Below are 57,671 nucleotides of genomic sequence, written 5' to 3'. Positions count from 1 at the left end.
CTGTAATTAATCAACCTTTGGCGTAAAAGCAAAGAGGAGAAATGGCTATACTTTACAATATTCTTTAAAAAGAAAAACAAAGTAGAAAGAATAGATCCGGCAGCTATGGCATCGGTCACTAATATTGTTTCAGTGATACTGAGCAAAGGCTTGGTGCTTATGTATAGGACCAAAGCAACTATCAGGGCAATGAGTATATGGATAAATAGTATATGCCGGTTTTCCATTATTGTCTATCAGTTTCTTATTTCGCCGCTACCGAACATAGCGCTTCCTTTGATGATCAATTTAGATGTACTATCTATTATTTCCATATTCTGACGCCGTTGATCGTCGAAAGAACCTAGAAAAGTGCTGCTTCGTGTTTCTACATGCCATTCTGACGGTACATACAGGACTACACTGCCAAATACGGCATTCAGCTGTAGCACATATTCTCCTTCGGCGAGCTTTGCTTTTCGCAAATCTACTATCAGTTCGCCAAACATAACATTGGCTTCACCTCCCTGAAAGTTGGCGGATAAAATGATTTGTTCCGAACTGCCGAACATCACGTTTTTGTCAATATAATCGGTGAACTGTTCATAACCACCTCTTGTGTCTGTTTCCCATTTTTGTTTTTTGCGGTGAGCTTTCTTCTGAGGAAATAACCAGCCGATAACCAGCATAATACCAATAAATATTAAAATAACGGGCCAATATGTTCGCATATCTATATCGAAACGTACGAAATATTCGGGAAATACCGAACATAGGGTGGGGTAGAGAAAAAATGTACCGATGGCTATTAAGATTACTCCGCCTATATATTCTCTTTTAATAATTAATGTCCACAAGCCAATTACAATAAGGAGCGTTTTCCACGAGATGAGCAATGGCCTGTACATTTCGGGTATTATCCCCAGGTTGAGGAATAAAAATATGCCGCCCAGAAGGATAAGGAATAATGCGAATCCGACACCTTTACCTCCTCTGTTTCTTCCTCTTTTGAATAAATAATTTTTTTCGGTTTCCATAATGTCCGTCTTTATAATTTCTATTGCAAAGTTATACAGCTAGTAATAATAGGCAAGAACAAATCGGTGAATGCTTACTTTTTCCCGATGAATTAGTTATAATGGGTTTTAAAGTTCGTTAAAAAAACAATATAAAACTCTTTCATGTGTGGATTTGTTAATCTAATATGCATCTAGATGAAAAAGACTAATCAAGTAAATTATATAAGAATGAAAAAACGAATGAAATTAACAACAGTATTATTTCTATTGAGCATGTTATTTGCTCCTTTAGTGAATGCACAGGTGAAACAAAACTTAGAACCATTTCCTCCTGCATCAAATGGTATGGTAAGGTATGTGATAGAATTGCCTAAGAAATCCGATGAATCGAAATTTAAGGTGGAAATTATCCCCGGTAAAATGATGATGGTAGACTGTAACCGTCATACCTTGATCGGTAAACTTGAAGAGAAAGATCTACAAGGATGGGGATATACCTATTATGAATTTACATCGGAAGGTAAAACAGCATCGACAATGAAGGCTTGCAATAAACCCGAAGAGAACAAATTTGTTTCGTCAGAAACATTGATCGTAAGGTATAACAGCAAATTACCCATTGTAATATATGCCCCGATAGGTTACGACATAAAATACAGGATATGGAAAGCCGATAAAGAAAAAGTGTCGGTAGTGAAATAAAGGAATAATAAGCAAAGAGATGTCCGGTATATGTTGCATATATCGGACATTTTTTCAGAGTTGTTCTTAAAATATTTATAACTTTGCAGCTTAAATAATAAAAACCGATTATGTTGACGCTGAAAACCATTAGTGAAAATCCGGAGCTGGTGATAAAGAAACTGGCTAAGAAGCATTTCGACGGAAAAGAGATAATAGAGAAAGTTTTGGAGATAGACCGGACTAGAAAAAAAGCACAAACAGTTCTTGATGCTGCTCTCTCCGAATCGAATACTTTGTCAAAACATATCGGTCAGCTAATGAAAGAAGGCAAGAAAGCCGAAGCGGAAACCTCGAAAAATCGTGTGGCGGAAATTAAGAGCGAAAATAAAGCCCTTGAAGATACGTTGCGTCAGGCTGAACAAGATTTGCAGGATTTGCTCGTGCTTATTCCTAACTTACCTTCTGACGAAGTGCCTGAGGGACGTGTGGCTGAAGACAATGTAGTGGAGAGATCCGGCGGCGTGATTCCCGATTTAGGCGAAAATGCTCTTCCTCATTGGGAGTTAGCAAAAAAATATGATCTGATAGATTTTGAACTCGGTGTGAAAATAACCGGTGCGGGATTTCCCGTTTACAAAGGAAAAGGCGCCCGATTGCAGCGATCTTTGATTAACTTCTTCCTGGACAAAGCCCGCGATGCCGGATATTTGGAAATACAACCGCCTTATGTCGTCAATGCGGCTTCCGGCTACGGAACAGGCCAGTTGCCAGATAAGGAAGGCCAGATGTATCATGCGTCAGTAGATGATTTGTACCTGATACCCACGGCAGAAGTTCCGGTAACGAATATATACAGGGATGCGATTCTTGAAGAAAAAGATTTGCCAATAAAAAATACGGCTTATTCGGCTTGTTTCCGTCGCGAGGCAGGCTCATACGGTAAGGATGTCCGTGGATTGAACCGTTTGCATCAGTTCGACAAAGTAGAGATTGTACGCATCGATAAGCCGGAACATTCTTACGAGTCGTTGAAAGAGATGGTAGCTTATGTGCAAACGCTGGTTGAAGAACTTGAATTGCCTTGGCGTATACTCCGTTTGTGTGGTGGTGATATGAGCTTTACATCGGCTCTTACTTTCGATTTCGAAGTGTTTTCCACAGCCCAGCAACGTTGGCTGGAGGTAAGTTCTGTTTCAAATTTTGAAAGTTATCAGGCTAATCGGCTGAAATGTCGTTATCGTGATACCGACAAGAAGATACAACTGGCACACACCCTGAATGGAAGCGCCCTCGCCCTGCCTCGTATTGTAGCTGCATTGCTGGAAAACAACCAGACCGGGAACGGTATCCGCATACCGGAAGCATTAGTGCCATACACAGGTTTCGAATTTATTAATTAAAGTGAAAAACAAACTATTTGGTTAAAAAAAACGTTAGAGTAAATAGTTTATCATTATTTTTGTGTTAACGTTAAAATGGAAAACTATATAATATAAAAGAATATGAACAAAAAATTAGTTGGAATCGGATTAGCTTTAGCCTGTGTTATAGCATTCGGTTCATGTAAACCAAAACAAAGTGCATATAAGTCAGTATATGAGTCTGCGAAGGAAAGAGAACTAGAAGAAAATGCTACAACGTCAACTTCTGTATCTAAGCCGGCTACTACAACTCCATCTTATAGCACAGAGTCTGTACGAAAAGAAAAGGTCACACCTGTATATGAAAGCGATGCTTCCGGCCTGAAAGCTTATAGTGTGGTTATTGCCGCTATGGCAATGAAACCGGGCGCTGAATCGTTGAAACAAAGAATGGAGAACGAAGGATACAACATTATTCTTGCTCGTAACGATCAAGGCATGTACCGTGTGATTATTGCCAGCTACGATTCGAAAGAACAAGCCGTTGCAAAGAAAAACGAAATCTTGGCCAAATTCCATGGATTAGGCGATGCAACTACATTGAAGAATAAATATGGTATTCCGTTCAATGACTGGTGGATCTTGCAAAGAGAATATTAATTCTTGATAAAATATTAGAAAGAGGCTGTCCCAAAAGGGTTCAGCCTCTAATTTTTTTATATTATTTTCATAGTACATGACAAAAAATATTACAAAATCTTATATTGCCCTTACAGGGCGTGGTTTCAGGGGATTTCGTTTTCCCACCCAAGGCGTTGCCATTGGGCTATATTATGTAGCCCCTTCAGGGCATCGTGGAAAGAAACAGGCTGAAAGCCTGATATATTCCAGCCCGGGGTAACACCCCGGTGAGATGACAACCGAAGGAACTGCGCCCTGTAAGGGCAACATAATAAGCCTTTTAAATATATATAAAATATTTTTTGTCATGTACTATGGTTATTTCGCAGATGCAAGTATTACGTATTGCCTGTACTTTATATCTTTCAGGCGATTGAATAGTAATCGATTTATGAACGATGTCAGGCAATAAGGGCCTACACCGTTTATACCTTCCATGCGTTCTATCTTGTACCCGCAGCTTTCTATCATACGCTTCATGCTTTTCTCTGTATAAAAACGTAAATGAGTTTTGTCCTGAATCCCGGAGTCTTTGTACACCCAATCTTTCTTAAAAATCAGTTCACGCAGCACTTCAATGTATCTCATGTTGGGTATCGATGCCAGAATATGTCCTCCGCCGGCCAGATTTTCTTTTGCCCTGACAAGACATTCTTCGGGATATATCATATGCTCCAGTACATCATTGAAAAAGATACAATCGAAATAATTCTTCGGTAAAGAATTGTAGACTTCATCGAATGTGCCGAAAAGAACATTGTCTAATTTCGATTTTGCTTCATTTGCAGCATCTTCAACCATTTCTATGCCCCATGCCTCTACGTTTTTTTCAGCTTTCAATTGCTCTGAAAAATTACCGGAAGCACATCCTACATCTAATGTGCGCCTGATATTAGTGGGTATAAAAGGATGAATTTCTTTGCGTTTCAAGGTATAATAGTCATTTTGCATAGGAAATATATTAGATAATTGAAGTTCTTTTTATTAATAACGAGGCTAAGCTTGCAGAATATATTTTACTTCTTTGAATGCAAACCGCCTTTCTATCCCTTCTTTTGTTTCGAGAAGCAATAATCCTGAAGGTTCTATATCCTTTATTTTAGCTACGAAACCGGTTGTTCCGTCGTTATACGGATGATAACCTTCGCGGCGAAATAAAAGTTCTTTATAGCGTTTCCGGATAGAATTTATATTTCCGGATTGTAATTGCAGATTGTAGTTGAGGATATTAACTCTGACGTTGTCCAGTATTTCGAAAAGATTGTGCCGCTCTCCTGTTATCTGCTTTAAGGATATAGGGTTAGGTGCATCGCCGATGAATTTATTCTGGTTAATATTGATGCCTATACCTGCTATGGATTGTTCAATATTGTCTCCATTCAATCTGTTTTCGACCAGTATACCACAGATTTTTTTCTCTTTCCAATATATGTCATTCGGCCATTTAATGGTAATATCTTCTGTATAGCTTAAGAGACATTCGGCTACGGCCAATGAAACAATCTGTGAAATAATGAATTGCTTGTTTGCTTTTACTTCCGGGTAAAGAAGCATGCTAAACAGCAGATTCTTTCCCCTCTCCGATTCCCACTTGTTTCCACGCTGGCCTTTTCCTGCTGACTGGGAGTCGGACCAGAAGATTGTTCCTTCTTCGTGCCTGTTTATTTTATTTATTTCGGACAAAGCATTGTTTGTCGAATCACAGTCTTTGACATGGATTATGTTGTAGTATTTTTCTCTTTTTTTTTGTGGTAATTTTTTTATCACCTCATCTGCCGAATGTTGGACAAGCTCTTTTATCAGGTCGTCGGGAACATCACTATCCAGAGATACCAGACTCCATAGCACTGTTTTAAAGTCGGTTTCCGTTATTCCGGTATACTTTTCCCGTAGTTCGACAGATTTAAGGGGATCGCATTTCAAATCTACCTTAAATGCTCCGTCCTTAGGTTCCAGGGGAATGTAAGCAAACATCTTGTCCATTACTTTAAATACCAAAACATTATGCCTCAGAAAAGGCAGCGATTCGGTACTCCCTTTTATCGACAAGCAATATTCTCTTAGTTCCTCTATATTCATGGCTCGTCTTTCAGGGCGTTATATCCGGCTTGTTTTACCTTAGGTAATTTCTTTATCACTTCGTCTACCGAGTGTTGTATCAGCTTTTTGATCAGGTCGTCCTTTACTTCTCCTATCACAATTGTGTTCCAATATTTTTTGTTGGAATGATACCCCGGACGTATTCCTGAATGATGCTCCCTTAGTTCGATGGCATATTCGGGATCGCATTTCAGGTTTAGCCAATGTTCGCCATCCCGGCTTTCCAGCCCCATATAAGCGAACATTTTATCCATTACCTTAAATACTAACGTGTCTTCATCAAAAGGGAAAGATTCGGTCGCTCCCTTTATGGAGACGCAGGCTTCTCTTGCTTCTTCTATATTCATAATATTCTAATTCACCGGTGCCAGGAATGCATCGTCAATATGCTCGATTTCAAATTTTTGTCCATCCCATATAACGGCTACAATATCGAACCGGGCGGGATGATCAATATCATTTACATTCAGATAAAAATCCGCCGCTTCCACAATCCGCTTTATCTTTCCTTTCGAGACGGCCTCTTCGGGATTTCCCCACTGGTCTGAACTTCGGGTTTTTACTTCTGCAAAGACAATGAACTCTTCATGTCGGGCGATGATGTCTATTTCATACCTTTCATAAACCCAGTTTCGCTCCAATATCTCATAACCCTTTTGCCGGAGATAACGTACTGCGGCATCTTCACCCTTTTTCCCAAGTTCGTTGTGTCCGGCCATATTTCTTTAATGTGCTAATTTGAAAATATGAAAATTTGCCAATCGCCCAAGTACCTAAGATATATTTTTTATATTCTTATTATATACCGGTACGAGGCTCACCGTATCCTCCGTCAGACAGTATTCGACCGAGTCTTGCAGGTTGTTGGCCTCTAATCGTTTAATATGCTCCGTATGGTTTATATAGTTTCGCAAGCCAGGAGTTGCGTCTCTCCACATCGCAAGAGCTACTTCCACTGCATCCGACTCATAAGTGTAACCTTTATCCAATAATCTTTTGGCAACGGCTCCTGCATACAATGTATCTTCTATGTTGAAACGATTGTTCCAGCCCGCACACAGAACAAGGATGTCCTTTTGTGCGGCAATGCAAAAATCTGTAACAGCACTGATATTTGAAAACGCCCCTATGATAAGAGCGTGCGAATCGCTGGCCGCTTCGATGGCTTGAGTACCGTTCGTTGTAGTAAAGACAATATCTTTTCCTGTTACTTTTTCGGGCGTATAGTCGAACGGGGAGTTCCCAAAATCGGCAAAGTCGCAACGCCTGACATTTCGCTCTGCTCCTACCTGAAAGCCTTTTTCTTTGTAAGCTTGGGCTTCCTCGATGGAAGCTACAGGTATGATGCTCCTTGCTCCGTTCTTCAAGGCTGCGCACATAGTTGTTGTAGCCCTGAATATATCCACGACAATAACGATGCGTTCGGCATTGTTACCGGCATAATAGGGATACAAAGCCGGAGAAAAGCAAATATCTACTTTCATTCTTTTAATGCGGCTTTTATACGGGTTAGTTTCACCATCAGTCCTTCCAGCTGATCGAGAGGGAGCATGTTTGCCCCGTCCGATTTTGCATTGGCCGGATCGAAATGGGTTTCTATAAACAGCCCGTCTACACCTGTTGCAATACCGGCTTTACACATGGTCTCTATAAGTTGAGGCTGTCCGCCTGTCACACCTGATGCCTGATTTGGTTTTTGCAGGCAATGGGTGGCATCGAGTACCACAGGAAAGCCAAATTCTTTCATTTCGGGTATTCCGCGAAAATCGACTACAAGGTCCGAATAGCCAAAAGTTGTTCCCCTATCTGTAATTATTACATTATTATTACCCGAGTCTACTACTTTTTGTACAGCAAATTGCATTCCGCTTGGCGCCAGGAACTGTCCTTTTTTTATATTCACAACTTTCCCTGTTTGGGCTGCGGCTATCAACAAATCTGTTTGGCGGCAAAGAAATGCCGGAATCTGCAAAACGTCTACATATTCGGCTGCCATAGCTGCTTCGTGTGTTTCGTGGATGTCGGTAACTGTGGGAATGCCAAATGTTTCACCTACTTTGCGGAGTATCTTCAGGGCTTTTTCGTCGCCTATTCCTGTGAAGGAATCGACCCGCGACCGGTTCGCCTTTTTATATGAACCCTTAAATACGTAAGGAATATTTAGTTTGTCGGTGATTGTTTTTGCTTTTTCGGCTATGCGCAGAGCCATTTCCTCCCCTTCTATAACACATGGACCGGCTAATAGAAAAAAATTATCGTTTATTAAATTAGAGATGTTCATTTTTATTTGTTTGATTATTAGTTCTAAATCTTTTTCAAAGTTACAAATATTATAACTATTTTCCGGAATACAGAACTGCTTTTACTTCATAATTGTTCATAAAATATCTTAGATATTAGATGAATTTCGCTATATTTATTGTTTACGATAAAACTCAAATATTATGGCTAGAGGTAAGAAAAAGAACTTTGTATTAGATACGAATGTAATATTACACGATTTCAGATGTTTAGATAATTTCGAGGAAAATGACGTATATATTCCCATTGTGGTGCTCGAGGAACTGGACAAGTTTAAAAAAGGGAACGATCAGATAAATTACAATGCACGGGAATTTTTACGTCAGCTGGATGCAATAACCGATGACAACCTTTTTACGAAGGGAATAGCTCTCGGTAGTGGTATGGGTAATCTTTTTATAGAAGCCAATACTAAATTGCAGAATAAGATTATCGATACATTTCCGGAGAGAACTCCCGATCATCGCATTTTGTCGGCTGTGCTGGATATTTCGGAACGGAATCCGAGAGAGAAAACCATTCTGGTGACAAAAGATATAAACCTGAGAATGAAAGCCCGCGCCATCGGACTAGTGGCTGAGGATTATATAAATGATAAAGTTCCGGATATTTTCTTATTTGAAAAACAACATAAAACATTTTCTGATATAAGTTCAACACTAATAGATGATCTATATGCCAATCCGGTAGGTGTCGATATAGATGCTTTCGATCTTGAGACATCTGTCAACCCGAACGAATGTTTCGTGATGAAGAATGGGAAAAAAAGTGTATTGGCGAGGTATAATCCGTTCACAAAGAAAATAAAGAAAATAGATAAGCAAATATGTTATGGTATACAGCCCCGGAATGCCGAACAGACTTTTGCCCTTGAGGTGCTGATAGATCCTGAAATAAAGCTTGTAGCATTGACGGGTAAGGCCGGGACAGGTAAAACTTTATTGGCATTGGCCTCGGCTTTGAAACAAAGCGAAAGTTTCGACCAGATATTACTTGCCCGCCCGATTGTGGCTCTCAGCAATAAGGAACTGGGATTCCTTCCCGGAGACGAGAAGCAGAAAATAGCACCTTATATGCAGCCATTGTTCGATAACTTGCTCGTCATAAAAAATCATATTCCATTCGGAGGGCCTGAATCGCGGAATATAGAAGAAATGAAAGCCAGCAAAAAGCTGGAAATAGAAGCGCTGGCGTATATACGGGGACGAAGCCTGTCGGAAATGATTTGTATCATCGATGAAGCGCAAAATTTGACTCCACACGAAATAAAAACAATTATTACCCGGGCAGGGGAGGGGACTAAAATGATATTTGCAGGGGATTTGCAGCAAATAGATTCTCCTTACTTAGATGCACAATCTAATGGGTTGGCTTATATGATTGATAAAATGACAGGGCAAGATTTATTTGCACACGTAAATTTGGTAAAAGGAGAGCGGAGCAAATTGTCGGAGATAGCCAGTACGCTATTGTAGAATCAGCCCCTCCTGGCCTCCGCATAGGGGCATTGTCCGGCGTTCGTTTTATCTATAGATATAGTGATAATTTGATAATTAGCAAATTTGTAAATTAGCAAATGGCGCGAAGCGACAGTTACAGTCAACAGTCATCAGCCAACAGTCAACAGTCAACAATGGCGCGAAGCGGCAAAGGCTATAAGCTAACAGCTAATGGCTAATTGAGTGTGGAGTTTGTTACTTTTTAGTTAAAAAGTTATGAGTTTTAAGTTCTAAGTTCTGAGCGCTCACTACTAACTACTAACTACTTACTACTGACTACTGCTAACTGTAGAAGTTTGTTACTTTTTAGTTAAAAAGTTACGAGTAGACGAGATACGAGGTACGAGTTGTTGACTGCTGACTGTCGCACGTCATTGCGAGGGTTTACCCGAAGCAATCCATTAATAATCAATACTCTGGATTGCTTCACTCCGTTCGCAATGACGAAAAGGTCGACTGTTTACTGACTACTGACTACTAACTACTGCTAACTGTAGAAGTTTGTTACTTTTTAGTTAAATTCCGGTTTGTCATGCTGACGACAGGAAGCATCTCCTATCTCTCGGGGATCGGGATCCTTCCCTGCAGTCAGGATGACAAAGAGGGTAGCCGCGCGAGCAAGGGGCTAACGGCTAACAGCTAATGGCTAATTGAGTGTGGAGTTTGTTACTTTTTAGTTAAAAAGTTACGAGTTTTAAGTTCTAAGTTCTAAGTTCTAAGTTTTAAGTTCTGAGCGCTGACTACTGACTACTGTAGAAGTTTGTTACTTTTTAGTTAAAAAAAGTAGTAGTTTGTTGACTGATTACTGATTACTGCTAACTGTAGAGGGGGAGGTTGCTTCTTTTCCAAAAACTTACCCAATTAGCTACTACCGATAATGCAATCAACAATTCGAAAGGAAAACTAAACCGGGAATTTGTTCCGTAAGTTATCAAGGCTTGCAGGATAGATGCTGTGAGGACAATTCCCGATATAATAAGAGAAGGGGATAGCTTCTTTTCTTTGACAGTTCTTATTATTATATTGCAGGGAATCAGCAACACAAACAGGATTTTTATCAATTGCAGAATGATCCGCTCTGCATAACACACATACAATATCATGTCATTAGCATGCGGGACGGCTACACTATCATATTCCCAATAGAGAGATGTTTTCCAGAACTCGCACCATGATATAAATACTTGCTTCAGGTAATCTCCCGGGTTTTCCTTTATGGTAGCTATGCTGTAATCGTATAATTTCGCTGACAAATCGGGAAAGGATAATCCTGTCTTTTCTCTTAGTTCCGGTTCGGCTTCCCAAATAGTCATGGCTATTTCTTTGTCCGGGCTTATCTCGTCTCTGTACTTGGCATAGATATACCCTATTTCAGCATATTCGGGTGTTGTTTTTTCTGCAAAGCTGACGCAATTTTGGGCGAGGTTGAATCCATAGAAAGTAGTAGATGTAAAATAACCTGTATTTACCCTGTTTACATACGACCAGCCCAGGAATAATGTAATCGGGATAATAGCAACGCATATATGCTTAAAAAGAATTTCTCTCTTTGTAGTGCGATTGAAGAAAAGGAATACAAACAGCAAAACAGGCAGGAAAATGTAAAATGGTTTTATCAACACCAGAAAACTGCAAGCTATAATGAGTAGCCAATTGTAGAAAATTTCACTTTTACATGAGCAGATGGAAAAATACAGATAAAAGATAACTGTAATGGTAAATAGAGTCAGTGTTTCCGACAGGATAGCAAACTCGAAAAACACCATTGGTATATAGCACGATAATCCCAGAGAGGCGAAGAATGTAACCTTTTTATTTATGCCTATAATCAATGCCGTTTTGTAGACAAGAACCAGACTGGCAATACCTAATGCTGATTGTAAAACAACTGTAAATAAATAGGATATGTTGGTAACTGCAAGCAGCAAGGGATAACCCGGAGAACGTTCCCCTTGGTATCCGGCAAAATCGAAACTAAGGATACGCCCGGCAAGGTCAACATAGCCTGTGCTATCGGGGTACATGGTTATATGCTGATAAAGTATCGCTATCAGCACACGGATAAAAATGCCTGTCAGAATAATTATTTTCACAGGATTATCCTCTATCCACAATTGTATATTCCGTTTCGTATCCAATATTTTTTGCTAAAGATAAGCTTTCTTCAAATCATTCTGAAGTTTTTCTATCTTTATCGATAGAAACTATCGTAGATAGTTTCCGCACAAAGCAGGGGTATAAATATTTATACAACAAATAAAATTCTTATATTCACGAACAATTTATTCTTTTTTTCTTTTATTTATAGTAGAATGAAATAACTAAAATACACTAAAATGTTTGATAACGAAAAAAGATCTTTTGTAGCCATATCAGGAGAAACGGAAGTATGTCTGTTTCCTAAAATGGCAAACCGGCACGGGCTGATTACCGGAGCTACGGGTACAGGTAAAACGGTGACATTGCAAACTCTTGCTGAAACGTTCAGCCAAATGGGAGTTCCTGTGTTTGCTGCCGACGTAAAGGGTGATTTATCGGGAGTTGCCGCCACAGGTGGTAATAAGGAGAGTGTGACTCAGCGCGTTGAATCGTATAAGTTGGCCGATAAAGGATTTAAGTTTCAGGCTTTTCCTGTCCAATTTTGGGACGTTTTCGGCGAACAGGGGGCGCCCATCCGAGCTACGGTAGCCGACATGGGGCCGTTGCTTTTGAGCCGTTTATTATCTCTTAACGATACACAATCGGCGGTGCTTACTATTATATTCAAAATAGCGAAGGACGAATCGCTCGAAATTGTCGACCTGAAAGATTTACAAAAGTTATTGGAGTATGCCGGTAACAATGCGAACCGGTTTACTACCAGTTACGGGAATATATCTACTGCCAGTATCGGAGCCATTCAACGGGGTCTGATAGCGCTGGAACAAGAGGGCGGAGACCATTTCTTCGGCGAGCCGAGTCTGAATATCGATGACCTGATACAAACAGTCGGCGAGAAAGGTGTTATCAACATTCTGGCTTCCGACAAGCTTATGAACTCGCCACGGGTTTATACAACATTCTTAATGTGGCTAATGACTAAATTGTTTGAAGTGATGCCGGAAGTGGGAGATCCCGATAAGCCAAAATTGGTATTCTTCTTTGATGAAGCACATTTGCTATTTACAGATGCCCCAAAGGCATTGCTGGAAAAGATAGAGCAAGTGGTTCGTCTGATCCGCTCCAAAGGTATCGGTATCTACTTCATTTCGCAAACTCCTGCTGATATACCCGATTCGGTACTTGGCCAGCTGGGTAATCGCGTACAACACGCGCTTCGTGCCTATACCCCGAAAGACCAGAAGGCTGTGAAAGTTGCTGCACAGACATTCCGTGCTAATCCGGCTTTCGATACAGAACAAGCTATCTCGGAACTGGGCACAGGGGAAGCTCTTGTTTCGTTTCTTGACGAAAAAGGACGCCCCAATCAAGTAGAGCGTGCTTATATACTTCCGCCGGAAGGACAAATAGGGCCGTTGGATGGGCAAGAACGAAAGAAAATGACGGAGACCTCTCTTTTATACAGGCATTACGCAGAGGCTATAGACAGAGAGTCGGCATATGAAATGCTCAACGAACGGTTGAAAGGGACTCTGACTGAAAAGGAACAAGCGGTTCAGGCTAAAGAGGAGGCTAAAGCTCAAAAAGAGCAAGAGCGTGCGCAGCGTGAGCAGGAAAAGCTGGAACAGAAAAAGGCCACTGAAAACAAACGTTTTTGGGGTAAAATGATGACGTCCGTTGTGGTGCCTATCGGCAAGCAATTATTAACTGCTTTTTTTAAGAAAAAATGATATTAAAATGAAAGAGCGGCTTATCAAAACATGCCGCTCTTTTAATTATAGAAGTATCTGATATAGAAAATCTATTTTTACAAATCAGTAATCGGTTTATATTTAGGAACCAATATCTTCATTACAATCCATCCTATCAGATAAGCAACTGCACAAACTGAGAAAATAATCATATATCCCGAATTTATCCCGTTTACTACGGTATCTCCGGTTGTTTCCAGAACTTTAAAAAATTCTCCAATGTTTTTTACACCATGCTCTTTTAATAAAGCATCTGCTGTTTCTTGGTTTTGGAACTGAGGATATTTTTCAAGAAGAACTTGTCCATTTATAGTACTCCAGTTTTTTTGAGTGAAGTCGAACAGCCATCCTGCACCAAATTGAATAATTAAAGAGCCTATACCACCTGCCATACCGCCAATACCTGTGATAGTAGCAATAGCTTTTTTAGGGAACATGTCTCCCACCGTAGAGAAAATATTGGCCGACCACGATTGATGTGCTGCACCTGCAATACCGATCAGTACTACCGGAATCCAATAGGAAATATGTCCGAGCGGTTGTGCAAGAAGTACCAGAAGCGGGAAAAACGCGAAAATCAACATCGCCTGCATGCGTGCTGCATAAGGGTTTTTTCCTGTTTTTCCGATAATTATACCCGGTAACTTACCACCATACAACGACAGCATAACGATTAGATACAGAACCGCAAGTGCTATCATTCCGCGCGAATCGCCGGCATTGTTGAGTTTCAACCCATAAACTTGCGACAAATAGGCCGGTGCCCAAAACAGGTAGAACCACCAAACGCCGTCAGTCATAAATTTTCCGAAGGCAAACGCCCAAGTTTGCCGGTACTTGAAACATTGTAAGAACGAGGTCTTTTCTTTGATAGGAGTTGAAGTTGCTGTTTCTTCTTTGTCGTCCGAAAGAATATATTCCAGTTCTAGCTTATTTACCTTAGGATGTTCTTCCGGTTTTTTGTAGATGAAAATCCAGAAGCCCATCCAAACGAAGCCTAATGCACCGATGATTATAAATGCCATTTCCCAGCCCCAATGCTGTGCTAATAATGGGATACAAAGTGGCGCCAATAATGCGCCGATTGTAGATCCGGCATTGAAGATAGAGGTTGCGTAGGCACGGTCTTTTTTAGGAAAATATTCTGCTGTGGCCTTGATTGCAGCAGGGAAATTACCAGCCTCCCCAATGGCCAGAACCAACCGCGCGAATATAAAGAGGGTGACGCTCACATTGATTATCATACCGACATCGCTAACAGTAGCGATGGCTTCCTTTGCTCCTGCAAATCCAACAAACCATTCTCCCGTCATGATCCCCGATGTTGCAATACCGCAAAATGCATGTAATACAGCACCAACCGACCAAATACCGATCGACCAAAGGAAGCCCTTTTTTGTATCCATCCAATCGACAAAGCGGCCTGCAAAAAGCATGCTGACTGCGTAAAACAGTGAGAATAGTCCTGTTATTAGTCCGTAACTTTTGTTTGTCCAGTGAAATTCGGGGGCAATAAAGCCTTCCCATGTAAGAGACAGCACTTGCCTGTCCATGTAATTAACTAAGGTGGCAAAAAACAACATGCCGCAAATGGCCCACCTGTAATTTGTCATTTTACTTTTTCCGGTATTATTCATAGGTTTTTATTTAAGTTTTAGCTTTTTCTATGATGGCTAGAGCATCTTTGCACATTTGAGTTATCTTACCCCAATCTTTTGCTGCAAGAACATCTTTCGGGAAGAGGTTAGATCCCATGCCGACACAGGTAACTCCTGCATCGAACCATTTTGTGAGATTTTCTTCTGTCGGTTCCACACCACCTGTAACCATAATACTGGTCCAAGGCATCGGAGCCTTTACGTTTTTAACAAAAGAAGGGCCACCCACATTTCCGGCAGGGAATACTTTTACTACTTCTGCGCCCAGTTCCTGAGCATAACCAATTTCGGATACCGAACCACAACCCGGAATATATGCTACCTGACGGCGGTTACATACTTTAAAGATATCGGGGTTAAGCAATGGACCTACTACAAAACTTGCCCCCAATTGCAGGAACAATGATGCTGTACCTGCATCGACAATGGAGCCAATACCCAATATCATTTCCGGGCATTCTTTTGCTGCCCATTTATTTAATTCACCGAAGATTTCGTGAGCGAAATCGCCTCTGTTAGTAAATTCAAAGGCTCTTACTCCTCCAAGATAACAGGCTTTTACAACCTGTTTTGCAACTTCGAGGTCAGCGTGATAGAAAACCGGAACCATTCCGGTCTCTGCCATTACCTGGCAGGCTTTAATTCTTGAAAATCGTGCCATATATTTTTAATTAAGAATTAAGAATGAAAAATTATAAATTATTCTTTAGTGTTTTAATTGATGAAATTAATAATGCTTTCAACTCACTACAATCAGTCAATAAACTCATTGATAATTTATCTTCCAAATATCCTGTATCACGTAGTAAAGCAATCCAATAATCTGTTTCATGGGCTTCTTTAAGAGCAATGCTTAATTTGTTTATAAAATCAGCTTTGTTTTGTCCATATTCCGACTCTCTGATTAACGCACCAACAGAGGTTCCACTACGTAATATTTGCTTTGACAGAACAAACTCTGACTTTTCTTTTTGTAGTAGTTGCGAGAGTTTTACTATGCGAATTGCAAAAGCATAACTTTTCGTATTTAATACAGAGTCAGAAGCCATAATTCTTCATTATTAATTTTTCTTAATTACTAAACAGACAAGTAGATATGTATATTAAAAAAGATCAATAAAAACAATGGTTATGAGCCATACCTACTTGCTGTTCAATAATATTGTTATTTAATTATGGTTGTTTGCCGATATAAGCCAGGATACCTCCGTCCACATAAAGAACGTGTCCATTGACAAAGTCCGATGCATTAGATGCAAGGAACACAGCTGGCCCTGAAAGGTCTTCCGGATTTCCCCAACGTGCAGCAGGAGTCTTAGCTATAATGAATGAGTCGAACGGATGACGGGACCCGTCTGCTTGTGGTTCGCGAAGAGGAGCTGTTTGCGGGGTTGCAATATAGCCTGGTCCGATACCGTTGCATTGAATATTGTATTCTCCATATTCGGAAGCGATATTGCGTGTAAGCATTTTCAGACCGCCTTTAGCAGCTGCATATGCAGAAACTGTTTCGCGACCTAGTTCGCTCATCATCGAACAGATATTAATGATCTTTCCTGCCCTTTTTTTCATCATGCCAGGAAGTACAGCCTTAGACACGATGAAAGGTGCATTCAGGTCGACATCTATTACTTGGCGAAATTCAGAAGCTGGCATTTCGTGCATAGGAACACGCTTGATAATACCGGCATTGTTTACCAGAATATCAATAACACCTACCTCTTTTTCTATCTGCGCTACCATGGCATTTACCTGATCTTCGTTTGTTACATCGCATACATAACCATTGGCTTTTATACCTGCTTCTTTATATGCAGCCAAGCCTTTATCTACAAATTCCTGTTTCAGATCGTTAAAAACAATTGTAGCGCCTGCGTCTGCCAATGCCGAAGCAATGGCAAAACCTATACCGTAAGAAGCTCCTGTAACCAGAGCGACTTTACCGTTTAATGAAAATTGATTTTGCATAATATTTTAATTTGTTAATTTGAAAATTCGAAGATTTGAAAATGATCGCTTTGCGCTAATTGGCACATTGGCATATTTCCAAATTTGCTAATTAATTTATCTCGATACACGACCCGAACCGTCGCCTTTCATAAGGTTTTCTACTTCGGCTGCTGTAACCAGATTATAGTCCCCGTAAACAGTATGTTTAAGGCAGGATGCAGCTACTGCAAATTCCAAAGCCTTTTGGTCGTCAGACGGATAAGAAATCAGACCATAAATGAGACCGCCCATAAATGAATCGCCACCACCTACACGGTCTACAATGTGTGTAATGTCGTATCTCTTAGATTGATATAGTTTATCGGAATACAAGCATCCGCCCCATGTGTTGTGGTTAGCATTGATAGATCCGCGAAGTGTAACTATCACCTTTTTTGCACGGGGAAAACGTTTCATCATCTGTGTACAAACAGATTCGAATTCAGCTGCATCCACTTCTCCTCCTGTGTGGGCTACGTCGAAGCCCTCAGGTTTGATTCCAAATACTTTTTCAGCATCTTCCTCATTTCCTAATATAATATCGCAGCCTTCTACCAAAGCAGGCATAATTTCAGAAGCTGTTTTGCCATATTTCCAAAGATTCTTACGATAGTTAAGGTCTGTAGATACGGTTACGCCCATTTCATTAGCTACCTTAATCGCTTCCAAACATGCATCTGCCGCACCCTGAGAAAGAGCCGGAGTAATACCTGTCCAATGGAACCATTGAGCATCTTTGAAGATTTCTTTCCAATCGACCATGCCCGGTTTGATCTGAGCAATAGCCGATTCGGCTCTGTCATAAACTACTTTAGAAGCACGGGCTACAGCTCCTGTTTCCAAGAAATAGATTCCTACACGGTCGCCACCTCTTAGTATATTATTTACCCCTACATTGTATTTACGCAGATCAGAAATGCACCATTCAGCTATATCGTTTTTAGGCAAACGGGTAACAAATTCGGTAGGAATACCATAATTTGAAAGGGATACGGCTACGTTGGCTTCACCTCCACCAAATGTAGCGTTAAGGTTTGTCGATTGAATAAATCTTTGATATCCGGGAGTTGCTAAACGCAACATTATCTCGCCGAATGTTACAACTTTTTTCATTATTCTTTTATTAATTACAAGTTAAAGCCCCTCCTAACCTCCATTGGGGAGGAAATGGCCCCTCCCTCGGAGGGGTTGGGGTGGCCGGTTTATTATTTTATTTGTATTTTATAACTAGTGGCTGTTTCAAACTTTCAGAGAAATTTTGAATATACTTCTCAAAATCGCCGACTGTAGGAAAACCAAATTTAGCCCAACCGTATCCGGTGTAATAAGTTACAGGCTTTTTAGGTTGCTGGGTAGTTACTGCCAGCACATGAGAATATTTATCGGTTTTCTTAGTCTTATCGTTTTGTATTTCATACGTATTAGCAACGCTTTCGCTTATACCTTCGGGAAAAACCACAGCAACATAAATACCTTCGGCCTTATTCGTTTTTGGTTCGGCAGATATAATATATCCTTTATTATCTGCAATGGTAGCTGTAGAATCGGCATTCGGGCGTTGTACTATGCCGGCAGCTACCTGCATAGGCTCGTTGATACCGTAAGCCTGTACAACTTTTGTCAGTTGCGAGCCTGCGTCGATAGAGAAAGTACGGCTTTCGCTGTATTTCTTGCCGTCTACATCTATATCGTTGTATGTAAGCTTGAATGTTGTACGTAGAGGGCCGTTATCCAAAACTTCATCCGAAACGAAGTTATCGTTTAGCCACAATTTACCGTTTACATACGGCGCCATAGCACCTGCGCCAAGACTTCTCTTAACATCGTAGTTGTCGAGCCCTTCGCCATTATCATTATGATAAGACGCTTTTCCTGCCAGATCGGCTTCGTACCATTTGTCGATAATCAGATCATTCGTCCGTTTGTACCAAATATCCAAGCCATTGCTGGGACCGTCTGTTGGTATCAAAGTCTGCGCGTAGACACGGAAAGCCACACGGTCGTTTTCCCACGCAAAGTCGTCCTTACGTTCGGTAACTAAACGGCCGAATGTTTTAGCCGGATATGTACGGGCTGTATCAGTCGATATAGTGAATGTTTTTGATTCATTCGCTTTCACTTCCGGTTGGAAGATAAGTTTTCTGTCATATGTTACCTGAGAAGGGATCACTTCACCAATACTGTTTTTAACAACATAAACAGCGCTGTCTTTTAATGCGACTTTATTTTTGATGCTATCGATCGGAATTTCGATTACTTCTGTCAAACGGTCAAAGTTGCTTGGGTTCTCTATGGTTATTTGCATTTCCTTGTTTGACGAGCATGAAGCCAGAAAAACAACAGAGAAAAGTACTAATATAATATTCTTCATTTTTCGATTTAATTTTATAGTTTCTTTTAATGCTTAACGCAGTTTATCAGCAGTGAAAGTGTCCATATCATCATAATCAAGGTTTTCGCCACACATTGCCCAAATGAATGTATAGTTACTTGTTCCGGCAGCCGAGTGTATAGACCATGAAGGAGAGATGACAGCCTGCTCGTTGCCCATAAAGATGTGACGGGTCTCTTGCGGTTGTCCCATAAAATGACATACAGCCTGGTTTTGCGGAACTTTGAAATAGAAGTAGGCTTCCATACGGCGCGAATGCGTGTGAGGAGGCATTGTATTCCAAACACTTCCTTCTTTCAGTTCTGTCATACCCATTTGCAACTGGCAGCAAGGAACTATTTCGCTTAGAATGAGTTGGTTCAACAAACGCTCGTTTGATGTAGCCGGAGCTCCTAAATCTCTTGTGCGACGCATTTCAGATGTTATTTGCGCTGTCGGATATTCTTTATGAGCAGGAGAAGAAGCAAAATAATATTTAGCAGGTTTAGAAGCATCTTTACTTTTGAAGATAATTTCTTTCGATCCGCGACCTACATATACGGCATCTTTAAATCCCATATTGTAGTCTTTGCCATCTACCGAAAGAACACCTTCGCCTTCGATACAAATGACTCCAAGTTCGCGTCTTTCGCAGAAATATTCCGAGCGAACCAGGTCTACTGTTTCCAGCTTAAGATTTTCTTTTACCGGTAGTGCGCCACCAATTATCAGACGGTCGTTATGAGTGTAAGTCATCAGAACACTATCCGCCTCGAAAAGTTTTTCCACCAGAAATTCTTTTCTCAATTGAGTGGTGTCGTACTTCTTTACATCATCGGGGTGCGTACCCCAACGTTCTTCAATAACAGTTTTCATTGTTTTTTATCGTTTAAAAATTGATCTTTAAAATTTAAAAAAGTTTTTCGCATTGTAATACGATACATTTTCAACCAGTTTGCCCAGGAACGGTAACTCGGAATATGGCAATAAGCCTTGTTCTATGTCTGTGCCGATCAGGTTACATAATATCCGGCGGAAATATTCGTGACGAGGGTATGACAAGAAACTGCGCGAGTCTGTCAGCATACCTACAAAGCGACTTAATAATCCCAGATTAGACAACGAGTTCATTTGCGCTTCCATTCCTGTTTTCTGGTCGAGGAACCACCAGCCCGAACCGAACTGTATCTTTCCTGCGACAGAACCATCCTGGAAGTTTCCGATCATGGTCGCAATCATATCGTTATCACGAGGATTGAGGTTGTAAATGATTGTCTTCGCCAGTTTGTTGTCAGTGTCCAGTCTGTCGAAGAATTTGGACATAGCCTTGGCTACGGTGAAATCTCCGATGGAATCGAATCCTGTATCGGGGCCTAGCTGCCTGAACAGGCGGGTATTATTATTCCGGATTGCTCCGTAGTGGAACTGTTGTGTCCAGCCTTTTTCCCAGTCCATGATAGCGCCTTCGACCAGCATTGCCGATTTGAACTTGATTATCTCTGCATGAGATAATTCTTGTCCGCCGTAAACTTTATTGAATATAGCGTCAATCTCGGCCTGCGTATAATCTTCTGCGTAAAATTCTTCGATACCATGATCCGACAACTTACAACCTACGCTGGCAAAAAAGTCGTGACGGTTGCGAAGAGCTGTAATCAGATCGGCGAATTTGCTGATAGCTATGCCCGATACTTCCGATAGCTTTTCTACATAGGCACGGAAAGCAGCAGGTACTTCCACAGCCATCGCTTTATCGGGACGCCATGTTGGTAATACTTTCACAGAAAAACCTTCTTTCTTGAGAGCTAAATGATATTCCAAAGAATCTACCGGATCGTCTGTTGTACAGACAACCTCAACATTATAATGCTTCATCAGGCCACGAGCAGAAAATTCGGGAGTACGCAACTTGGCTGTACATTCGTCGAATATCTCTCTTGCGGTTTCCGGTTTTAATAATTTTGTTACACCAAAAGCTGTTTTTAGCTCAAGATGCGTCCAGTGATACAATGGATTGCGCATGGTGTACGGTACAGTCTCAGCCCATTTTTCAAACTTTTCCCAATCGCCGGTATCTTTACCTGTACAAAAACGCTCATCCACGCCATTGGTACGCATAGCACGCCACTTATAATGATCGCCCCCGAGCCATATTTCACCCAGATTATCAAATTTATAATCCTCAGCAATCAGTTTCGGATCAAGATGACAGTGATAGTCTATGATAGGCAGGCTCTTGGCATGTTCGTGATACAGTTCTTGTGCTGTTTCGTTCTGTAATACGAAGTTATCGTCTAAAAAATGTTTCATCGTTTTAAGCTTTTAGCCTTTAGCTTCCAGCTTTTAGCCTTAACATTGACATTGTTTGGTCTGCTAATGGCTAACAGCTAATAGCTAACAGCTCGTTATTATTTATATAATGTTTTTGCTATTCCAAGTTCGAGTCCTCTTAATTCAGCTAAACCTCTCAACCGTCCGATACAAGAGTATCCGGGGTTTGTTTTCTTATGCAAATCGTCTATCATCTGATGTCCGTGATCGGGACGGAAAGGAATAGAAATATTACGTTTCTGCTGTACTTCGAGGAAGCCTTTCATTACACCGTACATATCCACATCGCCTTCCAAGTGATTTGCTTCGTAGAAGTTACCTTCTGCATCGCGTTGAGTAGAACGTAAGTGAACAAAATTCACCCTGTCGCCCAAACGCTTGATCATATCAGGAAGATCGTTATCTGCCCTTACTCCAAATGATCCTGTACAGAAACAAAGACCGTTGGATTTATTCGGCACGGCTTCTACCAATTTATTGAAATCAGCTTCTGTGCTTAAAATACGTGGCAATCCAAGAATCGGATATGGAGGATCGTCCGGATGTATGGCAAGTACCACTCCTACCTCGTCGGCAACAGGTGCTATTTCGCTGACAAACCCGATCAGATTCTTTCTCAATCTCTCTGCGTCGATACCGTTGTATCTGTCAAGTTGAGCCTGAAATTCTTCGAGGGTGAAGCTTTCCTCTGCTCCCGGAAGTCCGGCGATCATATTGCGTATAAGCAGGTCTTTATCAGCCTGCGTCATTTCTTCGTAACGGGCTTTGGCTTTGGCTATATCTTCGGCAGAATATTCTTTTTCTGCTCCCGGACGTTTCAGGATAAACAGTTCGAAAGCCATGAAAGCAGCACGTTCGAAACGTAAAGCTTTAGAGCCGTCGGGCATTGTATAAGCCAAGTCGGTGCGTGTCCAGTCCAATACCGGCATGAAGTTGTAAGTAACGATCATTACCCCGCATTTAGCCAGATTGCGGATACTCTCTTTATAGTTTTCAATATATTGTTTGTAGTTACCTTCTTGTGTCTTAATATGTTCATGTACAGGGATACTTTCCACTACCGACCATGTAAGACCGGCTTCTTCGATCATATCCACTCGTTTCTGTATTTCCTCCACAGTCCATACTTCACCGTTTTTGATGTGATGAAGAGCTGTAACGATACCTGTTGCTCCTGCCTGAGCTATATCTGAAAGCGCCACGGGATCATTCGGTCCGTACCAGCGCCATGTTTGTTCACTTAATATCATAAAAACCAATTTGAAAATTTGAAAATGTACTAATTTGAAAATTAATATGCTAATTTCCGAATTTGCTAATTGTTATATAGAGAATGAATCGAACCCGCCATCTATAACGAGTATAGTACCCGATACAAATTTGGACGCATCGCTTATCAAGTAGTGCAGTGATCCTAACAATTCATCCGCTTCGCCGAAACGGCCATAAGGTGTATGCGCCAATATCGTTTTTGAACGGTCGGTATAAGAACCATCCGGGTTAAGCAAAAGAGCCCTATTCTGGTCGGTAATAAAGAATCCCGGAGCCAATGCGTTTACTCTGAAATTTTCTCCGAATTTAAGAGCCAATTCTCCTGCCATATATTTTGTAAAGTTGGCTACTGCTGCTTTTGCAGCTCCGTAACCTGCAACACGGGTTAAGGGACGAAGTGCCGATTCGGACGCGATGTTGATTATATTGCCTGCACCATTGTCGACCATTGCCTTTGCGAATACCATAGTAGGAAGCACTGTCCCGAAAAGATTCAAATCAACTACTTTTTTGAAGGCATCTATTTCCAGGTCAAAAATTGTTTTGTCGGGAGCAATCGTTGCACCCGGCATATTACCTCCGGCGGCATTTACAAGTACATCTATCTTCCCGTATGCTTTAATAATTTCATTTCTGTTATCTTCCAATGTTTCTTTATTCAGTACATCTGTTACCAGAAACAAAGCATCGCCGCCTTCCGATTTGATTTTAGCCGCCAGTTCTTCTCCTTTGTCTTTCGCTCTGTCCAGAATAACTACTTTAGCTCCCTGCTTTGCCAGATATTGCGACATGTCGGAACCCAAGATTCCACAGCCGCCTGTCAATACAACGACTTTTCCTTCAATGCAAAATAGATTAGTTTTCATTTAATAAATATGTTTTGGTTAGATTTTCTCACAATTTGTAATTGTTGTAATAGTCGATATTTTCTTTTATCAGAATATCGATAGGCATATGGTTTGTTTTTTCAGGCTTCTGCTTAAATAGCAGGTAGTTCCCCAATGCCTTGATAGCATCATAACCCTGTAATTCGGGTCGCTGCGATAATATATAAGATATCTGTTCGTTTTTTAACGCTCTCACATTACGTTCTATGGCATCGTGACCTATCAGCCTGACTTTCTTCCTTAAGGATTCGTCCAGTTTTTCCATTAAGGATATTAGTTCATAGATACGTGAGTTCAATACGATTCCCCCCACTAAGCCCGGACTTTTACTGATAATATACTTAAGCTGATTCAGGCTCGCGGCATAATCATCAGGGTCAACCTCTATATGATGGATATTTCCCGAATAACCAACTCTGCTTAAACAATCCATAAAACCCTGCTCACGTGTTTTCATTTGTACAGATATTTCATGATATTTGAATCGTATGTGAGCGAAAAAAATATCTGCTTCGAATCCTACTTCTTTCAACAAGAGTTTAGCGGCAATATTTCCGCTGCCAAAAGAGTCTCCTCCAAAGTAAGCAAGATCATTTTCTCCTGATATACCGGAATCTATGTAGATATACGGTATTTCCTTTTCATCCAGTTCCCGGGACAGGCTTACAATATGTTCCCCGAAAAGAGTCGCTATCAATACACCGTCAAATTCTTTTTGCCTGAATTCATCGACAGCTTTGAAAAAAGAATTTCTGTCATATTGGTTGAAACGAAAATATTCTAAGGTTATATTAAATTTTTTCAGTTCGCTGGTAGCTCTGTCTATACCATCGCAAACCAATGCCCAGTAGTCACCGGATGAGAAGGTTGGGGTAATAGATGCTAATCTGTAATTTTTTTTCGAAGCAAGGAAACGGGCAACCATATTGGGCTCGTAATTGATCTCCTTCAATATTTTCTCTACTTTCTCTCTCTTTTCCGGAGATACCCGCCCTCTGTTGTGCAATACTCTGTCTACTGTACCCGGGGATACTCCAGCCATTTGCGCAATATCGACAATTCGGATATTAGGATTTTTATTCATACCAGGTTAAGAATTCTTTTATTTCTGTGTGCGAACACATATACAAAAGTAATTCTTTCTTTTGATTTCGCAATGTGTGCGCACACATTTTATAATGAAAACAATTTAATTATTTGATATTTAGTACATTGTATATGTAAAATATTCTTAAATATGCTGTAAAACATATTTAAGCACAAAAAGAGCTTCCTTCGCAAAATATTTCCCCATTTCAGGAAAGAGTAAGAGATAGCTTCATTTTTTGAAGCTGTCTCTTACAATTGATGAAAAAACTAAAAAAACAAATTGAAAAAGCCACTGATGAAATGACTTTCTGCATAAGAAATGCAAATTGTAACTATTTTTTTTCGTCGAATATACTGCCATAGCGGTGATATTCGTTTGCTATACTTTGTTCTTTCAGATAGTGAAGCAATTCTATCCGTCCTTCTACCAATGGTTTATCGGATGCGATATGTTTACCCAGTTTCGCCGCCTTTTTGTAAATAGCATCAGAAAGATCAGTAGAGCAGGCTCTTATGCGTTCATAGCGGCTATCCATATCCTCTATGAATTTATCCTCATCCTGCACACGAATATACTCACCCAATGTGGATATTGCTTTCTCTACAGCTTGCAACTTGCTGTCGGAAGGGGAGATGCTAACTGTTATCGGTGCTTTCGCTGCTTTAGACGCGCTTAAAATCAATAGCACATCATCAAGACTGTCTTGTTCTTGTACACGGAATCCTATGCACGAAAGCGGCAAATAACGGAAATGGTTCGATTCTCCATACAGGTTATTAATATCTTTTTCTTGTGAGAATACCTCGTCCCATGCTTTGGAATAGCTTTCATGTGCGAAGTTCAATCGATTCCTTCCCTTTTCATCAGATAATAAATCACTTAATATAGACTTGGTATTAACCGCAGGAACTTCTTTTTCGGTAAATTCTACAAAACAAGAAACATAATTGGGTCCTCCGGCTTTGATGCCTCCACCGAAAGCAGACCGTTTCATTCCACCGAATGGCTGACGACTTACAATAGCTCCGGTTATTCCCCTGTTGATATATAAGTTGCCTGCTTCGATGCGGTTTTTCCATATTTCTTGTTCTTCTTCATCCAGACTTTGCAATCCGGCTGTAAGTCCGTATTCGGAAGAGTTAGCATATTTGATGCCTTGCTCCAAGTCCTCGATGCATACAACTGACAATAGCGGAGCAAACAACTCATTGGTAAATGTAAAGCTACCCGGTTTAACTCCCCATTTTACTGTTGGCCTCAGAATATATTTCTTCTCGTCTGTAAATTCAGGAGCGACAAGCCACGATTCGCCCGGTTCCAAATTTTCGATAGCATGCTTCAGTTTGTCGTTGTCGTTGGTTATCATCGGGCCAACCATGTTCATGGTATCCCATACACTGCCTGTGCGCATGCTGATTACAGCGTCTTTCAGTTTTGTTTTAAAAGCCTCGTCATTATAGGTTTTCTTGTCAAGTAGCAAAAGTGAACATGCAGAGCATTTTTGTCCGGCGTTACCAAATGCAGACGCTACAACATTCAGAATCGCATGATCCTGATCTCCGTTCGCAGTAAGGATAATCGCATTCTTTCCACCGGTCTCGGCTGATAAAGGAGTGCGAGGGCTATTTTCCAACAAACGGAACGCTGTATCGGTACCGCCTGTCAGTATCACGTGCTTGATAGATGGATGAGACGTCAGATAGTTAAGCGACGAGCGGTCTGCACTGCATACCACCTGCAAGGTATCTTTTGGTACACCCGCGTCCCAGAAACATTTCGCAAATTCCCATGCAATCGGTAAAGCGACTGTCGCAGGTTTAAGTATTACCGTATTTCCTCCTGCTAATGCCGAAGCAACGCCGCCAACAGGTATTGCCAGAGGGAAATTCCAAGGCGGAATAACTAAAATAATTCCTTTAGGCGCATACGAAACAGTATCCAGTTGGGCAAAATGTTTCATCGCGATAGGGTAGAAGCGGCAGAAGTCGATAGCCTCAGACACTTCCACATCGCCCTCCGTAAAGGTTTTGCCCGTAATGGCAGCCATGCACCCGATCAGGTCGCCACGCTTGGCGCTCAGGTTGTCAGCTACCTGATGAAGTATCTCATTGCGCTTGTTTACATCGGTTTTTCTCCATTCCGGTTTATCTTCTCCGGCGATGGAAATAATCTCTTTTATTTGGTCGAATGTCGATAAATTCGCTTCGCAGAAGCATACTTCATCGTTACGGCTGCGATCGTAATATTTTTTCTTATGATCGGTGGTAACTTCTTTATCTCCGATTTGTACAGGAATTACAAAGTTTTTATCATTTACCATAGTTCCCCACTTGCGTAATGATTCCAGCGCCCATTGACGGTTTTGGTCGAGGTCGAGATCTGTATCCGGTTCGTTCCGGAATACATTAATATCTTTAACCGGAACAGGTGGTTTTGTCCTGTCTTGTGTCCTCTTCGGAGCCCGGTTCATATTGTCTTTCAATTTGTATGCTTCCTCAAACTGATTAGCCAGGAAGTTCCATTGAGGGCTATCCAGTTTTAAGTTGAACGAATAGCTAAGGAAGTTTTCTTTCCCTGTATTTTCATCCAAACGGCGAACCAGATAGGAGACAGCATTCAGGAAGTGTTCTTTCCGTACTACCGGAGTGTATAGTATAATTTGTTTATTAAGTTTCCTTATTACGCGAGGAAGGTTATTGGCCATACCTTCGAGCATTTCGAATGTCACATAATCCGACACGCCATTTCTTTCGCACAACAAGTAAGCATAACCGATACTAAAGAAGTTATGCGACGCCACTCCCACGTGCAGGGCTTTGGCATTTTCAGGTTGCAAGGCTATATCGAGGATGTGCATATAATTGGCATCTACTTCTATTTTGGTAGACAAAACCGGATTAGCCCATCCTTTCAGAGAAGATATAATGCTTTCCATTTGCAAATTGGCTCCTTTCACCAATCGCATTTTTAATGGAGCTCCGCCATCAGCGTAACGTTCTTTCGCAAACTTGAGTAAATGCTCTTGCAAATATCCTGCATCAGGAAGATAAGCCTGTACCACGATTCCGGCTGTATAGTTTTTAAACTCCGGCATGCTCAGAACAGAAATAAACACATCGAGAGTTAATTCCATGTCCTTGTATTCTTCCATGTCGAGGTTTACAAACTTATGTTTTTCTGTCCCGTCCTGATCGGTATAGGTATATTTCATTGCCTGCCTGTATACGGCGGCTACCAGTTCGCAAAGATCTTTCTTATTTTGTTCGTAGCTTAACGAATGTATTTGTGCATAAATACCCGATAGTTTTATAGATATATAATTAATATCCGGCTCTTTCAATGCTTCCAGATAATGTACGTACCTGTTGTTTGCTTCACTGTCGCCCAGTACTACTTCTCCCAGCAGATTTACATTCTGTCCTATGCGGGAATTCCATCTACCGGATAAATGACCTGTAAGCGCCGGACGTTCTTCCGATATTATTATCTTGTCGGTCTCTTTACGCAGCCTTGCTTTAAACAAGGGGATAGATATTTTGTCGAACATATAACCAAACGAAGTAAATAGCTTCAATTGGAATTGGTCGAACGAGTTGAAAAAATCGGGCACTCCATATTCTTTTATAAGGAGTTTCATCCGTTTTGCCAGTTTTCGGCTGTCTCTTACCTGCGACGATTCGTCGAGCATTTTAGATAATAATATTTTATTTGCCGGTGTTTGAATCAGCGAAGCAAATTTCTTTTGCTCTTTTACTTCTTCGGGAGTCAATTCCTCATCGGCCTTGGCTAAAAATTCTTTAGCCCACTCCAGGACTTCCCAGTTTGTGATCTTCTCCATATGTGGTTATTTAGATAGGTTAATTAAAAAATTGCTCTAAGTTAGATAAAAGTATGATATGGAATTATTTTAGAAATGAAAATATTTATAAAAAGTTTACGTGTCTTATAATTTTCTTGTAGAACTAATCAGAATTTCTTTTTCAATTTCTTTCCTAATAATAAAAACGCGACAATGTTGTTTTTATCTATCAGCCTGATAATATTGTAAATAAATATCATAATAGCTGCAACCCCGGCAAGCAAAAACACAGACTGAGAAGACTCTGAGGTATATTTTAACTAAAATGTAACAAACTTCTACAGTAAACAGTTATCAGTCATCAGCCAACAACTTGTACCTCGTACCTCGTCTACTCGTAACTTTTTAACTAAAAAGTAACAAACTCCACACTTATTTTTTAGCCGATAGCCGTTAGCCCTTGCTCGCGCGGCTACCCTCTTTGTCATCCTGACCGCAGGGAAGGATCCCGATCCCCGAGAGACAAGAGATGCTTCCTATCGTCAGCATGACAAACCGGAATTTAACTAAAAAGTAACAAACCTCTACAGTTAGCAGTAGTTAGTAGTTAGTAGTTAGTAGTTAGTAGTTAGTAGTCAGTAAACAGTCGACCTTTTCGTCATTGCGAACGGAGTGAAGCAATCCAGAGTATTGATTATTAATGGATTGCTTCGGGTAAACCCTCGCAATGACGTGCGACAGTCAACAATCAACAACTTGTACCTCGTACCTCGTCTACTCGTAACTTTTTAACTAAAAAGTAACAAACTCCACACTTATTTTTTAGCCGTTAGTCGATAGCCTTTGCTCGCGCGGCTATCCTCTTTGTCATCCTGACCGCAGGGAAGGATCCCGATCCCCGGGATACAGGAGATGCTTCCTGTCGTCAGCATGACAAACCAGAATTTAACTAAAAAGTAACAAACTTCTACAGTCAGCAGTAGTTAGTAGTTAGTAGTTAGTAGTTAGTAGTTAGTAGTTAGTAGTCAGTAAACAGTCGACCTTTTCGTCATTGCGAACGGAGTGAAGCAATCCAGAGTATTGATTATTAATGGATTGCTTCGGGCGAACCCTCGCAATGACGTGCGACAGTCAACAGTCAACAACTCGTACCTCGTATCTCGTCTACTCATAACTTTTTAACTAAAATGTAACAAACTCCACACTCAATTAGCCGTTAGCCGTTAGCTTATAGCTTATAGCCTTTGCCGCTTCGCGCCATTTGCTAATTTGCTAATTTGCTAATTCGCTAATTTACAAATTATCTATTATAGATAAAACGAACGCCGGACAATGTTTCACTCTTCACTTATGGTATAATTGCCGATAGTCATATTATAGCAAAGAGGGGGTAAAAATCCGGAACTTAACAGCCCGGCCCCGATGGGGAGGTTGGTGGGGCTGCTGGATTGCTTCACCGCATGCGGCTACCAATGACGGTTCGATAAACAGATGAATTTTAAGATCATAATAATCTATTCTATATAATGTTTAATATCAATTAACATAGTACATGACAAAAAATATTTTACATACATTTAAAAGACTTATTATGTTGCCCTTACAGGGCACGGTTCCCTAGTCTGTCATCTACCCGGGGTGTTACCCCGGGCTGGAATATATCAGGCTTTCAGCCTGTTTCTTTCCACGATGCCCTGAAGGGGCTACATAATATAGCCCAATGGCAACGCCTTGGGTAGGAAAATACAATCCCTGAAACCGCGCCCTGTAAGGGCAATATAAGATTTTGTAATATTTTTTGTCATGTACTATGATCAATTAAATAAATATGACTAAAAATAAATACGAATTTTTTGTTGTTTCATCAGAACATTTCACTAATTTTGAAGACATAGCCTCGAAAAAGAGGCATTTTGAAAAAAGGTAACATAATATTAACCATGTAAAAACAGTTTAAGCCATGAGAACCTACCAAACACAAGAAATCAAGAACATAGCTATTCTTGGTAGTTCGGGAGCAGGCAAAACCACTCTCGCCGAGGCCATGCTCTATGAAGCTGGCGTCACAAAACGCAGAGGAAGTGTTAAAGACGGAAATACAGTCTCGGACTATTTTCCGGTGGAAAAAGAATATGGATATTCGGTATTTTCCAGCATTTTCTCTGTGGAATGGATGAACCGTAAGTTAAATTTTATCGATTGTCCGGGATCGGATGACTTCGCAGGAAATATCGTTACATCGCTTAATGTAACCGATACCGCCCTGATGGTACTTAATGCCCAATACGGAATAGAGGTAGGTACCATAAATCAATTAAGGTATACTCAAAAGCTACAGAAACCTGTTATTTTCATCGTTAATCAGCTCGACCACCCGAAAGCCGATTTCGATAACGTTGTATCACAACTGAAAGCCGACTATGGCGACAAGGCAGTGTTGATACAATATCCTGTCAATTGCGGAGAAGGTTTTAATGCCGTGATTGATGTGTTAAAATATAAAATGCTCAGATGGAAGCCCGAAGGCGGAGCACCTGAGGTTCTCGATATACCCGATGAAGAAAGGGAAAAAGCGAGAGAATTAAAGCAGAAATTAGTAGAAGCTGCCGCAGAAAATGAAGAATCGCTAATGGAGAAGTTCTTCGACCAGGGAACCCTGACCGAAGATGAAATGCGTATGGGAATCCGTTGGGGATTGGTGAACAGAGACCTTTATCCTGTTTTCTGCGTGTCGGCCGAAAAAGATATGTGCGTACGGCGCACCATGGAGTTTTTAGGTAATGTTGTACCTTATGTGCGCGACTTGCAAGCTCCGGTAAATACAGATGGACAAGAAATAAAACCGGAAGTGGATGCTCCTACAAGCCTGTTCTTCTTTAAAACAATGGTTGAACCTCATGTCGGAGAAGTTTCTTATTTCAAAGTAATGAGCGGCAAAGTGCATGAAGGTGATGACCTGATCAATTCGAACAGGGGTTCAAAAGAACGTATGGGACAAATATTCGCACCGGCCGGACAACAACGATCCAAAGTGGAAGAGTTGTATGCCGGAGATATAGGTGCAACTGTGAAGCTTAAAGATGTCCGCACAGGAAATACGCTGAATGCCAAAGGTGTAGATAATAAATTTGACTTTATAAAGTATCCTGATCCTAAATATCGCCGTGCGATTAAAGCAGAAAATGAGAAAGATACTGAAAAGATGAGTGAGATTCTGCAACGCATGCACGAGGAAGATCCTACATGGATAATAGAAAATTCGAAAGAGCTTAAACAGCTCATTGTATTGGGACAGGGAGAATTTCACCTTAAGACATTGAAATGGAGAATTGAAAACAACGATAAAATTGCAATTGTATATTCCGAACCTAAGATACCTTATAGGGAAACTATCACGAAGGCTGCACGGGCAGATTACCGTCATAAGAAACAATCGGGAGGCGCCGGACAGTTTGGCGAGGTACATCTGGTAGTAGAACCTTATACAGAGGGTATGCCTGTACCTGACACATATAAATTTGGCGCTCAGGAATTTAAAGTGCAAGCGCGTGATGTGCAGACGTATAATCTCGATTGGGGTGGCAAACTTGTGTTTGTGAACAGTATTGTGGGTGGCGCTATCGATGCTCGGTTCCTGCCTGCAATCCTAAAAGGTATCATGGCTCGCCTCGAGCAAGGGCCTCTTACAGGTTCGTATGCACGTGATGTGCGCGTTGTCGTTTACGATGGTAAAATGCACCCGGTGGACTCTAATGAAATTTCATTTATGCTTGCAGGACGTAATGCGTTTAGTGAAGCTTTCAAAAATGCCGGACCGAAGATTCTGGAACCTATATATGATGTGGCTGTATCGGTTCCGTCGGATAAGATGGGCGATGTGATGAGTGATCTTCAGGGACGTCGCGCTATGATCATGGGTATGGAAAGTGATAAAGGGATTGAAATACTGAATGCCAAAGTACCTTTGAAGGAAATGTCAAATTATTCTATTTCGCTAAGCTCTCTAACCGGAGGGCGGGCATCATTTACGATGAAGTTTGCGAGTTATGAACTTGTTCCTAGCGATGTTCAGGACAAACTTCTGAAAGAATATGAAGCAAGCCAGAAAGAAGAAGATTGACGAATCTTATACTGGTAATAAGAAAAGAGGGTGTGTCAAAAGATAAAACTCCCGTCATTGGTAGGGCGATAGCCCGAAGCAATCCATTAATAATCAATACTCTGGATTGCTTTACTTCGTTCGCAATGACGTGTAAAAGACCTTTTGACACAGCCTCTGAATCTTTGGCTAGCCCTGAATTTAAGAATAAATTATAGAAAATTGTCACCCTAGTTGCAAAATGGGTAAAAATAGGTAATAATATATTGAATGCCGGTACCTATCTTTGTCAGGTTATTTTAGGACGGAACAATTCTATGAAAAGAACAGACAGTTTAAGAGGATTATTTGCCATTTTTTTTATGGCAAAATTGTTCATTTTTTTTCTAAAAATTTGGTAGTTAGCCGTTTTTTGTTAGAGAGACCCTTATATAGTTTACGCGGACTTCCAGTGCTTGTTGCACAACTAAAAGTTTTAATCATGTCCAAAATTATCATTTTAGATTAAAGTATTCATTTGGTTTAGATTTTACTAAAGTTGGGCGATAAACGCCCCGATTTTAAGTTGGAACTAAACCACTATGGATTTCCAATCCATAGTGGTTTAGTCCTATATCACATGTAAACTCAGGTATTACTTCCAATGGATTAAATATGTCATATCCCAACGCCTGAATGAAAGGCATAACAAAAGCGTTCTTTGTCGCTTCCTCTGTCTGGATGCTATTTTTTAGCTTATCTATTCTTTCCGATAGCTGCTTGATTTGGTCTTTAAAGTCCATGGTGATAGGTTTTAGTTGTGAAAGCAACAAAATTAACATTATTTCTGAATATTATTCATTTCAGATAGTGATTTCCGATGAGTTCTATACTATAATCCTTAACAAATGAAATCCTGCAAGTTATCTCAACTTACAGGATTTCTAACACAAACTTTAAAAACTACTTACACTATACAGTTATGGATTTAAACACTCAAACCCGGAGGCTTTTCGATAATCCGCGCAATAAACAGAATTAATGTTCATTACATTCTTATCCATGTCCTTTTTCCGGATCATACGGGCAAACCCTCGACAGGTAAAGGTTAATCACTGATTCCTTATCCGTCCTTATAATTCATAAAAGGTTCATTAGCCTTAAAAGAATAACAGGCATATGTATTTTTCCCATTTTACTTCTCATTTTACAACAAAAATCACGTTTAGGAATGAATGCGGCGTCACCGATAAACTCTTCAGTGTGTATGACAGAACCCCATCGGAGTTTATGGAAACCTTTGTGATAATATTCGGGTCATAATAACTGATAACATAGTCCAGTTCGGATAGCAGATAAACCCGATTACCATTTGCAGACGATATGACCGAAAGGCTGCTGTTGCTGGATATAAATTGCGGATTTCCGGTTTTGGTAAACTGCCGCTTGTACTCATCATACAGGTTATAACTATAAGTTTTGCCAACTGTTCCGCTTGTCAGATCGATATAGCAGGATGGCATATAGAAGTATTGCCTTGCGCTGCTGTCATCCTTTACGAGCCTCCATTGGGCGCCGTCCCACACATATAGCCCCTGACTGAAAACCTTGTTCTTATCTTGCTCATTGGGGCCGGAAACATTAATATTATAAACGGTCAGGCCGGCATGACGTTCTTTAACCTTATCCTTATCGCTGTTCCAGTCCGTGTTGTTAGGAATAAAAGGCTCCAGTGTGGTTAAATTTACCAGCTGTACCCGGGGTAGCCCCAGACCTCCGGTAGTCGATGTAATATTGGTAGCGTCTGTTACCGATACCGGGTCTTTGATTTCATTTGTTTTAAGATCGAGCAGGCAGGCAGGATTAGGCTTGATACCCGAGCCGATGGTAACTTGAGCGTTCGCGTTACATACGCAGGCCATGCTTATTATAAACATAAACAGGCTTGTTCTTGATAATATTTTTGTAATTTTCATTGTTTTACTTGTTTTCTTAGTTGTGATTATTATTGAAAAAAAGATCCCGGATTGACAGGGAGTAATATCCGCTGGGAGGCGCATTTTGTAACGGTAAATGTTGTTGACAGGCTCCGGGTCTGGGTTACTTTATCCTGTATCTCCATCCGCACGGTATATGTACCCGCGCCCAGATCCTTGTTCCATTGTTTCCTGTCTTTTGCTCCGGTTTCTTCCACTTCGTTAATATACCATTTTATATATCCGGTATAGCCCGTTTCCAGTATGGCTTCAAACCGGATGGGATTATCCGTGCATCCGTCGAAAGACCGTCCATAAACATCCTGATAATGTTCGCCGTTCACTTTAAAAGCGGGCGCTGCCGCCAGGCTTTTCAGCGCCGAACCGGCCAGGTAATAATACGACTCTTGCTGGCCGAGTCCATATCCCATAACGAAAAGCCCGGTTGTGTTGGAAAAAGTATAATAGGTTTTTATGTCCTGATCCAAAGGAAGCGTATAATAGGAATATTTGGAACCGGAATTGTCTGTCCATGTCCCTCCCGACAAGCTTGCCGGAGAGCCTCCGTTTTTCGACATCCTTGTATTGGCCTTAGTGCTCGTCAGCGTTACGACCATGACATAGTGCTTGGTTATATAGGTTGAACCCAACTTTGGAACAAACGGCGCAACGGTAACGCTTCCTATCATCTGTTCCAGGGGCGCTATCCATGCCATCGACGGATCCCCGTCCGACTGGCCGTTCCTTCCTGTCAAATACGAGCAAATGCCGACCGGTTTTGAGGCCGTGATATAGCATCCTTTACTTGCTGATTTTATCTCCAGTTCTATAAATTTACCGGCGTTCAGAGTAAGGGGAGTAGGGCTTGGAACAGGCGTTCCACCGCTAACCGTAAGACTTGTCCCGTCTTGCGTACCCACAATCCTTACCCTTTCTGTTCCCTGTGAGGTGACAGGAACAAGGAATGTTTTCCCCCATGAATTTACCGGAGGCAGTTGCTGAAATATAAGATCGGCATAAGGAGTTCCGGTGGGAATTTGCATGCCGGTCGGGGTAGAAAAAAAAGCGACAGGCTTATTAGACGTGATATGCTTGCCGGTTTCGTCGTCGGGATAGACGTAATGGTTATATATCTGCCCCTGCTGTAAATTAGTAGCCTTTTTCGTGTTATTTTCGTAGATATCCGTTCCGTCTTCTGTCGCCACAATGGTATATCCGTCGTAATAACTCGGTTTGTAAGATATATGGTAATAGTCTGTTCCCAGATACTGTACGGGCAGTACATTCGTCGCGTCCGTTGATAGCCTGACCGCATTCAACGCATATACGATTATCGGGTGGTCCGACTTGATACGGAAGGACCTATTCGATACGGGCGTTAAAGAAGTGGATTTCGTATACACCGCTTCTTTTTCAGATGTGGTAAGTTCAATGTTAGTGACAACCCCTGCCGCCAAATCATACGTTTTATTCAAACTTGGAGCATTCTTATAAACAAATTCGACTTTTGACGCCTGAGGCGATATTATCTTTATTTGCAAAGCTATAGACTGTATGGTCGGCGCCGTTGTCCCGCCGTTGTGTCCGAACGAGAGATAAAAATCCGTGCCTTCGGCACCCTTTGAAGTGTTTGATTGCGCATGGGACAACTGCGCCATCGCCAGCAAACACAGGGCTAGGAATAATAGGTATTTGTTTTGTTTTATGTTCATTTGCATTTTATGTTATTTTATTTTATTACCAGTACCACGTTGATCAGTACTTTGGGATTGGGGCCCGGCTGCGATTGTTTTGTCGTGTAAGCCATCATCCCGCCTGGGTCGATACTGTTTACCGTCAGGATGTCTTCGTCGAAAAAAGTTACTGCGAAGTCCAGTTCATTTGAATTATACAAGCGCTTATTTTCACCTGAAAGAATTTGCTCTAACGAGGTATTGCTGGATACGAATACCGGTCCGCCCGCATTTTTTGAGAATTGCCGCTTGTATTCGTCATACAGGTTGAATGTCTGGGAGGTCGCGCCTGTATTCAACGGCAATTTAAAAGGTTGCAGGTAAAAGAAGCGTTCTTTCCGTCCATCATCCCCTTCCTTTTTCCAACTGGAACCATTCCAAATATATATGCCCTGTTGAAAAACCTTGTTGGGATCGGTTTCCGCCGCATCCGATACTTTAATATTATACACGGTAAGGCCGGCATGGCGTTCTTTGATTTTATCCTTGTTGCTGTTCCAGTCCGTATCGTTAGGAATAAAAGGCTCCAGTGTGGTTAAATTTACCAGTTGTACCCGGGGTAGCCCCAGGCCTCCGGCAGTCGATGTTATATTGGTAGCGTCTGTTACCGATACCGGATCTTTGATTTCATTTGTTTTAAGTTCGAGCAGGCAGGCCGAATTAGGCGCGATACCTGAACCGACGGTGACTTGGGCTTGCATTCCCGACGGAATAATCCATACAATTAATGAATATACTAAAAGTATCCTTTTCCTTTTCATTTTCATCAAATTACTTATTTATGTTTAATTCTTCGATACAAAAGTAGTTCGTTCCGACCCGGTAAACATAGTTTATTTTGACTTAAAACAGTTCGTTTTACCATTCCAATAGTAAAACAAACCGAAAAAATAGTCTATTTTGCACAAAATATAGTTTTCATGCAACTTTATCAGCTTTTTCCATGTCCATAGGGATTGTTTTTGTCGTAAATCGCAATGATGTCTTGATGAAATTAGCATGACACCACACCTTTAGAGTATGGAAAATAATCAGACAGAAAGGTCTAAGTCTGTACACATTAGAGCCATTGAAAGCTATAAGGAATGAATTGAAAACAAATTCAATTTTATCAATACAGGGACAATGATTTGAAATACAGGTTATTTGCAACAGTCAGCAGAAGCAAAATGTTTGCCTTTTTACAAAGAATGTATCGCAGAAAAGCAATCGTTGTTGAAATCGCCCAACACAAACGCTTTGCGTACTCTGGCAAATAAATTTCGAGATATTGGCGGATTTAAAGATGCCGATACGATAGCAACAGAACTTGAATTTCAGGCAAATGAATTTGAGGTATCATATTACAAAGACAAGGTAGCCAAAGTAAAAGAGCAACTAAATAACTGTGAAACTGTCGAAAATTGCCAACAGATAGAAAGAAATATTGTTGACATTATTAATGAACTTAATAAAATATCAGATTTAGACGGAATTAAAGACCTGTCTGACGAATGTGCGGTTTTAAAAAATAACGCTAAATACCAAACAATTTATAATGTTGCTTGTAGAGCAATGCGTAAATTAAAGGAAAAACTTGACATTGCTATGACTGATAAAGAAAGATACGCTAAGTTAGTAGCAGACGAAAAATCATGGTTTCCTCAAAATTGTTTAATGTTTGGAGCGACAGCAAACACATTCCAAGAAATTGCTCATTTTTACGATTCCCAAGAACTGTCTGACGAATGTCGCAAATTATCTCGGCAATGTGGATGGGCTTTATATAAGTCCTGTTTCCATTGCGGACATAAACTCTCATTTTTTGGTAAATGCAAATGTTGTAAACAACGTCAGCCATATATTACAGAACAGGAAATAAAAAAGAATAAAGAAGATGATAAAATATGGGGAAATTCTGCAATAAAATACAGTATCGATAAGTTATACAACCATTCCATTCAACAGGAAGTGCAGAAAGCAAATGCGGCGAATGTATCATTAGAGGAACAAATACAAACAATGCGGGAATGGGAAAAACATAGTATAAGAAGTGAATGTCTTGGTATTATTCAGATGCTTTATGGAAAAGATCCTTATGGTTGCTACCCAGAAATGAAATAGCAAATAAACAGAAAATCAAGGGAATATTTTCAAGTCCGCCGTATGTAGGGCTTATTGATTATCATGAGCAACATGCTTGTTCGTCTCCGTCTTTTACTTTTGCAGTTTCAAAGGCAGTTTTTATAAGACTGTATATTTCAGGATAATCTTTTTCAGTTTCCTGCCTGATTTTGTAATCCGGAATGTTATTTAATTTCCACCATAGACTGGTATCAGTAACTTTATATTTGACCATCCTGCATTTTTCTAAAACTCGCATAGAAGCCGGATTGTCTTTGTATGTCTCGGCAATTACACTGTTTACATTAGGTTGTCTCAAAGCCCATTCTGATAATGCCTTAACAGTTTCGGTCATGTATCCTTGATTGCGGTAATCTGAATTTGTACCGTAGCCTATTTCAACTTGACCATATTCGTTTGGTTTGTATTTGAAACAAGCGCTGCCTATTGCCTTATTTTCTGATTTGAGAATAATCTGCCAATTTGTGTACCATATGTAATGATCCGGATACTTTAGAGCTTCTATGTAATTGTACTCCATAGCCATCCGGGTATCTTCATCCATACTTTCATAAGAAGGAGCCAGGCCTAAAGCCTGCTCCATCTTATCTGTTCCAAGTAATAGCAATTGAAATTGCTCTTTTGTTAAAGGAACTATTTTTAAACGATTGGTTTCTATTATCATTTTTATATTAATTACGTTAATTAAAGGGTATAATAATACCCTTCACCGGATATGATTTGTTATTTTAATAAAATAATACGAAAAATATTCCCGAAAGACTATTCGGAAAAACGAAAGGATAATCTGTAAGCCTTTACAGATTATTTACCCCACCAATATATTCTTAACTTTAGAAGTCATAAATTGTAATATGGCACAAATATATAAAAAATGATTAAATTATGCTTAATTGATATGTGTATTTTACATTTTAACACATAGCCTTCGATAAAGTGTGAATAATACCTTGTTAAATAAGAAATTTTAGTCTATAAAACTTTAGTAAGCAAACAAAATGACTTACTTTTGTGGTGCATTTTAAGAAGTATAACTATTTGAGTTTAAGCACTTATAAATAATGTTACAGTTAAAAGACTTGACCGCCGTACAATCGACTAAAAATCAATACAATAAACCTATATACATTAAACAATAAATTTAATCATGGCTAATCAAAAAGAAAAGCTTTTCTCTGACTTTCCGCGAATCTCAACCGAAGAGTGGATGGCTAAGATTGTGGCTGACCTTAAAGGCGCCGATTTTGAGAAAAAACTTGTTTGGAAAACAAACGAAGGGTTCAATGTCAACCCATTTTACAGAAGCGAGGATCTGGGAGGTCTTAAGACTGTAGATTCTCTTCCTGGCGAATTTCCTTACGTTCGTGGTACCAAGAAAGACAATGACTGGTACACTCGTCAGGATATCAATGTGGAGGATTTCAAGGCTGCGAATGCAAAAGCACTTGATGTTCTGAACAAAGGTATTACGTCACTGAGTTTTCATATCGATGGAGACGACGTAAACGTAGAGAACGTAAAAACTTTGCTGAAGGATATTCATCCTGAAGCTGTAGAATTAAACTTCAGTACGTGTCATCGTAAAGCATTGGAGTTGACTAAAATCTTAGTTGGTTACTTCAAAGAGTTAGGTGCAGATGTAATGAAATGTTTTGGTTCTGTCAATTACGACGCGTTTAAACCTCTTTTGAAAAAAGGACGTGATGCGGAAGGTTGGGTTGAAAAAGCTGCTGAGATTGTTAAGGCTGCTACACCTCTTCCCCGTTTCCGCGTACTTGCAGTAAACGCTCATGCATTGAGTGATGGCGGAGCATTTATTTATCAGGAATTAGGCTATGCTCTGGCTAATGGTAATCAATTGTTGAGCGCCTTAGTTGAGGCAGGATTAGATCCGACATTGGTAGCAAAGAAGATTAAATTCAACTTTGGCATTGGCGGTAATTATTTCATGGAGATAGCAAAATTTCGTGCTGCACGTTGGTTATGGGCTGAAATAGTTGAAGCTTACAATCCGATTTGTCCTAATGACTGTCCTAATAAATCACCTGAGGGTATCTGTCGTTGTGCTGCTAAAATATATGCACATGCTCAGACTTCAACTTTCAACAAGACAGTTTATGATGCGCATGTAAACTTGCTTCGCACTCAAACGGAAGCTATGTCTGCAACTATTGCAGGAGTTAATTCTCTTACAGTGCGTCCATTCGATGAAACATATAAAACGTCGGATGAATTTTCGGAACGTATTGCACGTAACCAACAACTATTGTTGAAGGAAGAATGTCATTTTGATAAAATAACAGATCCTTCTTCAGGTTCATACTATATTGAAAATCTGACAAAATCTATTGCGGAGCAAGCTTGGAAATTATTCCTTGAAGTTGACGAAAAAGGATTTTACGAAGCTCTTAAAGCCGGTACTGTTCAAACAGCGGTTAAAACTTCTGCTGATAACCGGTTTAAAGGACTTGCTACTCGTCGCGAAGTATTGTTAGGCACGAACCAATTTCCTAACTTTACTGAACAAGCTTCAAGTAAAATTGTTGAAAAAGAAGCATGTGGATGCGGTTGTGGTAAAGACGCTCCTTATTTGGCCCTACCGGCAGATCGCTTAGGTATGGCATTTGAAGCGCTTCGCCTTGCTACGGAAAAGCATGGTGCACCAACGGTATTTATGCTTACAATTGGTAATCTTGGTATGCGTTTGGCCCGTGCTCAGTTCTCTAGTAACTTCTTTGCTTGTGCAGGTTATAAGATTATAGATAATTTAGGGTTCGAAACAGTTGAAGCAGGTGTGAAGGCAGCTCGTGAAAAGAAAGCTGACATCATCGTACTTTGTTCGAGTGATGACGAATATGCTACATATGCTCCGGAAGCTCATAAATTGATTGCAGGACAAGAACATTTTGTAGTAGCCGGCGCTCCCGCATGTATGGATGATCTTAAGGCGCAAGGTATTGAGCATTTTATCAATGTAAGAAGCAATGTGCTTGACACATTGAGAACATTTAATGCTAAACTGGGAATAGAATAACAATTTAATTCGAATTAATAAAGTGGAAACAAAACCAACTTTGAAAGACTGGATAATTGCTGTACGGCCATGGTCGTTTCCTGTATCTTCCCTTCCTGCTTTTATTGCTATGATATATACCATGCATACTCATCCCGGAAGCTCAGCTAATTGGATATTGGGTGTGATGGCTATAATCGGAGCAGTTATTTTTCATGCAGGAGGAAATCTTATCAGCGACTATAACGATTATAAATACGGTGTAGACCGTGAAGGTAAGGTAGGAACAGATATACTGACCAGCAAATTATTCACTCCAAAACAAGTATTAGTTTATGGATGGATATTTATAATCATCGGTACTTGTTTAGGTTTATTCCTAATATCACAATCGGGAATTGGTCTTTTGTGGATTGGTTTGTTGGGAGCTATAGGTGCTGTTTTTTATTATATATTTAAATTCAGAGCATTAGGAGACTTGCTGATATTTTTGGTTTACGGACCTACTATCATGCTTGGTACAGGTTACGTTATGCTTGGTTACATCGATTGGACATTGTTGTTCGTTTCTCTTCCTATGGCCTTCATCACGGTGAATGTATTGCATTCGAACAATACACGTGATATAAGAAGCGACCGTTATGCTGAGATCAAGACATATGCAATGGTTATCGGTGTAAAGGCTTCGGTTATTCATTACTACATATTGACTATTTTATCATATGTTTCTATTGTGGTGATGGTTATATTGAATATTCTGCCAGTTACAGCGCTTATAACTTTGATAACTATTCCGATAGCTATCAAAAATTGTAAAGCGATGTCGCAGATTACCGAAGATGATGTGACTCCTATTAATGATTTGGATAAGAATACCGCTCAGTTGCAATTGATGTTTAGTGCATCATTGTCGTTGGGGCTGATAATATCTATCTTCATATGAAAAAACTGATAGTAGCGATCAGCATAGCTGCAATATTTTGGTTTGTGATGTTCTCACCGTGGACAAGTGGGCATATTAGTTTCTGGTATGCCATGATTCTTGCTACAGGAACATTAACCATTTTGTCTTTGACTTTTGGAAAGGATTGGAAATCGCAGTTCTCTTTCAATGTAAAAGATATTGCGTTAGGCATTGGTTCTGCTATTGTACTATGGGGAGTGTTTTATCTGGGAAATGAAATATCCGGATTGCTTTTCGATTTTGCTCATCCGCAAGTGGGTGACGTTTATGCCATGAAAGACGGGCAAAACCAACTTTTTCTTGCATTGGCTTTACTATTCTGGATTGGTCCTGCCGAAGAAATCTTTTGGCGAGGCTATGTTCAGAGTACACTGGCTGAGAGTAAACTCGGAGGTATGAAAGCATTTATTATTACAACGCTTATCTATGCTCTGGTGCATATTTGGGCTTTCAATTTTATGCTATTTATGGCCGCTCTAATTTGTGGCATATTCTGGGGATTCATTTATATGAAAAACAGAAATTTACTTACAGTGCTCATTTCCCATGCTATATGGGATGTAGCCGTTTTCATTTTATTTCCTATTTCGTAAATAATCAAACAACAAAAATATGAAACCAAATTTCAAAAACATCGACATTAACAGTTCTGGTTTTGCTGCTTCAGATGCAGCAAAATGGGCTGCTGATAATGGTATCGAAGCTAACTGGACAACACCTGAGTTGATTCAGGTTAAGCCTGTTTATACAAAAGAAGATCTGGAAGGAATGGAGCATTTGAATTATGCTTCGGGTATTCCTCCGTTCTTGCGTGGACCATATTCCGGTATGTACGCTATGCGCCCCTGGACAATCCGTCAGTATGCAGGATTCTCTACTGCTGCCGAATCCAATGCTTTCTATCGTCGTAACCTTGCGTCGGGACAGAAAGGTCTTTCTGTAGCGTTCGACCTTGCCACACACCGTGGATACGACGCCGACCATCCTCGTGTCGTAGGTGACGTTGGTAAAGCAGGGGTTTCTATCTGCTCGGTAGAAGATATGAAAGTTTTGTTCGAAGGTATTCCATTGAATCAGATGTCTGTGTCTATGACAATGAATGGTGCTGTGCTTCCCGTACTTGCATTCTATATCAATGCAGGATTGGAACAAGGTGCCAAGCTGGAAGAAATGGCCGGAACAATTCAGAATGACATTTTGAAAGAATTTATGGTGCGTAATACTTATATCTATCCACCTGAATTTTCTATGAAAATAATAGCGGACATCTTTGAGTTTACATCTCAGAAGATGCCTAAATTCAACTCTATCTCTATTTCAGGTTATCATATGCAGGAAGCCGGTGCTACTGCCGACATCGAGTTGGCTTATACACTTGCCGACGGTATGGAATATCTGAAAGCGGGTATCGATGCCGGTATCGACGTAGATGCATTTGCACCTCGCTTATCATTCTTCTGGGCTATCGGTATGAACCACTTTATGGAGATTGCCAAAATGCGTGCCGGACGTTTGTTGTGGGCTAAGATAGTTAAGAGCTTTGGGGCGAAGAATCCTAAGTCTCTTGCACTCCGTACTCACTCACAGACATCGGGTTGGTCACTGACAGAGCAAGATCCGTTCAACAATGTAGGACGTACATGTATCGAAGCTATGGCTTCAGCTCTTGGACATACACAGTCTCTTCACACCAATGCATTGGATGAGGCTATCGCGTTACCTACCGATTTTTCTGCACGTATTGCACGTAATACTCAGATATATATCCAGGAGGAAACTCAAATATGTAAAGAAATCGATCCTTGGGCAGGTTCTTACTATGTGGAAACACTTACTAACGAGCTTGTTCATAAAGCATGGGATCTTATTCAAGAAGTACAGAAACTTGGTGGTATGGCAAAAGCCATCGAAACAGGTCTTCCTAAGATGCGTATCGAAGAAGCTGCTGCACGTACTCAAGCTCGGATCGATTCTGGTTCTCAAACTATTGTAGGTATCAATAAATACCGCCTTGAAAAAGAAGATCCGATCGATATTTTGGATGTGGATAATACCGAAGTTCGTCGTCAACAGATCGAACGTCTGAATGACCTGAAGTCTAAACGTGACAACGAAGCGGTGAAAAAAGCTTTGGAAGCTATCACTGAATGTGTTAAAACAAAGAAAGGCAACTTACTGGAACTTGCTGTGGAAGCTGCGCGTTTACGTGCCACACTGGGAGAAATCTCTGATGCATGTGAGGTAGTAGTTGGCCGTTATAAAGCAATAATCAGAACTATATCAGGCGTGTATTCATCAGAAACAAAGAAAGACCCTACATTCTTGAAAGCTCAGGAGCTTGTAGCAGAATTTGCGAAGAAAGAAGGGCGTCAGCCTCGTATTATGATCGCTAAAATGGGACAGGACGGACATGACCGTGGAGCTAAGGTTGTAGCAACAGGTTATGCTGACTGTGGATTCGACGTGGATATGGGACCTTTGTTCCAGACTCCGGAAGAAGCTGCCCGTCAGGCTGTGGAAAACGATGTGAATGTGCTGGGTGTATCATCTCTTGCCGCAGGACACAAAACTCTTGTGCCTCAGGTAATAGCAGAGTTGAAGAAACTTGGCCGTGAAGATATCATCGTGATTGCCGGAGGGGTAATACCTGCGCAAGATTATGACTTCTTGTACCAATCGGGTGTTGCGGCTATTTTTGGTCCGGGAACTTCGGTTACTAAGGCCGCTGTACAGATATTAGAAATATTACTGGCTGAGTAATACTGACAGTATAGTAAAAAAGCCACTTGAATGAGTGGCTTTTTTGTTTATCTTAATTGCAGAAGTTTTTTTTTCAAATAATTATTCAATATATGATCGAGTATTTTATAATGTTTTCAAGTTCAGATTACGCCATAGTACTTTGATTCCTCCGCCATCATGTATTTGTAAAGCAATACGGCCTTGTCCTGCTTCGATTTTTTCATCTTCAAGAGTTATCATTTCTTCACCGTTGAGCCAAGTTGTTATTCTACTTCCTTGCAATAGGATACGCATTGTGTTCCAATCGCCGACTTTCAGGAATTCTTCTTTTTCTTTTGGTATCTGGATCAGCCAACCACGCCCATACGATTCGTATACACCGCCTGTGCCATGACCTTTCGGAGCTACTTCTACTTGCCATCCATTTACTTTAACACCTTCTTCAATGAAAGAACGAATAAATACACCTGAATTTCCATCGGCTTCTTGCTTAAATTCAACCGTCAAGTCAAAGTCGTCATAGTAATCACGTGTAGCTAAATAGCCGTATTTTTTATCCGGGCCGCTTTCACAAACGAGCAATTCATCTTGTACATACCATTTTTCGGTACCGTAAGCTTCCCATCCGGTGAGATCTTTACCATTAAACAGACTCACTTCTTTTGTTTTTCGAGGAAGTTCTTTTACTTTAATATTACGGAATGAGGCCGGAGAACCATGATCTTGCAGACATATTACTCCTTTTTTAGCAAGCCCGTATTCAGGTGCATTGCTCCATTTTCCACTGTTTTTGCGGGCAAACCAGTCGTCTGTCCATGCCTCGAATTCAAGTATCTTTTCTCCGTTCAGCCAATGTTCTACATGTCCATTGTCAAATACTATCTTAGAATTATTCCATTCTCCGTAAGGATTTACTTTCATCTTTGCTGTATCAGGCAAATACATAGCATAGTCTACTCCCAATCGTTGCCAAGGTTCTAATGTACCATCAAAATTTGGCTCATCGATTAGCTGATACTCGGGGCCTGTTACATATGGCACCTTGTATTGAGGCCGTTCTACCACATGATACAACATACCGCTGTTGCCGCCTTTGGTTAATTTCCAATCCCAGGAAAGTTCAAAGTTCTCATATTGTTTATCTGTAACAATATAACCGCTTCCATCACTTCCATCACCTTTAGCTTGGATACAACCATCTACAACATGCCATGGTTCGGCAAGAGTTTTACCATTATAATCTCGCCATCCATTCATGGTTTGCCCGTCGAATAATAATTGCCACCCTGCGGATTTCTCCTTGTCGGTAAGCACGTTATGTTGTTGGGTACTACTGCAAGATGCAAAACAAACTATAGAAATCATAGCTGAAGCCGACAGGCTTTTTAAAGTCGAAAAGTTCATATTGATTTAGGTTAAGATTAATAATCTACAATAAAGATAAGAAAATATTTCAAGCTTCTGTTTGATAGATATTTGTAATATAAGTTTTTATAACATTTATTGGCGTTTTATGAGTAAGATTAATATATTTATGAATATTGATGAGATTCTATCACATGATTTGTTATGAAAAAAAATGGAAGAGCTTCGAATAGAGGCTCTTCCATTTTATTTTTATTTTCCTGCTTTGTATGCGTCTACTGCTTTCTTGACTGACCCATGTAATAGTAACAATCGGTTAGCCTGTTCATAGTCCAGACCTAATTCTTCAGATACCATGCGGGTGCCCCTGTCTACTAGCTTCGCGTTCGAAAGTTGCATATTTACCATGCGATTCCCTTTTACACGACCAAGCTTTATCATTGTCGAAGTAGTAATCATATTCAGTATCATTTTTTGTCCTGTACCGGACTTCATGCGTGAACTACCGGTTACATATTCAGGGCCGACGATCATTTCTATCGGTATATCTGCCTCTTGAGAAATTGGGGAATCGGGATTGCTGGAGATCGATGCCGTAAGTATGCCATGTTTTCGGGCTTTGCGCAATGCTCCTATTACATATGGAGTGGTACCGGAAGCTGCTATGCCTATTACCGTATCTTTCTCATTTATATTGCGTTCCTGTAATTCTTTCCATCCCGCATCCATGTTATCTTCTGCTTTTTCTACAGGATTACGTAAAGCTGTGTCCCCTCCGGCAATTAAACCTATAACGAGGGTGTTTGGCATGCCGAATGTAGGAGGTATTTCGGATGCATCCAATACGCCCAGACGTCCGCTTGTCCCGGCACCCATATAAAAGATTCGTCCACCTTGTTCCATGCGGGGCACTATCTGAGATACAAGTTTTTCTATCTGAGGTATAGCTTTTTCGACAGCCAATGCTACTTTTTGATCTTCTTGATTAATTTCGGTTAGTAGTTCCAATACCGATTTGTTCTCCAGATTATCATATAATGAAGGCTGTTCTGATATTTTTATAAATGCCATTTTAGATATTAATTTTTTGATATTGTTCTTCAGCGTAATATTTAATTAGCCCATCCATCGGAGATGAGATTATAGTACCTACTTTTATACCTAAATCGTTTCCCGCTTTTCGCAGGATATTCTGATAATGGTAAGCTATAGATCCTGTGAAATGAACTTCATTATTTTTATAATCGTATTGCTGTACATTTTTTATATAAAAATCATTGAATGCTTGATATACGATGTTATACACTGTATTGTCATCAATGTTTTTTAATATAAATGGAGAGAGACTCGCTAAAAAACGATTAGCCATAGGTTGTTTATACACCTTGTCGAGTATAACAGCCGCAGTGAGATCAAATTCTTTTAAGAATTTTTCTTTAAGTCCCGGTGTCAGCTGATTTTTAAGGCAGGCTCCCAAAAATAATCTTCCAATGACAGCGCCGCTACCTTCATCTCCGAGTATGTATCCTAATGGAGATACGTTCTCTTTTATTTCTTTTCCGTCGTAATAACACGAATTAGAACCTGTTCCGATGATACAGGCAATCCCTTTTTCCTTGCCACATAAACCTTTTGCCGCTGCAAGCAGGTCACTGTCTACTTCTATGTGATTTATGCTAAAATTGTCAGCTATGGCCTCTTTAATAATGTTGTTTTTTTCGGGAGTGGCGCATCCTGCTCCAAAAAAGTAGGCGGCATCAATATCATACCCGTTTATTACAGGTTTTAGTGAAGTCATTAACTCTTTACTTATATCTTCTTTGGTGCGAAAAAATGGATTTGCACCTTTTGTATAAGTTTGTTTTATTTCTTTATCATGTTCTACTAAGCGCCAATCGACCTTGGTAGAACCACCATCTGCCAATAATATCATATCTTAATATAAATTTTCTTTTTATACAATATGTTACCTATAACCCAATTTAACGCGACAAACAACATGGCAAATATTAAGGATCCAAAATAGTCGCCTAAGTAAGGTTGCAGGCAAACTTTATATATAAAAACTTTAATGCTGATTGTTGCCCCATCGTAAGGGATTAAAATGCCTCCAAGCAATATTGATAATATACCTGCGGCTACGTATATGAATAGAGGATTTACTCCGAAAGACTCAAAGAATACACTCCACTTTTTATACCCTTTAATATCGATTATCCAGATAAGAAGGGCGAGTAAAGTCGAAGCTAATCCACATGTAGCCAACACGAATGTTGGAGACCAAATTTTCTTATTAATAGGACATCCGTAGCTAAGCAAAAAGCCTGAAAAAGTAAGGATAGCCCCTAAAATGAATAATCTGTTTATTTTTTCATAATTATCTTTAGTATTTAATAAAAGGCCACCACAACAAAAACCTATTAAAACGTGGCAAACAGCAGGAATCGTGCTCAGTAGTCCTTCCGGATCAAGTTTAACTCCACTGTCTGTATACATATGGTTTACTCCCAATATTGTCCTGTCGAATACAGAGATTATATTTTGTTCGCTTAATTCGAATCCGTTTCCGAATAATAGCAAGAGAAAATATCCTATCAATGTAATAAAAATGATATATGGGATATACTTGTGTTTCACAAGAATTGCAATCAGCGCTGTGATTCCATATGTAAGAGCCAGACGTTGCATCACTCCGAGAATCCGTATATTCTCGAAGTTGGAGACTGATTTTATAAGACGATCAAAAAAAGTCAGATCTTCTCCGGATAGCCCGTTATATGTACGAATCGATAACGATAACCAGCCAAGCCCCAATCCTATGAGAAATATGACAACTGTTCTTTTAATTATTTTGAACAGAGTAGCTTTGTCAAACTCGAAATTAAATTTACGAAGTGATATATATGTGGATATTCCCATGATAAACATAAAGAATGGGAATACTAAATCCGTAGGGGTAAGCCCATGCCAGGGAGCATGTCCTAACGGTGCATATATACTGCTCCACGATCCCGGATTATTAACCATAATCATTCCGGCGATAGTGATACCTCTCAATATATCGAGTGATAATAGCCGGCTACTGGATTTTTGATTCATTGTGTGTCCTTTTAGTTGACTTATTTATATAAATAATACTTTTTTGACGTTTTCTTGAATGGTTCTACTTCTTTGTACCAAAAGTCTTTAATATCGTCAAAATTATTATTTTTAGCAAATGCCAGACGAACAAAATCACTTCCGGATACTTGATCGAACATACGGAACCGCTTGTCATTGGCATTATCAAAGATCGCTTTGTCCGGATATAGTTTTGCTATTTCTTGCATCAGATAAAATTGTATTTCCGACAGTCTGGCCTTCTCATAATCCATAATATGCACCTGCACACCTTGTAGTTGCTGTCCTTGTCCAACAGAATAGAAAGGTCTTATATGTAAAGGTCTGAAATGAATGCCCGGCAAATTTAGCCGATTCATGTTGTCAGCTAATTCCTCCGCGTTTACCCATTCAGCGGCAAACATTTGAAATGGAATAGTATAGCCTACGCCAATGGACATGTAACCCAATTCACCTAAAATACCAGATACCGGATAGAACACAGCCGATATAGGTTGTGGTATATGTGGCGATGATGGTATCCATTGAAGACCTGTTTGTTCGTACGACATTTTGCGTTTCCAACCTTTCATCTTCACCACATGTAGTTTACATTCTTGTTTAAGCATTTTCTCTCCGTTAAGCAATAAAGCTAATTCTCCACATGTAAGTCCGTAGACATATGGAATCTTGAACTGACTAACAAAGGAAATAAATTTATCGTCAACTAAGCCACCTTCAACCTTTAATCCTCCAAGAGGGTTTGGCCTGTCGAGAACAATAAATTCTATATTGTTTTCAGCAGCGGCTTGCATAGCCAGTCCCATTGTGCTTATATAAGTGAAAGAGCGGCATCCTATATCCTGAATGTCATATACCAAAACATCTATACCTTTAAGCATTTCAGGGGTAGGGATTCTTGTTTTTCCATAAATAGAATATACAGGAACTCCGGTCTTAGGATCGGTTACATTGTCAACATGATCTCCTGCGTGAGCGTCTCCGCGAACGCCATGCTCAGGAGCGAATAACGCAACGAGTTTTACATTTGGAGCTTCACTCAGAATATCGATAGTAGATTTCATCTTGTTATCCACTCCCGTAGGATTGGTGATAAGTCCTACTCGTTTACCTTCCAATACTTTAAAGTTTTGCTCTTTTAATATTTCAATACCCGTTTTTACCTTAATCTTTTGGGCAAATGCCGTGACAGATAAAAAGCATAGTGTAAATAATATAATCGATATTTTTTTCATGATAGTTTAGTTATTATTCCCCTCTTCTTTTGCTTTGGGTTTTCCATAGTTAGGATCTATTTTAAGCAAAGAGACGGCTATGATAGGAATTATAGAACAGATCATTACCCATATAAAGAAATGATTGTAACCTAATAGTTCTTGTAACCATCCGGCAAACATACCCGGTATCATCATCCCCAGAGCCATTAATCCGGTGCAGAATGCATAATGGGCTGTTTTATGCTGACCTTCGGAGAAGTATATCATAAATAGCATATATGCCGTAAATCCGAATCCATAGCCGAATTGCTCGATAAATACACAGATATTGATAATGATCAGGCTGTCTGTCTGTGTAAAACTCAAGTATAGGAATGTCGCTATTGTTAATAACATACTCAAAGTCATTGGCCATAACCATTTTCTCAAACCTCCTTTAGCAGCAACGAGACCGCCGATAATTCCGCCTGATGTTAAACCAATAATTCCGATAGTTCCATAAACAAGCCCTACTTCACCGGTTGTAAGCCCTAAACCACCTATTTCTCTTGAGTCCAGTAAAAACGGATTGATGAGTTTCAGTAATTGAGCTTCTGAAAAACGGAATGTGAGCATAAAGAATAGGGCTGCTCCAACTTGCGGCTTTGTAAAAAAAGTGAACCATGTTGTAAGGAACTCTTTCAATATGGATTTTGCAGTCACATGTGTATGTGTCTTATCCGAATCGGGTTTAGGTAGCGCTACCCTGTGGTAGAAACTAAAGAATATAAACAATCCGGCAAGCACAAAAAATGTAATAGACCAAGCGAAAGGAATATTTCCCGATAAGCCTTTATAATCAGCAGAACTGGCAGTTGTAAGTTTCGGATCAATCTGAAATACGATATAAGCCGGTTTATTCCAGTTTGCATTGTTAAAAGTTAATCGTTCACCTATAAGGAGCGAAATGCTTTGATCACCATGATTCATTGTTGTATTCAACACCATTTCTTTACCATCTTCAGGCTGCTTTGACAGCTTGACTGCTACTACAGCAACATTCCCGGTATGTTCAGATTTCTCTACATAGCGTTTTTCACCAAAATTGCCTTTAATCCATGTGCCTAAGGGTTTTGATACGCTAGATGTCCACCAACTTACTTTCTTTGTTGTATCAACGATCTCTTTGGTACTGAACCCGTTATCATGATTTAAAGTATTTATTTCTTTAATAAAGAGTTGTAAGCTGTCTTTGTTTACGCCGTGTGTTCCAATTTGTACGACATCCCTGTCTACAATAAATCGTATATTTCCATCTTGAGGAGCTGTGTCCTGTAGTTGGGGTATATACAGTGTAGATTGAGTGTATTGCGGCGAAGCATCAATATTTATTTTTACAGGCTCACTACCTGATGTACTTTCCAGAAATCCTGCAAGGATGATAAGGATACCTTGTCCCATAATCGTAGCTACTCTGTAGAAGGTACTTCTAATGCCTACATACATAGCCTGCTGGTTGGTGTCGAGTCCCAGCATATAGAATCCATCGGCGGCTATGTCGTGTGTTGCCGAGCTGAATGCCAATAGCCAGAAGAAAGCCAATGTAGCCTGAAAAAAGAAGGGTAGGGGAATTGTAAATGCAATGCCTGCAAATCCGGCTCCAATAAGTAATTGCATGGTTACTATCCACCAACGTTTTGTTTTTAGCAGATCCACAAACGGACTCCAGAATGGTTTAATTACCCAGGGTAAGTATAGCCAGCTGGTATATAGAGCTATATCTGTATTGGAAATACCCATACGCTTGTACATAATCACCGAAATGGTCATTACAGCGACATAGGGTAATCCCTCTGCCAAATATAGAGTAGGAATCCACGCCCAAGGCGATCTTTTATTTCCTTTCATATTCTTTATATTTACTTAATATAGTTCGTTTATAGTTGCATCTATATAGTAATGCAATAAGATTGTGTCGTATTTGTATCCTTTCTCTCCCATAACGGCTGCTCCTATCTGGCAAAGTCCGACTCCATGTCCCCAGCCGGCTCCTGACAGGATAAAAGTATTGTCTTTTTTGTCAACAATAAAAGCAGAACTATAGAGGTGGGAAGTGGATAAAATACGGCGTATTTCCAGTTCTTTTCCTATAATTAGTGTTTTCTTGCTTCCTACAAATTTTAATTTTACAAGCCGTCCGGATGTACCTCTTTGTATAGGTATCAGGTCTTGAATAAGCCCGAAATCGATCCCGGAACGTTTTTTCACCAGTTCTGACAGTTCTTCCTGAGAATAACTGATTTGCCAGCGATAAAAATTAACGGTCTCCTGATCGTAATTATTCAGTACTTGTCCCAGAATTTTTTTATCCTGTGTATTACAATAGGCAGGCGGATTGGTTTGTATCCATTTTACAGACTCACTCTCTTGTGTCAAATCAGGTATATCCAGCGGAGATTCACTGTCTCTACGCTTTACCAGATAAGGGAATTTTGTGTCTTCCCAACAGTTTTGGAATTCTTCGAAAACACCTCCGCAGCATTTCGAAAACCGGGCATCGCATATCTTGTTTTCTGACATTAATACTTGCCCGCGGGTTTCTGCAATAGCCTGCTTTACGATGCCGATATTTGCCGAAGCGCGTGTAATTCCCTGATAGCGCTGGCAATGATCGTCAGCACACACATCATAATTCGTGTGGTCCTCACGATCATACCAACGAATTATCTCATTCTCTGTTTCTGTAAATGTCGAATAATTTTCATTTTTGGCTACGATTTCTTTATTCTTTTCTATCTGAGCCAACAACCAACTACGCGATATAACAGCATGAGCTTTCAGCAACTCGAGAGAGGCTGTGGCACTCATTTCTGATGAGATAACACTAGTGAGATAGTTTTCTACTTTAATAAGATTAATAGCAGTTATCATATTATTTTCCACGATTAGTTTCAATGCCCCTTGAAACTGTTGGTCTTCTTTTCGTTCCCAGTGGAAATTAATACCGATAACGACATCCTTCAGAGTAAAGCAGGCGTCATCATTTTGTGGTTCGAAGAGTAATTCTTTATACAATAGTCCATTCCATAGAATTTGATTATCCTTCAATTGTGCACTGTTTTCGGAAGATACTATTTCTCCTTGACACAAATAATCTGCATTCAAGGTAAAAGATATCTTTTCGTTCCACAAAATTCCGACGCTTACTTTCGGTTCCATTTTCATTACATTTTTAATTTGTCAATGACGAGTTGCATTTTTTCATCACTGATGCAAATCTCTTTTAGAATATCTTTAACATCTTTTTCTCTTATTTTTTTGAAGTCCTTTTCCAAAGGAGTAATAAACACTCCTCCGAGATCTACGGAGGCAGGGCTTATCAGTAAATTATCGTCTCCTTCGGCAAAGAAGCAGTACGGACGATGTTTTTCGCGTGGAAAAACAACACTGTACCATGTTCCGTTTTCATACCATGTCAGTATGTTCGTCATAGGCTCTTTGTCATCCTCTTTGAGCTCCAAAAATCCGTATAGTTTATTGAATACGGTTATTGCAGCATCTTTATCTTTTGTTTCCAAAAGAAAACAATTTCGCATATATTGCCTGATGGCATAAAGTATTAATTTATCAGACTTTAAAACCGTTTCTTTTGTTATGCTTTTTATCTCTTTCTCTAATGGCAGAAAACCTTTGTTACCTGCCTGAAAATGAGCATGGTCAGGAGCCGAAGCTCCACATTTAGGTCCATTGTAAAAAATGGTATATTCTTCCATCTCTTTTGCCAGATCGAGCATATCTCCGTAAATGCCGGCTATAAGTTGATCCGTATGCTTGTATGTGGAAATTGTAAAGTGTTCAGGAAAAATAGGGTAGGGATTGACCAGTACCTGATATTCGCCATATGGAATCCCTTTTTGTTCTATCGGTAAATTATCCGGACATAGAAAACATTTCCGTTCCCGGATTGATTTAGCATCTATCTTGGCTGCTGACGATTGGATACGGGCAGGATTGAATTGTATTCTGATAGAGAAATCAGAAAAGTCAAATTCTTTCGTTTCCACACTCTTCAAAGCGTCGAAATTTGTCTTAGCCAATATCCATTCATCTAATTGTGAATGAAGTAATTCTTTAGCTTGTTTTGAGGTTAAACTCATGTTTGTTTATTTATACAGGGTGTAATGTTTTGCTTATTATTACACCCTGAAAAGATTGATAATCAATTACCCTTGTTCAGAGCAATACGAGCTTCTAATTCCCAAGTACGGATTCTGTCTTTATATGTATTGTGCGCATTCATTTTTACTATATCCAGTGAAGCGTCTGAGTTGTCGTCCCATCGACGGCATAGGTATAGTACATCGTATATACGTCCTATCTGATATTCACGTGAAAAATTCAAGCCCAGGGCATAATCTTCCCCGTAGCTGGTATTCGGAACTTTAATATCTCTTAGTACCGGAGTGTAGAATGCACGAGGAGCTCCTAATCCATTAATGCGAAGAGCATTGTTACGTCCATTATCAGGTGTCCACTCTTTATGGTCTATAATGCCCGGAGGTATCATCTTCATGTCGAAGTCGGTCAGCATATAAGTACCGACTACCATAGCACAATTTTGTTGATAAAAGGCATCTACTATTTTTTGTAATGTGTTTTCGTCAGAATATACATCATCACTATCCAGTTGAATAGCAAACTTTCCACATTTCGGATGATGCACTCCGACATTCCAGCAACCACCTATTCCCAATTCTTGATTGTCCGGAATAAGGTGTATGAGGCGTTCATCTGCAAATTTATCTATAGCTTCAGTTGTGCCGTCGGTAGAATAATTGTCTACTACTATCAGGTTGAACTTAAAGTTTGTTTTCTGGCTTAATACAGATTGAATGGCATCGGCGATTGTACGGATGCGATTGCGAACAGGGATGATGACCGAAGCCTCATATTCAAATCCTGTTTCACTGAAATTTATTTCTTTGAAATTAGGAGCTAAATATCCATCGATCTTTTTCAGATGATCGGTACATGCTTCTTCCATTTCTATTTGCATATCGCGGTTTTTGGGATCGACATAGTCAAATATCTTTTCACCGCTCTTGCGGTTGTCATTTTCTATTTCAGTGTATAAGTATTCATTAATATGAACCAGAGCGGCTTCCTGGGAGACTTTCAAACGAAGGTCGTATATTCCTGCAAACTTATAGTCTTTTTCCATTTTTGCAACAGCAGCTTTCAGGTATGTAGACTTATAAATAAGGACTGATCCAAAATTGAAATCATCCCGTAAGCTGCCTTTTTGATAAGCAATTACCGGACTATTCTTTTTTTCTCCGTTTGCAACCTGGTAATGATCAGCGTAAACGAGGCCTGCACCGGAATCTTTTGCTATTTGCAGCATACGGTCAAGGGCAAACATTCCCATCCTTAGATCAGCCGGTTTTGTGTAAATAAGCGTGTATTCAGTATTGGCTTTTTCTGCTATCTTCTTTATTGTTGAAGTAGAACGTAAAGAATCGATGTTAATAACTTCACATCCTTCTATTTTTTCTTGATTTGCATTATCATCGAGCAAGAATATTTGTTCTACGAGAGACGATTCACGTAAAGATGTTATTGTTGCTTTTATTTGATCTATATTTTGAAATGGAATAAAACAATTAATTTTCATTACTATTTTTTGTTTATGTTGTTAGAGATGATTTCTTTTTATTTGTAAGAAGAAGTAGCCCAACGAATGTTAAAGCTGCATTTATGATTAATATTTCGTAGCTAAATTTATATCCATTAAACCAGGATACCGAATTTTTATCCAGAATAAAACAGATTATAGGGGCTATAATTGCTACCAGAGGTATATATTTGTCTTTGACAGTCTTTTTGGTAAAGATGCCGAATGCAAATAATCCCAAGATAGGACCATATGTATAACTGGCAAGAATGTAGACTGCATCTATCACCGATGTGTTGTTAAGCAGGTCTATAATAATGATTACCAATCCCATAACGACTGCCATTCCAACATGTACTTTTTTTCGGATTTTGGCCACTTCGTTATCTGCTTTTTTCTTAGTGCTTTCCAATATATCTACAGTGAAAGAGGTGGTGAGTGCTGTGAGCGCTGACCCGGCGGCAGCATATGCAGCGGATATTAATCCTATGATAAATAAAATGCCGACTATAATAGGAAAATAACCGTTTGTAGCCAATAATGGGAATAACTCGTCACTCTTTTCCGGTACGGCAATGTTATTCTGAGATGCATAAGTGTATAGAAGGACTCCCAGCATTAGGAACAGTAAGTTGATTACCAGCTGCATTGATCCACTAATGACAATATTTTTTTGTGAATCCTTAGAGTTTCGGCAACTCATATTCTTCTGCATCATGTCTTGATCTAGCCCTGTGGTGGCAATTACTGTGAAAATTCCTGCCAAAAACTGCTTGAAGAAGAAACGCCTGTCATTAACATCGTCAAAAAAGAA

Annotated in this window: 47 protein-coding genes and 3 pseudogenes (2 of these 50 running past the window's edge); 12 read left to right on the top strand and 38 right to left on the bottom strand. The window is 40.1% G+C overall.

Annotated features, from left to right (window positions below):
- Positions 1-227: the beginning of a LytR/AlgR family response regulator transcription factor gene (locus ACYPZI_RS01805; RefSeq protein WP_459598021.1), read on the bottom strand. Its footprint begins 589 nt before the window's first position; only the first 227 of its 816 coding nucleotides appear in the window; its start codon is at positions 225-227; the stop codon falls past the left edge of the window.
- A 9-nt stretch (positions 228-236) separates the two neighbouring features.
- Positions 237-1,016, bottom strand: a complete 780-nt coding sequence (locus tag ACYPZI_RS01800) for a LiaI-LiaF-like domain-containing protein (protein ID WP_459598019.1) — start codon at positions 1,014-1,016, stop codon at positions 237-239.
- Between the two features lie 210 nt (positions 1,017-1,226).
- On the opposite strand from ACYPZI_RS01800, the gene eco reads away from it, so the two are divergent.
- The 4 genes from eco (at position 1,227) to ACYPZI_RS01780 (ending at position 3,944) form a co-directional block, all read left to right on the top strand.
- Positions 1,227-1,700, top strand: coding sequence for a serine protease inhibitor ecotin (gene eco / locus ACYPZI_RS01795; protein WP_459598018.1), 474 nt, complete (start codon positions 1,227-1,229; stop codon positions 1,698-1,700).
- A gap of 110 nt (positions 1,701-1,810) precedes the next feature.
- On the top strand, positions 1,811-3,082 hold the full coding sequence (gene serS, locus ACYPZI_RS01790; protein ID WP_459598016.1) for a serine--tRNA ligase: 1,272 nt from the start codon (positions 1,811-1,813) through the stop codon (positions 3,080-3,082).
- Positions 3,083-3,184: 102 nt separating this feature from the next.
- On the top strand, positions 3,185-3,703 hold the full coding sequence (locus tag ACYPZI_RS01785) for an SPOR domain-containing protein (protein WP_459598014.1): 519 nt from the start codon (positions 3,185-3,187) through the stop codon (positions 3,701-3,703).
- A gap of 76 nt (positions 3,704-3,779) precedes the next feature.
- On the top strand, positions 3,780-3,944 hold the full coding sequence (locus ACYPZI_RS01780) for a hypothetical protein (RefSeq protein WP_459598012.1): 165 nt from the start codon (positions 3,780-3,782) through the stop codon (positions 3,942-3,944).
- A gap of 98 nt (positions 3,945-4,042) precedes the next feature.
- Here ACYPZI_RS01780 and ACYPZI_RS01775 read toward each other — a convergent pair whose 3' ends face one another.
- From ACYPZI_RS01775 to kdsA, 7 genes and pseudogenes are all read right to left on the bottom strand, one after another.
- A complete protein-coding gene (locus ACYPZI_RS01775) occupies positions 4,043-4,675 on the bottom strand; it encodes a class I SAM-dependent methyltransferase (protein WP_459598010.1) in 633 nt (210 codons plus the stop codon).
- 45 nt (positions 4,676-4,720) lie between these two features.
- On the bottom strand, positions 4,721-5,446 hold the full coding sequence (locus ACYPZI_RS01770) for a biotin--[acetyl-CoA-carboxylase] ligase (RefSeq protein WP_459598160.1): 726 nt from the start codon (positions 5,444-5,446) through the stop codon (positions 4,721-4,723).
- Positions 5,447-5,512: 66 nt separating this feature from the next.
- Positions 5,513-5,803: pseudogene (locus ACYPZI_RS01765) on the bottom strand (MmcQ/YjbR family DNA-binding protein); the annotation flags it as partial.
- Positions 5,800-6,171 carry an MmcQ/YjbR family DNA-binding protein gene (locus ACYPZI_RS01760; RefSeq protein WP_459598008.1) on the bottom strand — a complete coding sequence of 124 codons (372 nt, stop codon included), beginning with the start codon at positions 6,169-6,171 and terminating at the stop codon, positions 5,800-5,802. The gene ACYPZI_RS01760 and the pseudogene ACYPZI_RS01765, both read right to left, overlap by 4 nt.
- A 6-nt stretch (positions 6,172-6,177) precedes the next feature.
- Entirely contained in the window at positions 6,178-6,543 is a 366-nt protein-coding gene (locus ACYPZI_RS01755) for a YraN family protein (RefSeq protein WP_459598006.1), read from the bottom strand.
- A gap of 54 nt (positions 6,544-6,597) precedes the next feature.
- Entirely contained in the window at positions 6,598-7,308 is a 711-nt protein-coding gene (locus ACYPZI_RS01750) for a 2-phosphosulfolactate phosphatase (RefSeq protein WP_459598004.1), read from the bottom strand.
- Entirely contained in the window at positions 7,305-8,105 is an 801-nt protein-coding gene (gene kdsA, locus ACYPZI_RS01745) for a 3-deoxy-8-phosphooctulonate synthase (protein WP_459598002.1), read from the bottom strand. Before kdsA ends, ACYPZI_RS01750 begins: the two co-directional genes overlap by 4 nt.
- 163 nt (positions 8,106-8,268) lie before the next feature.
- Here kdsA and ACYPZI_RS01740 point away from each other — a divergent pair, with 163 nt between their 5' ends.
- Complete coding sequence (locus tag ACYPZI_RS01740; protein WP_459598000.1) at positions 8,269-9,600, top strand: PhoH family protein; 1,332 nt, start codon at positions 8,269-8,271, stop codon at positions 9,598-9,600.
- Positions 9,601-10,439: 839 nt separating this feature from the next.
- Here ACYPZI_RS01740 and ACYPZI_RS01735 read toward each other — a convergent pair.
- Positions 10,440-11,762 carry a hypothetical protein gene (locus ACYPZI_RS01735; RefSeq protein WP_459597998.1) on the bottom strand — a complete coding sequence of 441 codons (1,323 nt, stop codon included), beginning with the start codon at positions 11,760-11,762 and terminating at the stop codon, positions 10,440-10,442.
- A gap of 198 nt (positions 11,763-11,960) precedes the next feature.
- Between ACYPZI_RS01735 and ACYPZI_RS01730 the strand changes: the two genes are divergently transcribed.
- Complete coding sequence (locus ACYPZI_RS01730; protein ID WP_459597996.1) at positions 11,961-13,454, top strand: helicase HerA-like domain-containing protein; 1,494 nt, start codon at positions 11,961-11,963, stop codon at positions 13,452-13,454.
- Between the two features lie 77 nt (positions 13,455-13,531).
- Here the strand turns inward: ACYPZI_RS01730 and ACYPZI_RS01725 are convergent, their stop codons facing one another.
- The 13 genes from ACYPZI_RS01725 to ACYPZI_RS01665 all read right to left on the bottom strand — a co-directional run bounded on the left by ACYPZI_RS01725 (position 13,532) and on the right by ACYPZI_RS01665 (position 30,690).
- Positions 13,532-15,112 carry an MFS transporter gene (locus ACYPZI_RS01725; protein ID WP_459597994.1) on the bottom strand — a complete coding sequence of 527 codons (1,581 nt, stop codon included), beginning with the start codon at positions 15,110-15,112 and terminating at the stop codon, positions 13,532-13,534.
- Positions 15,113-15,122: 10 nt separating this feature from the next.
- Positions 15,123-15,794 (bottom strand): bifunctional 4-hydroxy-2-oxoglutarate aldolase/2-dehydro-3-deoxy-phosphogluconate aldolase, encoded by a 672-nt coding sequence (locus ACYPZI_RS01720; RefSeq protein WP_459597992.1) that lies wholly within the window; start codon positions 15,792-15,794, stop codon positions 15,123-15,125.
- Positions 15,795-15,825: 31 nt separating this feature from the next.
- Entirely contained in the window at positions 15,826-16,182 is a 357-nt protein-coding gene (locus ACYPZI_RS01715; RefSeq protein WP_459597990.1) for a four helix bundle protein, read from the bottom strand.
- 124 nt (positions 16,183-16,306) lie between these two features.
- The gene (locus ACYPZI_RS01710; RefSeq protein ID WP_459597988.1) at positions 16,307-17,101 is read right to left on the bottom strand and encodes a gluconate 5-dehydrogenase; all 795 of its coding nucleotides are present in this window, start codon (positions 17,099-17,101) and stop codon (positions 16,307-16,309) included.
- A gap of 96 nt (positions 17,102-17,197) precedes the next feature.
- A complete protein-coding gene (locus ACYPZI_RS01705; protein ID WP_459597986.1) occupies positions 17,198-18,235 on the bottom strand; it encodes a PfkB family carbohydrate kinase in 1,038 nt (345 codons plus the stop codon).
- Positions 18,236-18,332: 97 nt separating this feature from the next.
- Positions 18,333-19,493: a DUF4861 family protein gene (locus ACYPZI_RS01700; protein ID WP_459597985.1), complete on the bottom strand. Its 1,161-nt coding sequence runs from the start codon at positions 19,491-19,493 to the stop codon at positions 18,333-18,335.
- Positions 19,494-19,526: 33 nt separating this feature from the next.
- Entirely contained in the window at positions 19,527-20,369 is an 843-nt protein-coding gene (kduI, locus tag ACYPZI_RS01695; protein WP_459597983.1) for a 5-dehydro-4-deoxy-D-glucuronate isomerase, read from the bottom strand.
- A gap of 27 nt (positions 20,370-20,396) precedes the next feature.
- Entirely contained in the window at positions 20,397-21,803 is a 1,407-nt protein-coding gene (gene uxaC, locus ACYPZI_RS01690) for a glucuronate isomerase (RefSeq protein WP_459597981.1), read from the bottom strand.
- A 98-nt stretch (positions 21,804-21,901) separates the two neighbouring features.
- Complete coding sequence (gene uxuA, locus ACYPZI_RS01685) at positions 21,902-23,074, bottom strand: mannonate dehydratase (RefSeq protein WP_459597979.1); 1,173 nt, start codon at positions 23,072-23,074, stop codon at positions 21,902-21,904.
- Positions 23,075-23,146: 72 nt separating this feature from the next.
- Complete coding sequence (locus tag ACYPZI_RS01680) at positions 23,147-23,962, bottom strand: SDR family oxidoreductase (RefSeq protein WP_459597977.1); 816 nt, start codon at positions 23,960-23,962, stop codon at positions 23,147-23,149.
- Between the two features lie 28 nt (positions 23,963-23,990).
- Positions 23,991-25,067, bottom strand: coding sequence for a LacI family DNA-binding transcriptional regulator (locus ACYPZI_RS01675; RefSeq protein ID WP_459597975.1), 1,077 nt, complete (start codon positions 25,065-25,067; stop codon positions 23,991-23,993).
- Between the two features lie 337 nt (positions 25,068-25,404).
- Positions 25,405-28,911: a proline dehydrogenase family protein gene (locus ACYPZI_RS01670; protein WP_459597973.1), complete on the bottom strand. Its 3,507-nt coding sequence runs from the start codon at positions 28,909-28,911 to the stop codon at positions 25,405-25,407.
- A gap of 1,602 nt (positions 28,912-30,513) precedes the next feature.
- Complete coding sequence (locus ACYPZI_RS01665) at positions 30,514-30,690, bottom strand: hypothetical protein (RefSeq protein WP_459597971.1); 177 nt, start codon at positions 30,688-30,690, stop codon at positions 30,514-30,516.
- Between the two features lie 142 nt (positions 30,691-30,832).
- Between ACYPZI_RS01665 and ACYPZI_RS01660 the strand changes: the two genes are divergently transcribed.
- Entirely contained in the window at positions 30,833-32,992 is a 2,160-nt protein-coding gene (locus ACYPZI_RS01660; protein WP_459597969.1) for an elongation factor G, read from the top strand.
- A gap of 587 nt (positions 32,993-33,579) precedes the next feature.
- Here ACYPZI_RS01660 and ACYPZI_RS01655 read toward each other — a convergent pair.
- The 4 genes and pseudogenes from ACYPZI_RS01655 to ACYPZI_RS01640 form a co-directional block, all read right to left on the bottom strand.
- Positions 33,580-33,753 (bottom strand): annotated as a pseudogene (locus tag ACYPZI_RS01655) (restriction endonuclease); the annotation flags it as partial.
- A gap of 399 nt (positions 33,754-34,152) precedes the next feature.
- Entirely contained in the window at positions 34,153-34,926 is a 774-nt protein-coding gene (locus ACYPZI_RS01650) for a hypothetical protein (protein WP_459597967.1), read from the bottom strand.
- 29 nt (positions 34,927-34,955) lie between these two features.
- Positions 34,956-36,638, bottom strand: a complete 1,683-nt coding sequence (locus ACYPZI_RS01645; RefSeq protein ID WP_459597965.1) for an IgGFc-binding protein — start codon at positions 36,636-36,638, stop codon at positions 34,956-34,958.
- Between the two features lie 17 nt (positions 36,639-36,655).
- The gene (locus ACYPZI_RS01640) at positions 36,656-37,426 is read right to left on the bottom strand and encodes a hypothetical protein (protein WP_459597963.1); all 771 of its coding nucleotides are present in this window, start codon (positions 37,424-37,426) and stop codon (positions 36,656-36,658) included.
- A gap of 472 nt (positions 37,427-37,898) precedes the next feature.
- Between ACYPZI_RS01640 and ACYPZI_RS01635 the strand changes: the two genes are divergently transcribed.
- Positions 37,899-38,762 (top strand): hypothetical protein, encoded by an 864-nt coding sequence (locus ACYPZI_RS01635; protein ID WP_459597961.1) that lies wholly within the window; start codon positions 37,899-37,901, stop codon positions 38,760-38,762.
- Between the two features lie 61 nt (positions 38,763-38,823).
- Here ACYPZI_RS01635 and ACYPZI_RS01630 read toward each other — a convergent pair whose 3' ends face one another.
- Entirely contained in the window at positions 38,824-39,447 is a 624-nt protein-coding gene (locus ACYPZI_RS01630) for a GNAT family N-acetyltransferase (RefSeq protein ID WP_459597959.1), read from the bottom strand.
- 483 nt (positions 39,448-39,930) lie between these two features.
- On the opposite strand from ACYPZI_RS01630, the gene mutA reads away from it, so the two are divergent.
- Genes mutA through scpA form a run of 4 tightly spaced genes read left to right on the top strand, consistent with a single transcriptional unit; the run spans position 39,931 to position 45,520 of the window.
- Positions 39,931-41,817 carry a methylmalonyl-CoA mutase small subunit gene (mutA, locus tag ACYPZI_RS01625; RefSeq protein WP_459597957.1) on the top strand — a complete coding sequence of 629 codons (1,887 nt, stop codon included), beginning with the start codon at positions 39,931-39,933 and terminating at the stop codon, positions 41,815-41,817.
- A 22-nt stretch (positions 41,818-41,839) separates the two neighbouring features.
- The gene (locus ACYPZI_RS01620) at positions 41,840-42,739 is read left to right on the top strand and encodes a prenyltransferase (protein ID WP_459597956.1); all 900 of its coding nucleotides are present in this window, start codon (positions 41,840-41,842) and stop codon (positions 42,737-42,739) included.
- The gene (locus ACYPZI_RS01615; RefSeq protein WP_459597954.1) at positions 42,736-43,353 is read left to right on the top strand and encodes a CPBP family intramembrane glutamic endopeptidase; all 618 of its coding nucleotides are present in this window, start codon (positions 42,736-42,738) and stop codon (positions 43,351-43,353) included. Before ACYPZI_RS01620 ends, ACYPZI_RS01615 begins: the two co-directional genes overlap by 4 nt.
- Positions 43,354-43,372: 19 nt before the next feature.
- Complete coding sequence (gene scpA / locus ACYPZI_RS01610; protein WP_459597952.1) at positions 43,373-45,520, top strand: methylmalonyl-CoA mutase; 2,148 nt, start codon at positions 43,373-43,375, stop codon at positions 45,518-45,520.
- A 105-nt stretch (positions 45,521-45,625) separates the two neighbouring features.
- Here the strand turns inward: scpA and ACYPZI_RS01605 are convergent, their stop codons facing one another.
- From ACYPZI_RS01605 to ACYPZI_RS01560, 10 genes and pseudogenes are all read right to left on the bottom strand, one after another.
- On the bottom strand, positions 45,626-46,867 hold the full coding sequence (locus tag ACYPZI_RS01605) for a 3-keto-disaccharide hydrolase (RefSeq protein ID WP_459598158.1): 1,242 nt from the start codon (positions 46,865-46,867) through the stop codon (positions 45,626-45,628).
- 252 nt (positions 46,868-47,119) lie between these two features.
- Positions 47,120-47,938, bottom strand: coding sequence for an N-acetylmuramic acid 6-phosphate etherase (murQ, locus tag ACYPZI_RS01600; RefSeq protein WP_459597950.1), 819 nt, complete (start codon positions 47,936-47,938; stop codon positions 47,120-47,122).
- A gap of 1 nt (position 47,939) precedes the next feature.
- Positions 47,940-48,800 carry a BadF/BadG/BcrA/BcrD ATPase family protein gene (locus ACYPZI_RS01595; protein ID WP_459597948.1) on the bottom strand — a complete coding sequence of 287 codons (861 nt, stop codon included), beginning with the start codon at positions 48,798-48,800 and terminating at the stop codon, positions 47,940-47,942.
- A complete protein-coding gene (locus tag ACYPZI_RS01590) occupies positions 48,797-49,966 on the bottom strand; it encodes an acyltransferase family protein (RefSeq protein WP_459597946.1) in 1,170 nt (389 codons plus the stop codon). The genes ACYPZI_RS01595 and ACYPZI_RS01590 overlap by 4 nt, the downstream gene beginning before the upstream one ends.
- Positions 49,967-49,986: 20 nt before the next feature.
- Positions 49,987-51,222, bottom strand: a complete 1,236-nt coding sequence (locus tag ACYPZI_RS01585) for an exo-beta-N-acetylmuramidase NamZ family protein (protein ID WP_459597944.1) — start codon at positions 51,220-51,222, stop codon at positions 49,987-49,989.
- A gap of 1,365 nt (positions 51,223-52,587) precedes the next feature.
- Positions 52,588-53,091 (bottom strand): annotated as a pseudogene (locus tag ACYPZI_RS01580) (MFS transporter); the annotation flags it as partial.
- A 15-nt stretch (positions 53,092-53,106) separates the two neighbouring features.
- Complete coding sequence (locus ACYPZI_RS01575; RefSeq protein ID WP_459597942.1) at positions 53,107-54,402, bottom strand: SpoIID/LytB domain-containing protein; 1,296 nt, start codon at positions 54,400-54,402, stop codon at positions 53,107-53,109.
- Positions 54,403-54,407: 5 nt separating this feature from the next.
- Positions 54,408-55,340, bottom strand: a complete 933-nt coding sequence (locus tag ACYPZI_RS01570) for a DUF4922 domain-containing protein (protein WP_459597940.1) — start codon at positions 55,338-55,340, stop codon at positions 54,408-54,410.
- 62 nt (positions 55,341-55,402) lie between these two features.
- Positions 55,403-56,857, bottom strand: coding sequence for a glycosyltransferase family 2 protein (locus tag ACYPZI_RS01565; protein WP_459597938.1), 1,455 nt, complete (start codon positions 56,855-56,857; stop codon positions 55,403-55,405).
- A gap of 13 nt (positions 56,858-56,870) precedes the next feature.
- Positions 56,871-57,671, bottom strand: the 3' portion of a protein-coding gene (locus ACYPZI_RS01560) for a sodium:solute symporter (RefSeq protein WP_459597936.1). The gene runs 666 nt beyond the window's last position; 801 of the gene's 1,467 nt are visible here — the last part of the coding sequence; the start codon falls outside the window, past its right edge; it ends in the stop codon at positions 56,871-56,873.

Source organism: Dysgonomonas reticulitermitis, assembly GCF_054601275.1.
The sequence above is the reverse complement of the archived record's forward strand: the minus strand, read 5'-3'. Positions and strand labels throughout refer to the sequence as shown.

Excerpts from the sequence above, each read along its gene's own strand:
- ACYPZI_RS01800 (WP_459598019.1), bottom strand. The coding sequence starts at position 1,016 with ATGGAAACCGAAAAAAATTATTTATTCAAAAGAGGAAGAAACAGAGGA.
- eco (WP_459598018.1), top strand. The coding sequence starts at position 1,227 with ATGAAAAAACGAATGAAATTAACAACAGTATTATTTCTATTGAGCATG.
- serS (WP_459598016.1), top strand. The coding sequence starts at position 1,811 with ATGTTGACGCTGAAAACCATTAGTGAAAATCCGGAGCTGGTGATAAAG.
- ACYPZI_RS01785 (WP_459598014.1), top strand. The coding sequence starts at position 3,185 with ATGAACAAAAAATTAGTTGGAATCGGATTAGCTTTAGCCTGTGTTATA.
- ACYPZI_RS01780 (WP_459598012.1), top strand. The coding sequence starts at position 3,780 with ATGACAAAAAATATTACAAAATCTTATATTGCCCTTACAGGGCGTGGT.
- ACYPZI_RS01775 (WP_459598010.1), bottom strand. The coding sequence starts at position 4,675 with ATGCAAAATGACTATTATACCTTGAAACGCAAAGAAATTCATCCTTTT.
- ACYPZI_RS01760 (WP_459598008.1), bottom strand. The coding sequence starts at position 6,171 with ATGAATATAGAAGAAGCAAGAGAAGCCTGCGTCTCCATAAAGGGAGCG.
- ACYPZI_RS01755 (WP_459598006.1), bottom strand. The coding sequence starts at position 6,543 with ATGGCCGGACACAACGAACTTGGGAAAAAGGGTGAAGATGCCGCAGTA.
- ACYPZI_RS01750 (WP_459598004.1), bottom strand. The coding sequence starts at position 7,308 with ATGAAAGTAGATATTTGCTTTTCTCCGGCTTTGTATCCCTATTATGCC.
- kdsA (WP_459598002.1), bottom strand. The coding sequence starts at position 8,105 with ATGAACATCTCTAATTTAATAAACGATAATTTTTTTCTATTAGCCGGT.
- ACYPZI_RS01740 (WP_459598000.1), top strand. The coding sequence starts at position 8,269 with ATGGCTAGAGGTAAGAAAAAGAACTTTGTATTAGATACGAATGTAATA.
- ACYPZI_RS01730 (WP_459597996.1), top strand. The coding sequence starts at position 11,961 with ATGTTTGATAACGAAAAAAGATCTTTTGTAGCCATATCAGGAGAAACG.
- ACYPZI_RS01725 (WP_459597994.1), bottom strand. The coding sequence starts at position 15,112 with ATGAATAATACCGGAAAAAGTAAAATGACAAATTACAGGTGGGCCATT.
- ACYPZI_RS01720 (WP_459597992.1), bottom strand. The coding sequence starts at position 15,794 with ATGGCACGATTTTCAAGAATTAAAGCCTGCCAGGTAATGGCAGAGACC.
- ACYPZI_RS01715 (WP_459597990.1), bottom strand. The coding sequence starts at position 16,182 with ATGGCTTCTGACTCTGTATTAAATACGAAAAGTTATGCTTTTGCAATT.
- ACYPZI_RS01710 (WP_459597988.1), bottom strand. The coding sequence starts at position 17,101 with ATGCAAAATCAATTTTCATTAAACGGTAAAGTCGCTCTGGTTACAGGA.
- ACYPZI_RS01705 (WP_459597986.1), bottom strand. The coding sequence starts at position 18,235 with ATGAAAAAAGTTGTAACATTCGGCGAGATAATGTTGCGTTTAGCAACT.
- ACYPZI_RS01700 (WP_459597985.1), bottom strand. The coding sequence starts at position 19,493 with ATGAAGAATATTATATTAGTACTTTTCTCTGTTGTTTTTCTGGCTTCA.
- kduI (WP_459597983.1), bottom strand. The coding sequence starts at position 20,369 with ATGAAAACTGTTATTGAAGAACGTTGGGGTACGCACCCCGATGATGTA.
- uxaC (WP_459597981.1), bottom strand. The coding sequence starts at position 21,803 with ATGAAACATTTTTTAGACGATAACTTCGTATTACAGAACGAAACAGCA.
- uxuA (WP_459597979.1), bottom strand. The coding sequence starts at position 23,074 with ATGATATTAAGTGAACAAACATGGCGCTGGTACGGACCGAATGATCCC.
- ACYPZI_RS01680 (WP_459597977.1), bottom strand. The coding sequence starts at position 23,962 with ATGAAAACTAATCTATTTTGCATTGAAGGAAAAGTCGTTGTATTGACA.
- ACYPZI_RS01675 (WP_459597975.1), bottom strand. The coding sequence starts at position 25,067 with ATGAATAAAAATCCTAATATCCGAATTGTCGATATTGCGCAAATGGCT.
- ACYPZI_RS01670 (WP_459597973.1), bottom strand. The coding sequence starts at position 28,911 with ATGGAGAAGATCACAAACTGGGAAGTCCTGGAGTGGGCTAAAGAATTT.
- ACYPZI_RS01660 (WP_459597969.1), top strand. The coding sequence starts at position 30,833 with ATGAGAACCTACCAAACACAAGAAATCAAGAACATAGCTATTCTTGGT.
- ACYPZI_RS01650 (WP_459597967.1), bottom strand. The coding sequence starts at position 34,926 with ATGAAAATTACAAAAATATTATCAAGAACAAGCCTGTTTATGTTTATA.
- ACYPZI_RS01645 (WP_459597965.1), bottom strand. The coding sequence starts at position 36,638 with ATGAACATAAAACAAAACAAATACCTATTATTCCTAGCCCTGTGTTTG.
- ACYPZI_RS01640 (WP_459597963.1), bottom strand. The coding sequence starts at position 37,426 with ATGAAAATGAAAAGGAAAAGGATACTTTTAGTATATTCATTAATTGTA.
- ACYPZI_RS01630 (WP_459597959.1), bottom strand. The coding sequence starts at position 39,447 with ATGATAATAGAAACCAATCGTTTAAAAATAGTTCCTTTAACAAAAGAG.
- mutA (WP_459597957.1), top strand. The coding sequence starts at position 39,931 with ATGGCTAATCAAAAAGAAAAGCTTTTCTCTGACTTTCCGCGAATCTCA.
- ACYPZI_RS01615 (WP_459597954.1), top strand. The coding sequence starts at position 42,736 with ATGAAAAAACTGATAGTAGCGATCAGCATAGCTGCAATATTTTGGTTT.
- scpA (WP_459597952.1), top strand. The coding sequence starts at position 43,373 with ATGAAACCAAATTTCAAAAACATCGACATTAACAGTTCTGGTTTTGCT.
- ACYPZI_RS01605 (WP_459598158.1), bottom strand. The coding sequence starts at position 46,867 with ATGATTTCTATAGTTTGTTTTGCATCTTGCAGTAGTACCCAACAACAT.
- murQ (WP_459597950.1), bottom strand. The coding sequence starts at position 47,938 with ATGGCATTTATAAAAATATCAGAACAGCCTTCATTATATGATAATCTG.
- ACYPZI_RS01595 (WP_459597948.1), bottom strand. The coding sequence starts at position 48,800 with ATGATATTATTGGCAGATGGTGGTTCTACCAAGGTCGATTGGCGCTTA.
- ACYPZI_RS01590 (WP_459597946.1), bottom strand. The coding sequence starts at position 49,966 with ATGAATCAAAAATCCAGTAGCCGGCTATTATCACTCGATATATTGAGA.
- ACYPZI_RS01585 (WP_459597944.1), bottom strand. The coding sequence starts at position 51,222 with ATGAAAAAAATATCGATTATATTATTTACACTATGCTTTTTATCTGTC.
- ACYPZI_RS01575 (WP_459597942.1), bottom strand. The coding sequence starts at position 54,402 with ATGGAACCGAAAGTAAGCGTCGGAATTTTGTGGAACGAAAAGATATCT.
- ACYPZI_RS01570 (WP_459597940.1), bottom strand. The coding sequence starts at position 55,340 with ATGAGTTTAACCTCAAAACAAGCTAAAGAATTACTTCATTCACAATTA.
- ACYPZI_RS01565 (WP_459597938.1), bottom strand. The coding sequence starts at position 56,857 with ATGAAAATTAATTGTTTTATTCCATTTCAAAATATAGATCAAATAAAA.